The organism is Methylocystis heyeri, from assembly GCF_004802635.2.
GTDB classification, from domain to species: Bacteria; Pseudomonadota; Alphaproteobacteria; order Rhizobiales; family Beijerinckiaceae; genus Methylocystis; species Methylocystis heyeri.
This window is the reverse complement of the sequence record NZ_CP046052.1, coordinates 3,673,193-3,728,576: the sequence shown is the minus strand read 5'-3', so window position 1 is coordinate 3,728,576 and position 55,384 is coordinate 3,673,193. Positions and strand designations below refer to the sequence as shown.

Annotated in this window: 56 protein-coding genes (2 of these 56 cut by a window edge); 20 read left to right on the top strand and 36 right to left on the bottom strand. The window is 63.4% G+C overall.

Annotation, left to right across the window (positions count from 1 at the left end; translation table 11 throughout):
* From H2LOC_RS16795 to rimP, 3 genes are all read right to left on the bottom strand, one after another.
* On the bottom strand, positions 1–184 hold the beginning of the coding sequence (locus H2LOC_RS16795) for an RNA-binding protein (protein WP_136498241.1). The gene continues 533 nt to the left of window position 1, outside the view; 184 of the gene's 717 nt are visible here — the first part of the coding sequence; it begins with the start codon at positions 182–184; its stop codon lies beyond the left edge, outside the window.
* Entirely contained in the window at positions 181–1,791 is a 1,611-nt protein-coding gene (gene nusA, locus H2LOC_RS16790) for a transcription termination factor NusA (protein WP_136498240.1), read from the bottom strand. The genes H2LOC_RS16795 and nusA overlap by 4 nt, the downstream gene beginning before the upstream one ends.
* A gap of 131 nt (positions 1,792–1,922) precedes the next feature.
* Positions 1,923–2,678: a ribosome maturation factor RimP gene (rimP, locus tag H2LOC_RS16785; protein WP_136498239.1), complete on the bottom strand. Its 756-nt coding sequence runs from the start codon at positions 2,676–2,678 to the stop codon at positions 1,923–1,925.
* Positions 2,679–2,970: 292 nt separating this feature from the next.
* On the opposite strand from rimP, the gene murI reads away from it, so the two are divergent.
* A complete protein-coding gene (gene murI / locus H2LOC_RS16780; RefSeq protein WP_246207205.1) occupies positions 2,971–3,801 on the top strand; it encodes a glutamate racemase in 831 nt (276 codons plus the stop codon).
* On the opposite strand, the gene secB is transcribed toward murI, so the two are convergent.
* Positions 3,798–4,280 carry a protein-export chaperone SecB gene (secB, locus tag H2LOC_RS16775; RefSeq protein ID WP_136498238.1) on the bottom strand — a complete coding sequence of 161 codons (483 nt, stop codon included), beginning with the start codon at positions 4,278–4,280 and terminating at the stop codon, positions 3,798–3,800. The genes murI and secB overlap by 4 nt on opposite strands.
* A gap of 232 nt (positions 4,281–4,512) precedes the next feature.
* On the opposite strand from secB, the gene H2LOC_RS16770 reads away from it, so the two are divergent.
* On the top strand, positions 4,513–5,028 hold the full coding sequence (locus H2LOC_RS16770; RefSeq protein ID WP_136498237.1) for a YchJ family protein: 516 nt from the start codon (positions 4,513–4,515) through the stop codon (positions 5,026–5,028).
* A 106-nt stretch (positions 5,029–5,134) separates the two neighbouring features.
* On the opposite strand, the gene argJ is transcribed toward H2LOC_RS16770, so the two are convergent.
* The 5 genes from argJ to H2LOC_RS16745 form a co-directional block, all read right to left on the bottom strand.
* Entirely contained in the window at positions 5,135–6,382 is a 1,248-nt protein-coding gene (argJ, locus tag H2LOC_RS16765; protein ID WP_136498236.1) for a bifunctional glutamate N-acetyltransferase/amino-acid acetyltransferase ArgJ, read from the bottom strand.
* A gap of 143 nt (positions 6,383–6,525) precedes the next feature.
* A complete protein-coding gene (locus H2LOC_RS16760; RefSeq protein ID WP_136498235.1) occupies positions 6,526–7,113 on the bottom strand; it encodes a TetR/AcrR family transcriptional regulator in 588 nt (195 codons plus the stop codon).
* A gap of 67 nt (positions 7,114–7,180) precedes the next feature.
* Positions 7,181–7,639, bottom strand: a complete 459-nt coding sequence (locus H2LOC_RS16755) for a nuclear transport factor 2 family protein (protein ID WP_136498234.1) — start codon at positions 7,637–7,639, stop codon at positions 7,181–7,183.
* Positions 7,640–7,928: 289 nt separating this feature from the next.
* Entirely contained in the window at positions 7,929–8,834 is a 906-nt protein-coding gene (locus H2LOC_RS16750; RefSeq protein ID WP_136498233.1) for a peptidylprolyl isomerase, read from the bottom strand.
* 125 nt (positions 8,835–8,959) lie between these two features.
* Positions 8,960–11,887: a bifunctional [glutamine synthetase] adenylyltransferase/[glutamine synthetase]-adenylyl-L-tyrosine phosphorylase gene (locus H2LOC_RS16745; protein ID WP_136498232.1), complete on the bottom strand. Its 2,928-nt coding sequence runs from the start codon at positions 11,885–11,887 to the stop codon at positions 8,960–8,962.
* Positions 11,888–11,965: 78 nt separating this feature from the next.
* On the opposite strand from H2LOC_RS16745, the gene H2LOC_RS16740 reads away from it, so the two are divergent.
* Genes H2LOC_RS16740 through H2LOC_RS16730 form a run of 3 tightly spaced genes read left to right on the top strand, consistent with a single transcriptional unit; the run spans position 11,966 to position 14,110 of the window.
* The gene (locus H2LOC_RS16740) at positions 11,966–12,817 is read left to right on the top strand and encodes an ATP-binding protein (RefSeq protein ID WP_136498231.1); all 852 of its coding nucleotides are present in this window, start codon (positions 11,966–11,968) and stop codon (positions 12,815–12,817) included.
* Positions 12,818–12,841: 24 nt separating this feature from the next.
* Positions 12,842–13,666 carry a hypothetical protein gene (locus tag H2LOC_RS16735; RefSeq protein WP_136498230.1) on the top strand — a complete coding sequence of 275 codons (825 nt, stop codon included), beginning with the start codon at positions 12,842–12,844 and terminating at the stop codon, positions 13,664–13,666.
* A gap of 18 nt (positions 13,667–13,684) precedes the next feature.
* Positions 13,685–14,110 (top strand): hypothetical protein, encoded by a 426-nt coding sequence (locus tag H2LOC_RS16730; protein ID WP_136498229.1) that lies wholly within the window; start codon positions 13,685–13,687, stop codon positions 14,108–14,110.
* 19 nt (positions 14,111–14,129) lie between these two features.
* Here the strand turns inward: H2LOC_RS16730 and H2LOC_RS16725 are convergent, their stop codons facing one another.
* From H2LOC_RS16725 to H2LOC_RS16705, 5 genes are all read right to left on the bottom strand, one after another.
* Entirely contained in the window at positions 14,130–14,648 is a 519-nt protein-coding gene (locus H2LOC_RS16725) for an RES family NAD+ phosphorylase (protein ID WP_136498228.1), read from the bottom strand.
* A complete protein-coding gene (locus H2LOC_RS16720) occupies positions 14,645–14,980 on the bottom strand; it encodes an antitoxin Xre/MbcA/ParS toxin-binding domain-containing protein (RefSeq protein ID WP_136498250.1) in 336 nt (111 codons plus the stop codon). The genes H2LOC_RS16725 and H2LOC_RS16720 overlap by 4 nt, the downstream gene beginning before the upstream one ends.
* Before the next feature lie 286 nt (positions 14,981–15,266).
* Positions 15,267–15,512 carry a 30S ribosomal protein S18 gene (rpsR, locus tag H2LOC_RS16715; protein ID WP_136498227.1) on the bottom strand — a complete coding sequence of 82 codons (246 nt, stop codon included), beginning with the start codon at positions 15,510–15,512 and terminating at the stop codon, positions 15,267–15,269.
* Positions 15,509–15,949, bottom strand: a complete 441-nt coding sequence (rpsF, locus tag H2LOC_RS16710) for a 30S ribosomal protein S6 (protein ID WP_136498226.1) — start codon at positions 15,947–15,949, stop codon at positions 15,509–15,511. The genes rpsR and rpsF overlap by 4 nt, the downstream gene beginning before the upstream one ends.
* Positions 15,950–16,257: 308 nt before the next feature.
* A complete protein-coding gene (locus tag H2LOC_RS16705; protein WP_136498225.1) occupies positions 16,258–16,809 on the bottom strand; it encodes a hypothetical protein in 552 nt (183 codons plus the stop codon).
* 264 nt (positions 16,810–17,073) lie between these two features.
* Here H2LOC_RS16705 and H2LOC_RS16700 point away from each other — a divergent pair, with 264 nt between their 5' ends.
* The 4 genes from H2LOC_RS16700 (at position 17,074) to hemH (ending at position 19,369) form a co-directional block, all read left to right on the top strand.
* Positions 17,074–17,313, top strand: a complete 240-nt coding sequence (locus H2LOC_RS16700) for a hypothetical protein (RefSeq protein WP_136498224.1) — start codon at positions 17,074–17,076, stop codon at positions 17,311–17,313.
* Between the two features lie 102 nt (positions 17,314–17,415).
* Positions 17,416–17,556 carry a hypothetical protein gene (locus H2LOC_RS21610; RefSeq protein WP_202620484.1) on the top strand — a complete coding sequence of 47 codons (141 nt, stop codon included), beginning with the start codon at positions 17,416–17,418 and terminating at the stop codon, positions 17,554–17,556.
* Complete coding sequence (gene panB, locus H2LOC_RS16695) at positions 17,553–18,368, top strand: 3-methyl-2-oxobutanoate hydroxymethyltransferase (protein ID WP_136498223.1); 816 nt, start codon at positions 17,553–17,555, stop codon at positions 18,366–18,368. Before H2LOC_RS21610 ends, panB begins: the two co-directional genes overlap by 4 nt.
* The gene (gene hemH, locus H2LOC_RS16690; protein ID WP_136498222.1) at positions 18,365–19,369 is read left to right on the top strand and encodes a ferrochelatase; all 1,005 of its coding nucleotides are present in this window, start codon (positions 18,365–18,367) and stop codon (positions 19,367–19,369) included. Before panB ends, hemH begins: the two co-directional genes overlap by 4 nt.
* Positions 19,370–19,474: 105 nt before the next feature.
* On the opposite strand, the gene H2LOC_RS16685 is transcribed toward hemH, so the two are convergent.
* Positions 19,475–20,815 carry an ATP-binding protein gene (locus tag H2LOC_RS16685; RefSeq protein ID WP_136498221.1) on the bottom strand — a complete coding sequence of 447 codons (1,341 nt, stop codon included), beginning with the start codon at positions 20,813–20,815 and terminating at the stop codon, positions 19,475–19,477.
* Complete coding sequence (locus tag H2LOC_RS16680; protein ID WP_136498220.1) at positions 20,812–21,474, bottom strand: response regulator; 663 nt, start codon at positions 21,472–21,474, stop codon at positions 20,812–20,814. The genes H2LOC_RS16685 and H2LOC_RS16680 overlap by 4 nt, the downstream gene beginning before the upstream one ends.
* Positions 21,475–21,596: 122 nt before the next feature.
* Here H2LOC_RS16680 and H2LOC_RS16675 point away from each other — a divergent pair, with 122 nt between their 5' ends.
* Positions 21,597–23,264, top strand: coding sequence for a bifunctional metallophosphatase/5'-nucleotidase (locus tag H2LOC_RS16675; protein ID WP_136498219.1), 1,668 nt, complete (start codon positions 21,597–21,599; stop codon positions 23,262–23,264).
* An 18-nt stretch (positions 23,265–23,282) separates the two neighbouring features.
* Here H2LOC_RS16675 and H2LOC_RS16670 read toward each other — a convergent pair whose 3' ends face one another.
* From H2LOC_RS16670 to H2LOC_RS16660, 3 genes are all read right to left on the bottom strand, one after another.
* Positions 23,283–25,556 carry a glycosyltransferase family protein gene (locus tag H2LOC_RS16670; RefSeq protein WP_136498218.1) on the bottom strand — a complete coding sequence of 758 codons (2,274 nt, stop codon included), beginning with the start codon at positions 25,554–25,556 and terminating at the stop codon, positions 23,283–23,285.
* Between the two features lie 70 nt (positions 25,557–25,626).
* The gene (gene acuI, locus H2LOC_RS16665; RefSeq protein WP_136498217.1) at positions 25,627–26,613 is read right to left on the bottom strand and encodes an acrylyl-CoA reductase (NADPH); all 987 of its coding nucleotides are present in this window, start codon (positions 26,611–26,613) and stop codon (positions 25,627–25,629) included.
* A 238-nt stretch (positions 26,614–26,851) separates the two neighbouring features.
* Positions 26,852–27,613, bottom strand: a complete 762-nt coding sequence (locus H2LOC_RS16660) for a hypothetical protein (RefSeq protein ID WP_154331697.1) — start codon at positions 27,611–27,613, stop codon at positions 26,852–26,854.
* 56 nt (positions 27,614–27,669) lie between these two features.
* On the opposite strand from H2LOC_RS16660, the gene H2LOC_RS16655 reads away from it, so the two are divergent.
* A protein-coding gene (locus H2LOC_RS16655) for an IS5 family transposase (protein WP_425487302.1) occupies positions 27,670–28,427 on the top strand; the annotation gives its coding sequence in 2 pieces (ribosomal slippage) (positions 27,670–28,015 and positions 28,015–28,427; 759 coding nt in all).
* 346 nt (positions 28,428–28,773) lie between these two features.
* On the opposite strand, the gene H2LOC_RS16650 is transcribed toward H2LOC_RS16655, so the two are convergent.
* The 4 genes from H2LOC_RS16650 to H2LOC_RS16635 all read right to left on the bottom strand — a co-directional run bounded on the left by H2LOC_RS16650 (position 28,774) and on the right by H2LOC_RS16635 (position 31,758).
* Positions 28,774–29,531 (bottom strand): IS5 family transposase gene (locus H2LOC_RS16650; protein ID WP_425487306.1). Its coding sequence is split into 2 segments (ribosomal slippage): positions 28,774–29,186 and positions 29,186–29,531, totalling 759 coding nucleotides; the frame shifts between segments, so codons are not numbered across the junction.
* A gap of 163 nt (positions 29,532–29,694) precedes the next feature.
* Entirely contained in the window at positions 29,695–30,282 is a 588-nt protein-coding gene (locus H2LOC_RS16645) for a DUF3656 domain-containing protein (RefSeq protein ID WP_136497862.1), read from the bottom strand.
* A complete protein-coding gene (locus tag H2LOC_RS16640; protein WP_136497863.1) occupies positions 30,279–31,421 on the bottom strand; it encodes a HigA family addiction module antitoxin in 1,143 nt (380 codons plus the stop codon). Before H2LOC_RS16640 ends, H2LOC_RS16645 begins: the two co-directional genes overlap by 4 nt.
* Positions 31,414–31,758 carry a type II toxin-antitoxin system RelE/ParE family toxin gene (locus H2LOC_RS16635; protein ID WP_136497864.1) on the bottom strand — a complete coding sequence of 115 codons (345 nt, stop codon included), beginning with the start codon at positions 31,756–31,758 and terminating at the stop codon, positions 31,414–31,416. The genes H2LOC_RS16640 and H2LOC_RS16635 overlap by 8 nt, the downstream gene beginning before the upstream one ends.
* Before the next feature lie 336 nt (positions 31,759–32,094).
* Between H2LOC_RS16635 and ccmI the strand changes: the two genes are divergently transcribed.
* Genes ccmI through H2LOC_RS22025 form a run of 4 tightly spaced genes read left to right on the top strand, consistent with a single transcriptional unit; the run spans position 32,095 to position 37,055 of the window.
* On the top strand, positions 32,095–33,222 hold the full coding sequence (ccmI, locus tag H2LOC_RS16630; RefSeq protein ID WP_136497865.1) for a c-type cytochrome biogenesis protein CcmI: 1,128 nt from the start codon (positions 32,095–32,097) through the stop codon (positions 33,220–33,222).
* A 2-nt stretch (positions 33,223–33,224) separates the two neighbouring features.
* Complete coding sequence (gene ccmE / locus H2LOC_RS16625; protein WP_136497866.1) at positions 33,225–33,665, top strand: cytochrome c maturation protein CcmE; 441 nt, start codon at positions 33,225–33,227, stop codon at positions 33,663–33,665.
* A gap of 7 nt (positions 33,666–33,672) precedes the next feature.
* Positions 33,673–35,646, top strand: coding sequence for a heme lyase CcmF/NrfE family subunit (locus tag H2LOC_RS16620; protein ID WP_136497867.1), 1,974 nt, complete (start codon positions 33,673–33,675; stop codon positions 35,644–35,646).
* Positions 35,643–37,055 carry an alpha/beta fold hydrolase gene (locus H2LOC_RS22025; protein WP_136497868.1) on the top strand — a complete coding sequence of 471 codons (1,413 nt, stop codon included), beginning with the start codon at positions 35,643–35,645 and terminating at the stop codon, positions 37,053–37,055. Before H2LOC_RS16620 ends, H2LOC_RS22025 begins: the two co-directional genes overlap by 4 nt.
* A 236-nt stretch (positions 37,056–37,291) precedes the next feature.
* Here H2LOC_RS22025 and H2LOC_RS16610 read toward each other — a convergent pair whose 3' ends face one another.
* A complete protein-coding gene (locus H2LOC_RS16610) occupies positions 37,292–37,735 on the bottom strand; it encodes a nucleoside deaminase (protein WP_202620483.1) in 444 nt (147 codons plus the stop codon).
* Positions 37,736–37,845: 110 nt separating this feature from the next.
* Here H2LOC_RS16610 and H2LOC_RS16605 point away from each other — a divergent pair, with 110 nt between their 5' ends.
* On the top strand, positions 37,846–39,606 hold the full coding sequence (locus tag H2LOC_RS16605; protein WP_154331756.1) for a pseudouridine synthase: 1,761 nt from the start codon (positions 37,846–37,848) through the stop codon (positions 39,604–39,606).
* A 3-nt stretch (positions 39,607–39,609) separates the two neighbouring features.
* Positions 39,610–40,167, top strand: coding sequence for a 16S rRNA (guanine(966)-N(2))-methyltransferase RsmD (gene rsmD, locus H2LOC_RS16600; protein WP_136497871.1), 558 nt, complete (start codon positions 39,610–39,612; stop codon positions 40,165–40,167).
* Positions 40,168–40,180: 13 nt separating this feature from the next.
* Here the strand turns inward: rsmD and H2LOC_RS16595 are convergent, their stop codons facing one another.
* The 4 genes from H2LOC_RS16595 to H2LOC_RS16580 all read right to left on the bottom strand — a co-directional run bounded on the left by H2LOC_RS16595 (position 40,181) and on the right by H2LOC_RS16580 (position 43,356).
* Positions 40,181–40,651 carry a hypothetical protein gene (locus tag H2LOC_RS16595; protein WP_136497872.1) on the bottom strand — a complete coding sequence of 157 codons (471 nt, stop codon included), beginning with the start codon at positions 40,649–40,651 and terminating at the stop codon, positions 40,181–40,183.
* Between the two features lie 210 nt (positions 40,652–40,861).
* Complete coding sequence (locus tag H2LOC_RS16590; protein ID WP_246206868.1) at positions 40,862–41,740, bottom strand: lytic transglycosylase domain-containing protein; 879 nt, start codon at positions 41,738–41,740, stop codon at positions 40,862–40,864.
* A gap of 93 nt (positions 41,741–41,833) precedes the next feature.
* Positions 41,834–42,166, bottom strand: a complete 333-nt coding sequence (locus tag H2LOC_RS16585; RefSeq protein WP_136497874.1) for a hypothetical protein — start codon at positions 42,164–42,166, stop codon at positions 41,834–41,836.
* Positions 42,167–42,318: 152 nt separating this feature from the next.
* Positions 42,319–43,356, bottom strand: coding sequence for an AI-2E family transporter (locus H2LOC_RS16580; protein ID WP_136497875.1), 1,038 nt, complete (start codon positions 43,354–43,356; stop codon positions 42,319–42,321).
* A 257-nt stretch (positions 43,357–43,613) separates the two neighbouring features.
* Here H2LOC_RS16580 and hpnA point away from each other — a divergent pair, with 257 nt between their 5' ends.
* Positions 43,614–44,684 carry a hopanoid-associated sugar epimerase gene (hpnA, locus tag H2LOC_RS16575; protein WP_136497876.1) on the top strand — a complete coding sequence of 357 codons (1,071 nt, stop codon included), beginning with the start codon at positions 43,614–43,616 and terminating at the stop codon, positions 44,682–44,684.
* A 148-nt stretch (positions 44,685–44,832) separates the two neighbouring features.
* Here the strand turns inward: hpnA and hpnK are convergent, their stop codons facing one another.
* The 8 genes from hpnK to H2LOC_RS16535 form a co-directional block, all read right to left on the bottom strand.
* Entirely contained in the window at positions 44,833–45,696 is an 864-nt protein-coding gene (gene hpnK, locus H2LOC_RS16570) for a hopanoid biosynthesis-associated protein HpnK (protein ID WP_136497877.1), read from the bottom strand.
* A gap of 4 nt (positions 45,697–45,700) precedes the next feature.
* Positions 45,701–46,870, bottom strand: a complete 1,170-nt coding sequence (gene hpnI / locus H2LOC_RS16565; RefSeq protein ID WP_162009794.1) for a bacteriohopanetetrol glucosamine biosynthesis glycosyltransferase HpnI — start codon at positions 46,868–46,870, stop codon at positions 45,701–45,703.
* Positions 46,867–47,577 carry a YkoP family protein gene (locus H2LOC_RS16560; RefSeq protein ID WP_136497879.1) on the bottom strand — a complete coding sequence of 237 codons (711 nt, stop codon included), beginning with the start codon at positions 47,575–47,577 and terminating at the stop codon, positions 46,867–46,869. The genes hpnI and H2LOC_RS16560 overlap by 4 nt, the downstream gene beginning before the upstream one ends.
* A gap of 57 nt (positions 47,578–47,634) precedes the next feature.
* Entirely contained in the window at positions 47,635–48,900 is a 1,266-nt protein-coding gene (locus H2LOC_RS16555) for a class I SAM-dependent methyltransferase (protein ID WP_136497880.1), read from the bottom strand.
* A gap of 28 nt (positions 48,901–48,928) precedes the next feature.
* The gene (locus H2LOC_RS16550) at positions 48,929–49,990 is read right to left on the bottom strand and encodes an AI-2E family transporter (protein WP_162009793.1); all 1,062 of its coding nucleotides are present in this window, start codon (positions 49,988–49,990) and stop codon (positions 48,929–48,931) included.
* 185 nt (positions 49,991–50,175) lie between these two features.
* Entirely contained in the window at positions 50,176–51,105 is a 930-nt protein-coding gene (locus H2LOC_RS16545; RefSeq protein ID WP_136497882.1) for a YihY/virulence factor BrkB family protein, read from the bottom strand.
* Between the two features lie 448 nt (positions 51,106–51,553).
* Positions 51,554–52,444 (bottom strand): isoaspartyl peptidase/L-asparaginase family protein, encoded by an 891-nt coding sequence (locus H2LOC_RS16540; protein WP_136497883.1) that lies wholly within the window; start codon positions 52,442–52,444, stop codon positions 51,554–51,556.
* 34 nt (positions 52,445–52,478) lie between these two features.
* Positions 52,479–52,706, bottom strand: coding sequence for a hypothetical protein (locus H2LOC_RS16535; RefSeq protein ID WP_136497884.1), 228 nt, complete (start codon positions 52,704–52,706; stop codon positions 52,479–52,481).
* Positions 52,707–53,310: 604 nt separating this feature from the next.
* Between H2LOC_RS16535 and H2LOC_RS16530 the strand changes: the two genes are divergently transcribed.
* The gene (locus H2LOC_RS16530) at positions 53,311–55,251 is read left to right on the top strand and encodes a PrkA family serine protein kinase (RefSeq protein WP_136497885.1); all 1,941 of its coding nucleotides are present in this window, start codon (positions 53,311–53,313) and stop codon (positions 55,249–55,251) included.
* A gap of 32 nt (positions 55,252–55,283) precedes the next feature.
* Positions 55,284–55,384: the start of a YeaH/YhbH family protein gene (locus H2LOC_RS16525; protein ID WP_136497886.1), read on the top strand. 1,210 nt of this gene lie beyond the right edge of the window; 101 of the gene's 1,311 nt are visible here — the first part of the coding sequence; the start codon lies at positions 55,284–55,286; its stop codon lies off the right edge, out of view.

Below are 55,384 nucleotides of genomic sequence, written 5' to 3'. Positions count from 1 at the left end.
GCGCGGCTTCGGCGACGAGACCGGCGTTCGCGGTGACCCAGACGCCGCGACCGGGCAACCGCGATCTGATGTCCGGAGCCACGGTGCCGTCAGGAGCGCGCACGAAGCGGATCATCCCTTCCGGCGCGTCCTGCCGGCGGGTTATGATGCAAGTCCGCTCCTGATGCGACGCCTGTTTCGTCAATCCTGTTCCGCCTCTTGCGTTGCGCCTTCTTCTTCGCCTTCTTCCTGCGGCTGGGAGACGGAATTTTCGATCCAGCCGACCCGCACGCGAGCGGCCATGATCATCGCTTCCGCGTCCTCGCGAGAGAGATCGACGCCGGTGAAGAAACCTTCGTGCTTGACGGTCTCGCCGTCTTTCTTCTCGCTCCAGCCGACGAGATCGTCGGGCACGCAGCCCGCGAAATCCTCCATCGTCCTGACGTCGTTCTCGCCGAGCCTGACGAGCATTTCCGAGGTCATCCCCTCGATCTCGCGCAGCTCGTCCGAGACGCCGAGCTCCTTGCGGCGCGCTTCGTTTTCGGCTTCCACGCGATCGAGATAATTCTTGGCGCGGGTCTGGATTTCCGTCGCCGTGTCCTCGTCGAAGCCCTCGATCGAGGCGAGCTCCGAGAGTTCGACGAAAGCGAGATCCTCGACCGAGCTGAACCCTTCCGAGGCGAGCAGCCGGCCCACGACTTCGTCTACGTCGATGGCGTTCATGAACACGCGCGTGCGTTCTTCGAACTCTCTCTGGCGGCGTTCGGATTCTTCCGCCTCGGTGAGAATGTCGATGTCCCAGCCGGTCAATTGCGAAGCGAGGCGGACGTTCTGGCCGCGGCGGCCGATGGCCAGCGACAGCTGATCGTCCGGCACCACCACCTCGATGCGGTTGGAGTCCTCGTCGAGCACGACCTTCACGACCTCGGCCGGCTGGAGCGCGTTGACGATGAAGGTGGCGGCGTCCGCCGACCACGGAATGATGTCGATGCGCTCGCCCTGCAGTTCTCCCACCACCGCCTGGACGCGCGAGCCGCGCATGCCGACGCAGGCGCCGACCGGATCGATCGAGGAATCGCGGGAGACGACGGCGATCTTGGCGCGCGAGCCGGGGTCCCGGGCCACCGACTTCACCTCGATCACCCCGTCGTAGATCTCCGGCACTTCCTGCTTGAACAGCTTGGCCATGAACTGCGGATGCGTGCGCGAGAGGAATATCTGCGGTCCGCGCTGCTCGCGCCTGACGTCATAGACATAGGCGCGGACGCGGTCGCCCGGGCGGAAGGTCTCGCGCGGGATCATCTCGTCGCGCCGGATGACGCCTTCCCCGCGCCCGAGATCGATGATCACATTGCCGTATTCGACGCGCTTGACCACGCCGTTGACGATTTCCCCGATGCGGTCCTTGAATTCCTCATACTGGCGGTCGCGCTCGGCCTCGCGCACTTTCTGGACGATGATCTGCTTGGCCGACTGCGCCGCGATGCGCCCGAAATCGAAAGGCGGCAGGGTCTCGGAAATCCAGTCGCCGGGCTGCGCCGCCGGATTGCGCTTGCGGGCGTCTTCGAGCGAGATCTGGGTGGCGTCGTTGGTCACCTGATCCACGACCAGCATCAGCCGGGAAAATCGCACCTCGCCGGTGCGCGGATTGATCTCCGCGCGCACCTCGGTTTCCTGACCGTAACGGGAGCGAGCCGCCTTTTGCAGCGCGTCCTCCATGGACGCGATGACAATAGAACGGTCTATCGACTTCTCGCGCGCTACGGCGTCCGCGATCTGCAAAATTTCCAGTCGATTGGCGCTGACGGCCATTTTTGTCGTCTCCTTACGGCGCAAGAGCGCTCGCTAGCGGCGGGACGCGTTTGCGCCCCGGATAATATGTCACGCGCAATGTTTCTCGCCGGCTGATCCCTGCCGCCGACCCTTTCGGATCGGACATGACGCTAGCCGCGAGAAGGGCTCCCTCCGCCTCCCTTCTTGAAATGGGTCTGAACCCCGGCGGGAACCACCGGCTTGGGCTTTTCCGCCTTCGGCTTCACGGCGAAACGGCCGGGGCCGCGACGCGGACGCTCGGCCGGCTCGGAATCTTGCTCCTCCTCGCCGCCGGCCTCGGTCTCCTGCGCTTCTTTGGCTGCGCGCAGCGACGCGCGTATCAAAGCCTCGGTCAGCATCAGCTTGCCTTCGTCGAGATCGCGCAAAGGCAGGCGAACGCTCTTTTCTTCATCGTCCCGGGCGTCGTTGCGCTCGAGCGTCACTACGGCGTCGCGCCCTTCTCCCTCGACGGCCTTTATCTCGCCGCGAAAGCGCTTGCGCCCATCCAACCCATGGACCAGCTCGATCCTGGCCTCATGGCCTATGGCGCGGAGAAAATCCGAAACCCGCACCAGCGGGCGGTCGATCCCGGGGGAGGAAATCTCGAGCCTGTATTCGCCCGAGATAGGGTCGGCGACGTCGAGTTCCGGTGACAGCGCCTGGCTCGCCGCCTCGCAATCGGCGACATTCATGGTCCCGTCAGGCCTCTCGGCCATGATCTGGAGCGTCTGGCCGTTCTGGGCCGAGAGCCTCACGCGGACGAGCCTATAACCCAGTTGCTCCAGCACCGGCGACGCCAGCGCCGCGATGCGCGCCGTGAGGCCGGTCTCGGCGACCAGACGGGGCTCGTCCAGCGGAGCGGCGATCGGGGCGGCGTTTTGCGTCAAGACGGGCTTTCTTCAGGTTACGGTCAAGGCGAAGGCCCTGATCCCAAACAAAAAAGAGCGGGTCCGGATGGACCCACTCTCAACCGGCGACCGCCGTGAGGGCGACCGTTATGAGATGGAAACTCGCGCCTTATACACCCGCGCGGGGGACCGGCGCAAGGGCAGTTTGAACGGGATCAGACTTGACCTTCTCTCAACGATCAAAAGCCGGAGCGCAAAGTCTTTTTTAAGCCCCGCTCCTGTCTTATCCGGTAAGGTTAAGCACAGAATCTCGAAAAGCGCCACGCCAGTGATCGTCCGTCCGCCCAAAATCGCCGTTTTCGACTCCGGCCTCGGAGGCCTCACGGTCTTTCGCGAGATCGCGAAGATCCGCCCCGAAGCCGATTATATCTATTGCGCGGACGACGCGGGGTTCCCTTACGGCTCATGGGGCGAAAGCGCGCTGATCGAGCGGGTGCTCGGAGTCGTGGGAGGATTGATCGAACGGGAAACTCCCGATCTCGTCGCCGTCGCCTGCAACACGGCTTCGACGCTGGCGCTGCCGCAACTGCGCGCGCGCTGGCCCCGGCTTCCTTTCGTCGGGACCGTCCCGGCCGTCAAGCCGGCGGCGCAGATGTCCCGCTCCAGGATGATATCCGTATTGGCGACGCCCGGCACTGTGGCGCGCGACTACACCCAGAAGCTGATCAGCGAATTCGCCGGCGATTGCGAGGTCAATCTGGTGGGGTCGAGCCGACTCGCGAGGCTCGCGGAACAGGCGATGCGCGGCGAAAAAATCGAAGACGAGGCGATCGCGCAGGAAATCGCGCCCTGCTTCCAGGAAAAAAAGGGCGCCCGCACAGATGCGGTGGTCCTCGCCTGCACCCATTACCCGCTGCTTGCGGACAGTTTCGAACGGCTCGCGCCCTGGCCGGTGGCCTGGGTCGATCCCGCCCCGGCCATCGCGCGCCGGGTCGACGACATGCTGCGCCAAAGCCTCGGCGACGGCGAGCCCCGCCCGGGCGAGCCCCTGTCGCGCCGCGCCTGTTTCACCAGCAACGAAACGCCGACACCTGAATTGGCGTCGGCGTTGGCTCGTTACGGCCTCACGGCCTCTGCTCTGGAGCAGGCCGCGGGGGCTTAGTTGGCGGTCTGATTCGCCGCGGCCGCCGCCTTCTGCTGATACAGCCCGACGAAATCGATCGGGTCGATGAACAGGGGCGGGAAACCGCCGTCGCGGGTGGCGTCGGCAACGATCTGCCGCACGAAGGGGAACAGGAGACGCGGGCATTCGATCATCACGATCGGATGAATCTGTTCCTGCGGGATGTTGGTCAGGCGGAAAATCCCGGCGTAGTCGACATCGAGCTTGAAGATGACCTCGCCGTCGGCGTCCGCTTTCGCGTCGAGCGTGATCGACACTTCGAAGTCGGTCGGCGCCAGCTGCTTGGCGTTCACATTCACCTGAACGGCGATGTTCGGAGCCGTCTCCCTCGGTCCCAGCGAACGCGGCGCATTGGGATTCTCGAAGGAAAGATCCTTCAAATATTGCCCTAGGGCATTCAGGGACGGCTGACCAGAGGCCTGCTCCGCCGCGCCGTTGTTGCCGTTACCTTCCGCCATTTGAAAACTCCTGGTTCGCGCCGGCTCGGGATGTCCCGTCAAGAGCTTCGCCTTCGAAGCGCGCGGCGCGCCTTTTCGCGGGGCTCGCCTAACACGTCTCCCCCGGCCCGACAAGGAGAGGCGCCCGCGGCTCGGCGAAGGCCTCGACGCCGCCCGCCGATTCCCACTTCGCAAAAAAAGGCTTTAGAAGACGCCGGATGATTCCCGGCCAACCAACTGGACCATTGTGCAAATGAGCGACACGACCTGCCCCTGCCGGCTCCGTTCGGCGGAACAGAAGCCCTATTCCCAATGCTGCGCGCCGATTCTCGAGGCCGGAGCCCCGGCGCCGACGGCTGAAGCCCTGATGCGGGCGCGCTACAGCGCCTTCGCCCTCGGCAACATCGATTTTCTGCTCGAGTCGCTGGCGCCGGAATCGCGATATGATTTCGACCGCAAGGCGGTGACCCACTGGTCGTCGCAATCGCAGTGGCTCGGGCTCGACATTCTCTCGACCGAAGAGGGCCAGCCCGGCGACGCGCAGGGCTATGTCGAGTTCGTCGCCCATTTCGTGATGGAGGGCGAGCCGCGGGCGCACCGGGAACGCTCGCTGTTCCGCTTCGACGCCGGGGACGGACGCTGGTATTTCCTCGAAGAGTCCAAGCGGAAGGCCGAGCCGATCGTGAAAGGCCATCAGCCCGGCCGCAACGATCCCTGTCCTTGCGGCTCCGGCAAGAAATACAAAAAGTGCTGCGGGGCCGCGGCCTGATTTTTGGCGCCGCAGCCCTGTGGGGCCCGCGGCGCTGCTCCGCCTCCCCCGGAGGCCGGCGCCCGCCGGGCGCCGGTGGGGCCGGAGCGGAGACTGGAGGTTCTCGCTAGCTGCGATAGTCCCCGTTGATGGCGACATATTCCTTGGTCAGATCGCAGGTCCAGACCGTGGAGGACCCCGCGCCGAGCGCGAGATCGACCCGGAGCTTGATCTCGGGGCGCTTCATGATCTCGGAGACCGCCGCTTCGTCGTAGGACGGATCGCGCAGGCCCTTATAAGCCACGCGAACATCGCCGAACCAGATCGAAAGCCGATCGCGATCGGCCTGTTCTCCGGCCTTGCCGACCGCCATCACGACGCGGCCCCAATTGGCGTCTTCCCCGGCGATGGCGGTCTTCACCAGCGGCGAATTGGCGATGGACAAAGCGATCCGTTTGGCCGCGCGGTCGTTCTCGGCGCCGTCGACGATGATCTCCACGAATTTGCGGGCGCCTTCCCCGTCCTTCACCACCTGATGGGCGAGGTCGAGCAGAACCTCGTCCAGGGCGGCGCGGAACTCGGCCAGCCTGCGATCGCTGGCCCGCTCGATCTCCGGCGCGCCGCGCCGGGCCGCCGCGCCCGTGGCGAACAGGAGCAAGGTGTCCGAGGTGGAGGTGTCGCTGTCCACGGTGATGGCGTTGAAGGAGCCGCGCACCGAGCGGGACAGCAGGGTCTGCAACGCCTCCGAACCGATCGCGGCGTCGGTGAAAACGAAAGCGAGCATGGTCGCCATGTCGGGCGCGATCATTCCCGCCCCTTTTGCGAAACCCGCAATGCGCGTCTCTATGCCGTCGATTTTCGCGGTGCGCGTCGAAAGCTTGGGATAGGTGTCGGTCGTCATGATCGCCCGGGCGGCCTCCAACCAGCCTTCGGGCTCAGCCTTGGCGACGAGTTTGGGTAGAACCGGCTCGAACTTGGAAGCGTCGAGAGGTTCGCCGATGACGCCGGTCGAGGCCAGGAAAACCTGGCGTTCGGGCACGCCGGCCGCAGCCGCGGCGAGCTTGGCCGAAAGCTTGACCGCGTCCTTGCCGGCCTTGCCCGTGAAGGCGTTGGCGTTGCCGGAGTTCACCAGCACCGCCCTGGCCTTGCCGCTCCCGACCCGGGCCCTGCACCAGTCGACGGGAGCCGAGGAGCATTTCGATTTCGTGAACACGCCCGCGACGCGCGATCCTTCGTCGAGCAGCGCCAGCATCACGTCGGTGCGGCCCTTGTAGCGCACGCCGGCCTCGCCCGCGGCGAAGCGGACGCCTTCGATCGGCGGAATCTCGGGAATGCTCTTGGGCGCGAGCGGCGAAACCGGAGCGGCTTTGGCCATGCAAATCAATCCCTGCTGTGGAGTGGCTCAAATGCGCGGTGTAACCTCTATCGCCGCCGCGTCAAGTGGCGCGAACGCGGCGTCTCAGGCCTGCGGCGCCTCGGCCGGGTTTCAGGCCGCAGCTTTCCGGGCCCCCGGACGGATCAGGCGGCGTCCCCTTCGCCCGCTGCGGGCAGGGAGGCTTTGAGCTGGCGACGCAACGCCTCGATCTGGCGCGAGAAAACGGCGGGATTGTCGAGCGCCCGGGCGAGGACGAGCGCGCCCTGGATTCCGCCGACGGCGGTCTCCGCGAGGATTCGCGCCTTCGCCTTGTCGGCGCCCGCACGCAGCAGCGCGCCGCGCAAGGCCCCGATCCAGCGGGAAAAATAGGCTTTGATCTCGGCGGCGAAGGGCTCCCGCGTCTCGTCGAGGGCGAAGGCGCCGACGAGACAAATGCGTCGCCCCGAACGAAAATAGGCCTCGACCGCCCGCCACATGTCTTCGATCGCGACGTGCGGCGCTCCGCGCTCCAGAGGCATGAAGATTTCCCGGGCGAACCAGCCGTCGACATGGGCCAGCACTTCGCGCCCCATCTCTTCCTTCCCGCCCGGAAAGAAATGATACAGGCTGCCTTTGCCGAGGCCGGTGCGCTCGGCGATGCGGCTGAAGGACGCGCCCTCGTAGCCGAATTCGCGAAACACTTCGCCGACCATCGGAACGACGTCGGCTTTTTCATGCACCAGCCGGGCCATGGTCCTCGACCGCGTTAAAGCTTTCCGGTGGGGATACCGGGTCAGACCGAAATTTCACGCCCTCGAATCAAAGGCCGAGATCCGAAAGCCCCGGATGGTCGTCGGGACGCCGGCCCAGCGGCCAGTGAAACTTGCGGTCCTTCTCGGCGATCGGCAGGTCGTTGATCGAGGCGAAGCGCCGGCGCATCAGCCCCGCTGCGTCGAACTCCCAGTTTTCGTTACCGTAGGAGCGATACCACTGCCCCGAGTCGTCGCGCCATTCATAGGCGAAACGCACGGCGATGCGGTCTTCCCCAAAGGCCCATAACTCCTTGATCAGGCGATAATCGAGCTCCCGCGCCCATTTGCGGGTCAGGAAGGCGACGATCTGGTCGCGTCCGGCCGGGAATTCGGCCCGGTTTCTCCAGACGCTGTCCGGCGTATAGACCAGCGCGACCCGCGCGGGATCGCGGCTGTTCCAGCCGTCCTCGGCCAGCCTGATTTTCGCGATCGCGGATTCGCGGGTGAAGGGAGGCGTAATCGACATGGCTTCCTCTTTGTTCCAACCGTTCGCCCTATTGTGTAACGATCGGTACAGAAGCGCAACTGCCTTTCGCTTTCATACGGCCGGGCCCGGAAGGCGCCGTGATATGAAATCCGCTGGTTTGGAGCGGCATTTCGTATTCGCTCGCCGCAAAAACCGATGCCGATCGGCGATTTTTGCGGCGGCCGCTTCTGCGGATCGCGAAGCGATCTCGCGGAAGTCGCATGAGAGCCAAAAAAAACGCCCTCCGCCGGCAGGCGAAAGGCGCTGGTCGATCAAAAGACCGAAATGATTACTTTTTCTTCTCTTCCGGCTTGGCGGCCTTGGCGTCTTTCGCGGCGTCGGCCGGCTTGGCGGCGTCCGCCGGAGGCTCGGTGCGCTCGATCTTGGCGCCCTCGCGCAGCTTGGCGACCATCTCGCTCTGCGCCTTCTGCACCACATAGCGCGAGACCTGATCGCGCACCTGGTCCAGCGGCGGGAAGGTCTTGGCGCGCTTTTCGTCGAGCTTGATGACGTGCCAGCCGAACTGGGACTTCACAGGGTCGGAAATCTGGCCCGGCTCCATCTTGGATACGGCCTCGCCGAATTCGGGAACCATGCGGTCCTTGGTGAACCAGCCGAGATCGCCGCCCTTGGAGCCCGGGTCCTTGGACAGTTCGCCGGCGACTTTGCCGAAATCCTCGCCGCTCTTGATCCGCTTCTGGGCGGCCTTGGCCTCGTCCTCGGTCGGGACCAGAATGTGATGGGCGTGATATTCGGTGTCCGGCTTCTGGTTCTTGGCGGCTTCGTCATAGGTCTGCTTGATGGCCGCGTCGGTGATGGCGTCCTTGGCCACCTTGCCGAGCAGCGTCTCCATCAGGGCCTTGTCGCGCAGATAGGCGAGACGCTTGGCGAAATCCGGGGTTTCGGAAAGCTTTTCGGCCTGAGCCTTCTGCACGACGAGCTGCTCGTCGATCAGGAAATCGAGCAGATAGGCGTCGCGGGCCTTGGCGTCGAGCTGGCGCGGGATGCCGGGGCCGATATCCTCGGCGGCGAGCTTCATGTCTTCGTCGGTAATTTCGACGCCGTTCACCTTTGCCAGAACTTTGGCCTGCGCAGGCGCGACGGCCGCTAAAATGGCGCACAGGCCGAGGGCTAGACCAAGGGCTTTGTGCGAGCCGCGGTCTTCGTAACGCGCATTCCTGTGGGCGTGAGACATAATTTTCTCCAAATGAAGAGTCTTCGACCGAAGCGTCCGCTGCGGCCCCAATGGCCATGAGGGACGAATCGGGCGTAACTAAGCCAATGGCCGCCGGTCTGACAACAGCCGTCGGCTAAATAACTCTAAATTCCGACAATCCTCATGAACGCCTCGCGTACGCCCGCCTCGGTTTCGCGCAAGCGCGCCTCGAGCCTCTCCAGGTCGGGCGCGTCGGCCGCGCGCAGCAGGAGATTGGCGAGGCCGCGCGAGGCTTTTTCCGGCGCGAAATCCCCCGCGATCGCAAGCCGCAACACCTGCATCAGCCCCTGATATGTCCGATAGGCTTCGATGAGCGCCTCCGCAGCGGGCCGTTCGATCAGCTCTTTGTCACGCAATTGTCGTAAAGCCTCTTCGACCGACGTCGAAAGACATTCAGGATGCGTCGCCGCGTGACGCAGCAGCAGATATTGGGTCGCAAATTCAATATCGATCTGGCCGCCGGGAACCTGTTTCAGGTCGAAAGGATTGTTCGAGCCCTTCTCCTTTTCGACCAGACGGCGCATTTCGGCGACGTCGGCTCGCAGCTTCTCCATATCGCGAGGGGCCACCAGCGCCTCGCGGATCGCCGCCGCGACGCGCGCGGCGAAATGGGGCGTCCCGGCGACGACGCGGGCGCGGGTCAGCGCCATGCGCTCCCAACTCCAGGCTTCGTTTTTCTGATATTCTTCAAAGGCCTTGAGCCGCACGGCGATAGGCCCCTTGTTTCCGGAGGGGCGCAGACGGAAATCCACGTCGTAGAGCAGGCCTTCGGCCGTGGGCGCCGAGAGAGCCATGATGAGCCGCTGCGTCAACCGCGCATAATATTGCGGCGAGGGCAGCGGGCGCTCCCCCCCTTCCGAGTCGACCATCGGATCGGCGTCGTAGATCAGCATCAGATCGAGATCGGAAGCCGCGGTCATCTCGCGCCCGCCGAGCTTGCCGAGCGCGACCACGGCGGCTTCGCCGCCGGGCACGCGGCCGTGAGCGCGGGCGAATTCCGCTTCCACCACATCGAGCAAGCCGCCGATCAGGATTTCCGCCAGCCGCGCATAGGCGAAGCCGGCGTCTCTGGGAGAGAGCGCCTCCGTGATGATCCGCGCGCCGATGAGAAACTTCTGCTCCTGTCCGAATATGCGGGCGCGGTCGAGCGCATCCTCGAAGGATCCGGCTTCCGCCATCTGGATCTTCAGGCGATCCTCCAGCTCGGCCCATTCCGCCGGCTGGTTGAAGAAGGACGGCTCCAGAAGCGCGCCGAGCACGCGGGGACGCCGGGAGATGGCCGCCGCGAGCTCGGGCGCCGCGCCCATGATCTCGGTCAGCAGATGGAGCAGGTTGGGATGTGAAGCCAGCAAGGAAAACAATTGCACCCCGGCGGGCAGCCGGCTGACGAATTTGTCGAAAGCGAGCATGGCCCGATCGGCGTTGTCGGTGGCGGCGAGCGCCTCCAGCAGCGCCGGGGTCAATTCGGTGAGGCGCTCGCGGGCGACGGCGGAGCGGGTCGCGGGATAGCGGCCGAAATGCCAGCTTCGGATGATGGCGGTGACGGTTCGCGGTTCGGCGAAACCGAGCTTTTCCAAAGTGGCGAGAGTGGCGGGGTCGTCCTCGTCGCCGGTGAAGACCAGATTTCCGGCGCCCGACGAAAGCTGCGGCGCGCTCTCGAAAAGCCGCGCATAGCAGTCCTGGACCGTCTCGAGGCGCCGCAACAGAGCCGCGGCGAAATCGCGAGCGCCTTCAAACCCCATCATCATCGCGATGCGAGCGACGCCCTCCTCGCTCTGCGGCAGCGAATGGCTCTGCTCGTCGGCGACCATCTGGATGCGATGTTCGACGTCGCGCAGAAACACATAGGCTTCTTCGAGCGCGTCGCGCGCGGCTCCCTCGATCCAGCCTCTCTCGGCGAGCGCAACCAGCATGTCGAGCGTGGCGCGGCCGCGCAGCGAAGGGTCCCGCCCCCCGGTGATGAGCTGCTGGGTCTGGACGAAAAACTCGATCTCACGAATTCCGCCGCGGCCGAGCTTTATATTGTGGCCGTTGACGGCGATTTCGCCATGGCCCTTATGGGCGTGGATCTGCCGCTTGATCGAATGCACGTCGGCGATGGCCGCGAAATCGAAATATTTGCGCCAGACGAAAGGCTGCAGCTCTTTCAAGAACTCCTCGCCCGCGGCGATGTCGCCTGCGACCGGACGCGCCTTGATGAAAGCCGCGCGCTCCCAGTTCTGGCCCATGCTTTCGTAATAGGAAAAAGCGGCCTCCAGCGGAATGGCGATCGGGGTCGCGCCGGGATCGGGACGCAGACGCAGATCGGTGCGGAAGACATAGCCGTCCGCGGTCTGCTCGCTCATGATGCGGATGATGCGCTTGGTGAGGCGCACGAAGAGATCGACCTCCTCGCCGGGCTTTGCCACCCGCGCGCGGCGCCGATCGAACAGCACGACGAGATCGATGTCGGAGGAATAATTCAGCTCATAGGCGCCCTGCTTGCCCATGCCGAGGAAAATCCAGCCCGACTCCCGCTCGGGATCGCCCGGATGTGCAAGCGCGAGCCGCCCAGCCTGCGCCGCCTCGCGCAAGGTGAAAGAAACCGCGGCCGAGAGCGTCGCGTCCGCTATGAGGGTCAGCGCCCGCGTCGCCGTCATCGTGTCCCAGGCTTTGGAAAGATCCGCCAGAGCGACGACGAGCGCCGCCTCCTGCTTGACCAGGCGCAACGAGCGCATCAGCTCGGCCTCGTCCGGGGCGCCCATATTTTTGGCGTGGTCGATGAGGCGGGAGACCGCCGCCTCGGGATCGCCCGCAAGCAGCTGCACAAGGCGGGCCGGGTTTTGAGCGGCGAGCCCCGCGAGATAGGGCGAGCAGCCGAACACGCCGATGAGCAGCTCCCGCGCCTTTGGCTCGCTCGCGAGCAGAGCGGCCAGCGCTGCGTCCTGGTCGCGCTCCAGCGCGCGGTTCAGAGAACGCTCCGCGGCTTCCGGGTCCGCCGGCCGGATGAAGAGCCTGGCGCGGGAGAGGAGACTGTTTTCGGTGGACGGCAAAGCTTCCTCCTGCGCGGACAGTTTTTGGGGAGCTATACTCCGCCCTGAGAACCGACACATCAACAAGAGGCTTCGCCAATGCCCGACCAAGACTCCGCCGCCCTGTTCCTACGCATCGCCGAGGCGCTGGAGCGGCTGGCCCCGCCGCCTCCGCCGGCGCCGGATTTTTCCCGCGCCGAGGCCTTTGTCTGGCGGGCGGCGAGCGCGGCTCTGATGCCGGTCGAAAAAATCAGCCGGCTGGAGCTCGAGCTGCTGGAGGGCATCGACCGGGCGCGCGGCCAGCTCTACGCCAACACTGAACGCTTCTCCCGCGGTCTGCCCGCCAATAACGCCCTGCTGTGGGGCGCGCGCGGCATGGGAAAATCTTCCCTCGTGAAAGCGGTTCACGGCGCCCTCGCCAGGGACGGGCGGTTAAAGCTGGTCGAAATCCACCGCGAGGATATCGAGAGCCTGCCCGCGCTGTTGCTGATCCTGCGCGGGGCGGATTTCCGCTTCATCGTCTTTTGCGACGATCTTTCCTTCGACGGCGCCGAGACCAGCTACAAATCCTTGAAAGCCGCGCTGGAGGGAGGCGTGGAAGGCCGGCCCGAGAACGTGCTGTTCTACGCCACCTCCAACCGGCGTCATCTTTTGCCGCGTGACATGATGGAAAACGAGAAAGCCACCGCGATCAATCCGGGCGAGGCGGTGGAGGAGAAAGTCTCGCTGTCCGACCGCTTCGGCCTGTGGATCGGCTTCCATAATTGCAGCCAGGACGACTACCTCAACATGGTGTTCGGCTATGCCCGCCATTACGGGCTGATTGCGGCCGAGGCGACCATACGGGCCGAGGCGCTGGAATGGTCGATCACGCGCGGCTCGCGCTCCGGCCGCGTCGCCTGGCAATATGTGCTGGATCTGGCGGGGAGGTTGGGGAAGCAGCTCAGTTGAGCCAGTTTATGAGACCTATTTCCCATGATCATCAAAACCCAGCCCCATTGGAAGCCCGACAAGACAGCCGAGCGCATTCTCTTCGCCAAGTTCTGGTCGCGTCAGGGCTGGACCTACGGACGGATTTCGCCCGACGATTACGACTATGCAAAATATGCGGGTTATCTTTTTGACCGGATAAAGTTCACCCATGACGAATTGATCGACGAGCTGCTCGCCGTGAGAGATCGTCTCGATCCGACACTGGTCGCCCAAGCCTTCTCCGACAGCCTGACCACACGGCGCCTCGATCTGCGATCGGCTTTAGGGAGTTTCGGGGCCGTCCTGCGGCTGCAAAAGCACGACATCGACGCCCGGCCAATATGGAACGGCTGCCGCTGCGACATATGCCAGCTTTCTTGTCCCGATGAGGAGGAAGATATCAATGTGTTGAGCTTCGAGCGTTTCAAATGGGGCGGTGTGCGCCACGATGATCCGCTCTATGAGCTGCTTGATCTCTCGCCATTCGAGGCGGCCGATCGCGACAGCTCGCGTCAATCGCGGGAACCTCTGCTCCGCATCCTCGATATTGCTGGGAACGCCCCCGCCGATTGCAGTCCGAACCAGCTTCTCAAATTGATAGCGCCATTCGTCCCCGGCAATGCAAGCGAACGCCGCATCGCGCTCCAATGCCTCGGCTACGTAGGAATTTTGCAGCCGACTTCCCATCCAGGCTTTTTCGACGGATACCCCACAATGCGCCAGCATCCCGGAAAGGGCGATTGGTCCTATCCATTTGCATGGTGGCGCGGCAGCGACGGTGTGAACGCAAAGGCTTTGGAGTTTTATTTTCCGGGCGTCAAAATGTAACGCAGCAAGGAGCCTCATATGTTTAAAAAGGCAAAGCGCCATATTGCGCTCGTAGCGATGATCCTGATTGACGGCCCCGCCTTCGCCGTCGAACAATGTCCGGTGAGCGACGCGGCAACCGAAAAAGCGGGAGGCTATGTCGAAGCGGTGCTTGCCGCTGTTCGCAATGCGCCCAATTGCGAGCACGCCGTCAAAATTCTCGAAGCCTGTCAATTCGGCGACAGCAAGACCAACAGGCTTCTGGAGATCGTCGAGGGCAAGTGCGAGCCGCTGTTCATGCCGAAAGCTTCGCCCGCCGTGAAAACCGCCTACAAAAAGGCGCAAGCGCGTTGCGACGCAATCGCGGTGAAAAACTCCGGGACAATGTATCAGTCTTTCGCCGCCGTTTGCCGCGCGGGAAAGGCGCGCGACTTCGCCCGCAAATATGGGCAGGGAAGAGGTTGAGCCCCCGCCTGTCCGGGCATCATTTCCAGGAGAGTTGGTCCTTCGGCAGGCGACCGCTCGGATCAAAGACAGACACTTTATGCGGGAGGGCCGGCCCCCATTTCCAGAGAACCAGATTTTGATCATCGGCCCTCGCGCCCGGCGCGAAGCTCGGGACCAGAATGCCTGCGGCGCCCGCTTTCATCGACTGGCGAGCAATTCGCCATGAGGGCGGTTCCCGGCCCTGTGAGATGTCGGAGAACCAGGCGCAGGCCATATCTTCGAGCGACGCGCTGGCGGCTTTGCGATCCTCTTCGCTTCGCAGATCGAGCACATCCTCGCAGTCGACATCATAGGAGCAGAGCACGCAGGGCTCGATCTTATGCGCGAAGCCCTGGTTGATCTCCTTGACCGCGGTCATGATCGTGAGCGCGAGATAGAGCGCCGGAGCGCCCTTGGGGTTGAAGCGAGCCCCGCGCATCGCAGCGCCGGCGCCCGAAAGCGGCTGAAAAGACCAACGCGGATCATGCGCCCTGTAGCAGGTCGCGCGAAATCTCAAGCGAAGCCGCCCTGGGCGATATGATCGAGATAATCCCGTAGCGCGCCGGCCTGGCCCTCCTTGACCAGGGACTCGGCCGTGCGCCCGCCAAAAGCGGCGATCGGCTGGGCTCGGTACCAGGCCATGGCCTGGCTCTTGCCGCCGGCCCAATCCGAGACGCGCGAAACCACCTCGAGCATTTCCTTGAGTCGGGCCTGGGTCTTGGGAGCCTCCAAACGGGCGAGCTTGTAGAGCGCCTCCCGGCTCAATCCGATGGTTTCGGCGAGCTGTCCCTTCGACATGCCGAAGATTGCGGCGACCTTGTCCAACCTGACGACGCCCTGGTCGTTCATGAGGTCGGCGACCAGGGGCGCCGGCGTCAGCCCAGCCGGAAAGTCGGTCTTCGCAGCTGCCTGCGCCGACGATTTGCGGCGGCCGGACGCCGGCGCCCTGGTGGCGGCGGGACTGGATTTGGGGGCGGCCATGGGAAGCTCTTTTGCCAGTTTGATAGGGCTTATCATAGGGCGTCGACGGGCTGACGCAATCGCCAAGAGCGCGCGGCCCTATGTAAATGCGCCACAAAAAAAACAGCCGCGCTGGAGGCGCGGCTGCAAAATGCCAAAAACGGCGCTGCTTTTTTTAACGGATCACGTAGGGCAGCAGGCCGAGGAAGCGGGCGCGCTTGATGGCCTGGGCCAGTTCGCGCTGCTTCTTGGCCGAAACGGCCGTGATGCGCGAGGGAACGATCTTGCCGCGCTCGGAGATGTAGCGCGACAGCAGACGCGTGTCCTTGTAGTCGATCTTCGGGGCGTTGGCGCCGGTGAAGGGGCAGGACTTGCGACGGCGGAAGAACGGACGGCGCGGAGCCGCAGCGGCAGTGGTCATTGGATCGCCTCTCCTTCGGCCCTCGGGCCTTCTTCACGACGGGGGCGGCGCTCGGGGCGGTCGCCGCGCGGGGGCCGGCGGTCGCCGCGCTCGCCGCCGCGTTCGCCATCGTCGTCACGCTTGCGCAGCTGGGCCGACGGGCCTTCCTCGAGCTCTTCGACGCGCAGGGTCAGGATGCGCAGCACGTCTTCGTTGATGCGCTCCTGGCGCTCCAGCTCGGCGATCGCCGCCGGAGGGGCGTCGATGTTGAGCAGGGTGAAATGCGCCTTGCGGTTCTTCTTGATGCGGTAGGCGAGGGACTTGACGCCCCAATATTCGACCTTGCCGACAGTGCCCCCGAGGGAGGTCACGATATTCTTGAACTGGCCGGTCATGGTCTCCACCTGCTGGGGCGAGATGTCCTGACGGGCGAGGTAGATGTGCTCGTAGAGAGCCATTTTTCTCAGCCTTTCTGGCAAAATATTCGCATCCCGCCCCGGCGCGGAGCCCTTCGAGCCTTTACGGAAAGGCTCGACGAGGGAGGTTCGAAGGCGGGAACACGGGAAGACGGGTTGGAGCCCTCTCCAGGCAAAGCCAAGAGCTTCCGTTCAGCCCCCGGCCGAGGCGTCGCGAAGCGCGCGTTATAGCGCTATTTGGCCGGGATGCAAGATAAAGGATCGCCTGCGCCGCTCGGGCGAAGGGCGCTTGCCTTCCCATCGAGGGGCAGCAGGGGGGGTAGGCCGCCCACATAGCACGGTTCCGTCCTTCACCCGATCATCGCCGCGCGGCGGGCGATGGCCTCGAGCATGCGGCGGCGGATCAGCCCGCTTCCCGCGCGGATGGCGAACCAATAGGGCGCGAAAGCGAAAAGGGCGCGCCGGTCGGGACAAAAGACCCGGGTCTCGGTTGCGAGGCGGCTCGCGTCGCCGCCAATGTCCTGAACCGCAAAAGACATCAGCAATTTGGGGACGCCGGGCTGTGCAAAGCCGATAAAGCTTGCGCCGTCGGGAATGGGGAAAAGCCCGTAATCGGCGCGCCAGAAGCGGCCGCAGAGGCCGAAGCTGATCTCTCTTTCGTTTTGGCCCAGCAATGTAAAGCGATGCAGGCCGAAAGGCTGCGTGGGCGCCTGGCCCATCCATCGCGCCGGGGCCTCGCGGATCGCGATCAACGAGCGGATGACCGGATCGTCGGCCGCGGAGAGGCCCGGAACGACCGCCAGGATCGCCGAGGGCGGCGCGGCGACCAAGGCTTCGTGCCTTTCGCGGAACTGGCGACGCGGCAAGAACTGGTCGGCGAGGCCGAATTCGCTTTTGGTCATGGAATTCGACTCTTGCGAAAAAACCACGCCAGCATGCCGGAAAATCACTGGAAACCAAATAAACTTCGGTATGCCTAAAACTTGGGCGCCGCCTGCCCGGGCGCCAGCCACGCGATCGGGCGCCGCCCGAGAAGCTTAACGAATCATTGGCGGTTTGGGGCCGGATCGAGGCGCGCTGCGAAGAACCGCAAATCTCGCGAAATTGGTGGCCCGGCTCTTGCTTCCTTACCCGTGGGCTTAACCCGCGAGTAAACAGGTTATTCCATGGCTATCGCGCCCCCCACCATCGCCTCCCTCCAGTCGCAGGGCGTTCCAGGTTTCTTCGTCACCTGTTCCAACCCCCTGTGCCAGCAGTCCACCCCGATAGATTTCGAGACGCTCTCGCTGGACCCCGCGACCCCTCTCCCCGAAATCGAAAAGAAGCGTAGCTTCGTCTGCCCCGCCTGCGGCTCGAAACAGGTCTCCACCCTGCCGGACTGGCGCGCCGATTGGGTCGAAGGGTAGAAAACAGGACGCTTCGCCTGAAATCTTGCCCGGCGAGGCTCCCGCCTTTATGTTGCGCGCCGTCGCCGGCCCTCGGCGGCGAACTCTAGACGAGGCCGCGGCATGAAGCGCAGAATCGGGATCCTGGCATTGCTTCTGGGGGCTTGCGCGCTACTTTCCGGCTGCGACAAATGCACCGGGGGATGGCAGGAAATCCAGCTTCCCGGCGCGCCGAAGACCTGCGCCGACAATACGCAGCGATGAAATCAGCCTCGGATTTCGCCGATATGAAACGGCGCGGCGAGAAAATCGTCGTGCTGACGGCCTATGACGCGCCGACGGCCCGGTTAGAGGCCGCCGCGGGCGTAGACATCATTCTCGTCGGAGACAGCGTCGGCGTGAATGTACTGGGCTATGGCCATGAGCGCGAAGTGACGCTTGCCGACATGGCCCATCACATCGCCGCCGTGCGGCGCGGCGCTCCCGATATTTACATTATCGGCGACCTCCCCTACGCCACCTACGACACGTCCGAACAGGCGCTGGCGAACGCCAAAGTCCTGACCGGAGCGGGCGCCGATTGCATCAAATTCGAGGGCGCGCAGCCCGAGCTGGTGCGGGCGCTCAAAACCGCCGGCTTCGACGTCTGCTGCCATATCGGGCTCGAATCGCAGCATCAGCTCGAAAAACGCCGCCAGGGCAAGACGGCGGAGGCCGCCCGCAAGCTGCTCGAAGACGCCGCCGCCCTCGACGCCGCAGGCCAGGATTTCATCGTTCTGGAGCTTGTGCCGTCTGAACTCGCCGAGCGCATCTCCCGCGACATCGCTGCGCCGACCATCGGCATCGGGGCAGGCGCCGACAATGACGGCCAGGTGCTGGTGGTCAACGACCTCGCCGGGATCACCGAGCGAGAATTCAAGCACAATCATCGTTACGGCGCGATCGGAAAGGCGCTCGGCGACGCCGTGGCCGCCTATGTCCGCGACGTGCGCGCCGGCGCCTTTCCGCGCGAAGAGCATGGTTTCCATATGGCCGAGGACGAATATGCGGCCTTTCTGCGCGGCGACGCGCCATGACGGGCAGGCCCGTCGGCGTCCTGCTGGTCAATCTCGGAACGCCGGAAGCTCCCGACGCGCCTTCGGTGCGGCGCTATCTCGCGGAGTTTCTTTCGGACCCTCGCGTCGTCGAGATTCCGCGCCTCCTCTGGCTGCCCCTGCTCCATGGCGTCATCCTCAACACGCGGCCGGCGAAATCCGCCAAGGGCTATGAACATATCTGGGTAAAGGAGACGAACGAGAGCCCGCTCAAGGCCTATACGAGGCTGCAGGCGGAAAAGCTCGGCGCTCTCGCCGGCGCGGGCGCGCTGGGCGAGGCCGCGATCCATGTCGACTACGCCATGCGCTATGGCGAGCCGGCGCTCGCCGAGGGCGTCGAGGCGCTCATGGCCAAGGGCTGCGAGCGCATCCTGATCCTGCCGCTTTATCCGCAATACGCCGCCTCGACCACGGCGACCGCCTTCGACGCCATCGCCCGCGTCCTGGCCGGAATGCGCCGCCAGCCGACTTTGCGTTTCTCGCCGCCCTATTTCGACGACCCTGCCTATATCGAGGCGCTGGCCGAAAGCCTGCGCGAGCATCTCGGCCTTCTCGATTTCGAACCGGAAGTCGTGCTGGCTTCATTCCATGGCCTGCCCCAGTTCCAGATCGACAGGGGCGATCCCTATGAATCTCAGTGCGAAGAGACGGTGCGTCTCCTGCGCGCGGCGATGGGCATGGACGAGAAGCGCTTGCAGCTTTCGTTCCAGTCGCGCTTCGGACGCGCGAAATGGATCGAGCCCTATACTTCCGAGAAGGCGCGCACGCTCGCGAAAGAAGGCGTGAAGCGGCTTGCGATCCTGGCGCCCGGCTTTTCCGCCGATTGTCTCGAAACCATCGAAGAGCTCGGCGTCGAAATACGCGATGAGTTTCTGGCGGCGGGAGGGGAGAAATTCGCGAGGCTTTCCTGCCTCAACGACAGCGAGGCGGGAATGCGGCTGCTGGCGTCGCTGGCGCGGCGCGAGCTCGCCGGCTGGATTTAGAGCAAGTTCCCAAAAAGTGCGAAGCGGTTTTTGGATGAGAACATCCTCGACCAAGGAAGATGTTTTCAGAAAGCTGTGCGCGTTCGAACTTGTAGCCGACGCGCGCTATCTCGATGCGTGCGCAAAGCGGACTTCCGCCAGAAGCCCCGGGCCGTCCAGCCTGTTGCGCAAGTGCAGAACCGCGCCCATGCGCCCGAGCGCCAGCGCGACGATGGCGAGGCCCAACCCGCTTCCCGACACGCTTTTATGGCGGCCGCGAAAAAAGCGATCCGTGACCAAAGGCAACTCGTCTTCGGGAATGCCGGGGCCTTCGTCCCGAACGAATATCGTCGTTCCGCCCGCTCCCAATCCCCACTGCACTACGCCGTCTTCCGGCGAATAGATCATCGCGTTCTCATGCAGGTTTCGCAAGGCGAGAGCGGCGAGCTCGCGGTTTGCACGGATGACGAGACCGCGAAGGCGAGGGTCCAGGCTGACGCGGCGTTCTCGCTGCGCCGGCTTTGCCGCCTCGACGATCTCCTCGATCAAAGCAAGGACGTTCACCTCTTCCTCGCGCCCCATATCCAGTCCGGCGTCGAGCTTGGCCAGAGCGAGCAGCTGAAACACGAGGCGCGCGCTTCGATCGACCGCGACGAGGATTTGCCGCAGCGCCGCTTCCTTCATGGCGGGGTCCGCCGCCGCGAGGGCGACCTGCGCCTGGGTCTTCAAGCCGGCGAGCGGCGTGCGAAGCTCGTGCGCCGCAAAGGCGGTCACGTCGCGTTCATGCTTTCGCGCCGTCGCCAGCTTTGAGAAGAGTCCGTTGAGCGCGTCGATTATCGGCCTGATCTCGGTCGGCGCAGCGGCCCCGTCGACATGGCTCTCGTCGTCCGCGCCTCTGCTGCGAAGACTTGCGGCGAGACTCGAGAGCGGGCGCAATCCCTGCCCTATGCCGGCCCAGATGAAAAGGCCGAGCAAGGGGACGACGAGCAGCGCCGGGATCAGGAGCCCCTCGATCAGATGCGCGACGAGCCGCTGGCGCAGGCCGAGCCTGTCGCCCACCAGCACGCGAATTCCCTTGGCCTGATCTTCGACGGCGTAGACCCGCCAGACCTCGCCATTGACGATGCTGTCCGAAAAACCCGAGGGCAGCTCGCTCATATGGACATCGGGGGCGCCGCTCGACCGGGCGAGAAGCCTCCCGTCGAAGGACCACAGCTGACATGCGAGCTGGCGCTGATAGCTTGCGGACTCCTGCAGGACCGGGGGCGAGACCGGTCCTTGCGATTGCGCGACCGGGCCGTCTGCGACGAGGGAAGCGACCATCCGGGCGGCTTCCTGAAGGCGCGCGTCGAGCACATGCTCGATTTCCTTTTTCGTCTGCATGTAGCTCCAGCCCGCGGCTCCCAGCCAGATCAGGCTCGTCGCGACGGCGAGCATGATGAAGAGGCGCTTGCGCAGCGAGTTCATCGTTCCGCCTTCAAACGATAGCCGAGCCCCCGCACAGTTTGAATCGCATCGCGTCCGATCTTGGCGCGCAGATTGTGGATGTGAACCTCGATGGCGTTGCTCTCCACTTCCTCCTGCCAGCCGTAGAGGCGGTCCTCGAGCTCGGTCTTCGATTTGATGACGCCGGGTCGTTCCGCAAGCGCCAGAAGCACCGCGAACTCTCTTCTGGAGACATTGACCGGCCGATCGTCGAGCGTGACCGAGCGGCGCGCCGGATCGAGCTCCAGACCGCCGGATTTGAGGCGCGGCTCCGCCCGGCCTTCTCCGCGCCGCGCGGCGGCGCGAACGCGCGCCACCAGTTCGTCGAGATCGAAGGGCTTGCCGATATAATCATCGGCGCCGGTGTCGAGTCCTTTCACGCGATCGGCCACGCGATCGAGAGCGGTCAGAAGGACGATCGGCGTCAAATCTCCGGCGGCTCGCTTTTCTTTCAAAAGATCGAGTCCCGAACCGTCCGGCAACATGAGGTCGAGAACCACGACGTCGAATTTGCTGGTTTCGAGCGCGAGGCGGGCGTCGGCGCAACCGCTCACGGCGTCGACGGTGCAGCCGGCGAGTCCAAGCCCGATCGCAAGGCCGTCCAAGAGGATCGGATCGTCTTCGACGATGAGCACGCGCATGTCGTCTTCTCCAATGTTCTTCCCTCTCGCAACAACGCCTCCCGACTTAAGGCTGGCTTAAGGTGCGCTTCCGATTTCAACCCCCGGCAAACGCCGCAAGGCGAGAGCAGGAGGGAAAATTGATGAGCAAGTCCTGGAGCCGTCGAAATTTCATGATGTCCGCGAGCGTCGCCGCCATTGGATGGGCCGCCGCGACCGGCCTCGCCGCAGCGACCAATGCGTCGGCGCGCCTGTGGAAAGGAAAGCGCGTCACCCTGTTGCACTTCACCGACACGCACGCCCAGCTCGAAACCCACCCGGAATATCTGCCCGGGGCCAATCCGGAAATCCAGATGATGGGCGGCTACGCCCGGCTCAAAACGGCGATCGAGCGCGAAAGAGCCAGTTGCGACGGAGCTTGTTTTCTTGCGGACGGCGGCGATGATTTCCAGGGCTCGGGACCTGCGACCTGGTCCGAGGGAGAAGCAGTTCTCGATCCGCTCAAAGCGCTCGGTCTCGACGTTTTCGTTCCCGGCAATTGGGAGCCAGCCTATGGCCCCGAACGCTTCAAACGCACGATGGCCAGTCTGAACTGTCCCGTCGTCTGCTACAACTTCCATGATATTGCGAGCGGCGCGCGCCTGTTCCCGCCCTCCGTCACGCTGGAGCGCGACGGCGTGAAAGTGGCCTTTGTCGGAATAACCGACATCAGCGCCAGCAAGCGCCATCCGCCGGCGGAATATCAAGGCATGGACACGGCGCGCATGGAGGGGTTGCGCGATTTCGTCAAGCAGCTTCGCGCCCGCGAGCAGCCGGATCTCGTCGTCGCCGTGACCCATACCGGCATTTCCATCTCCCGCCAGATCGCGCGCGAGACGCCGGAAATCGACGTCATTCTTTCCGGTCATACGCATGAGCGCACCATGCGGCCCATTCTCGAAGGCAAGACCATCATAGTCGAACCCGGCTGCTTCGGATCTTTTCTGGCCCGGTTGGACGTCTATCTCGACGAAGGCGGCGTCGCCCGCCACGACTACCGCCTCATCCCCGTTCTGGAAGGACGTTACGACGAAGACCCTGCGGTGAAAGCCCTGGTCGACAAATCGCTGGCGCCCTATCGGGAACGCATGTCCAGGCCGCTCGGAAGAACGGAAACCCTTCTGATGCGCTACGATGTGCTGGAGACCACCGCCGACGATCTCATCACCGACGCCATACGCAAGGCCGCGAAAGCCGACATCGGATTTTCCAACGGCTTCCGCTTCGGCCCGCCCGTCCCGCCCAATACGCTGACCGAGGCGGATTTGTGGAATTTCCTGCCTATGAACGCCCGGATGAAGACGGGATGGATTACGGGTAAAGAGCTGCGCCTCTATCTCGAGAACGAGCTCGAGCAGGTGTTTTCCAGGGATCCCTGGAGACTGAGCGGCGGCTGGGGGCCGCGAGCCTCCGGCATGGCCATCGCCTTCAACGCCTTGGCGGAACGAGGTCGCCGCGTCGTCTCGGTGAAGGTCGACGGACGGGAAGTCGAGGACGAGCGCCGCTACACCATCGCCGGCTGCGTGCGCGGCGGCGAACCGGTCGACGTCATTTGCAGGCACTCCGGGACGCATGACGCGCAGGAGCTTCCTTTTACGGTTCACGAAGCGATCAGGGAGTATCTCGAGGCCCAGCCCGTAATCGCGCTGCGACGGAGCGGCCGCGAGAAGGCGCTGGATTTGCCGCCCATGGTGTTCAGCCAGGACGCGATTCTATCCAGCCGCGATCTTGCCGCAGCGCCGACCACTCCCTTCGGGCTTCCGCCCGGATAATCCCCGATCCGGATGGCGCTATTTGTTCGCACGCAGCTTCTTCCACAGCCCCCGCAAAGGCTCGAAGCTGAACTCGACGCGATGGCGCCCTTCGGGAACCCGCACGGCGCGGAACAATACATTGGCCCGCAGAATATCCGCCTGCGCGCCATCCACCGACGCGAACCAATAGGGATGCCAGACGTCGTTGAGGACCGCCCAGCCGCCGCCCCGCGGCGCCTCGGCTTCGATTTCGATTTTCGTGGTTCCATAGGAGATTATGCGCGCGCTTGGCGAAAACGCGTCCGGCGCGCGGGGCTCGCAGGCCGGCGCTTTCTCCAGCAGCACCGTCTCGCGAAAATCGACCTGCGGCCATCCGCCTTCCGCGATCATCTTGTCGAAATCGGCGGGCATAGCGCAGGTCGGCAGCATCACGCGCGGCAGGGCGCCGGGATATTCGTAAATATAAGCGTCTTTTGTGCGCGCGATCAGCGTCACGTCGCCGGGTTTGAGGTTCTTGTCGATCTCGCCCAGCGGCACGCCGGAGGCGATCCAGCGCAGGCCCAGAAGATCCGACATCGGCGATTTATAGGCGGGATAAAGCTTCGAGAAATTGCGCTGGTCGGGCAAAGCCAGATGATCGCCGGCCCCGGTCGCATCCTCGAAAAGTTTCAGGCGGATCGGGTTGTAGCCCAGGTCGTGGTCAAAGCCATGGACCAGGCTGGCGTTGGGCCAATGGAAGTCGATCGCGGCGAGCTCGATGCGGTCGCGCTGGTCGGGGGCCTGGGATTTGAGCTTTTCGCGCAGGAAACGAATGGTCTCGTTATTGGTGTCGGCGCGCAGCACGTCGAATTGCGCGGGCGGCAGCGCAGTCGATTCATTGGGCTCGTTTCCGATCGCAAGATCCAGCGTCGTCGTCGCGCCGATGAGCGCGAGAACAGCAAGCGCGCTTCTTTGCGAGAGGGCCCTCGCGAAAAAGATGACGGCGAGGGCCAAAGCCCAGAAGACGAGCGCTTCCATTAGCGGCGCCGCCGCCTGGGCGAGCCGGCCTTTGTCGAAAGCGACGCCGGCGCAAAGCGCCAGCAATCCGGCCGCAACGCCCGCGGCCACGCGGAAATCCGGGCGCGCCTCGCCGCGCTGGATCAGATGAAAAGCATAGCCTCCGAGAATGGCGAGGACGGCGCAAAGCGGGAAGGTCGCATCCGCCGGGCGGCGCCACAGATCGACGCCCGGAATATGATACATCAGCTGGAACAGCGGGGTGTAGCGCCCGAGGCCATAAACGACCAGCAGGGCGGCCGCGGCGACAAGAAAACGCGCCTCGCGCTCGGCGAGGAAGCGCTTTCCCGCGGCGGCGACCAATGCCAACATGGGCAGCGCGCCCATATAGACCGCGGTCATATTGCGGGCGAGATAAATGTCTTTCGTGCCGAAGACATCGGAGGGCGGCCCCCAGAAATCCTTCAAGGGCCCGTCGGTCCCGAAGAGATTGGCGCAGATCAGCGTCAGCAACGACCCCGGCGGCAGCGAGCCCTTATAGGCGCCGTCGAGATCGATCTCAGGCCGGTTGGAGTTGGCGGCGAGATCGAGCGTCAGCGCGATAGGCAAAGCGATGATGGCGGAGCCGCACAAGGCGCCGGCGAGGAGCGGCTTGATCGCGCTCCACAGATCGGACTTGTCGGTGAAGACGCGATAAAGCGCATAGGCGGTCAGCATCAGGACGGACAGGAAAGCGACCTGATCGCGGCCGAGCACCAGAAAAGCCGCCGCAGCGCCAGCGGCGGCGCCATAGGCCGCCGAGCGGCGATCCAGCGCCCGCGCCAGCAGCCACAAGGTTACGGGGAACCAGGAAAGGCTCATCACCTGTCCGGTATGCTGAATGCGCCAGCTCGCCGAACCGCCGAAGGCGAAGGCAAGCGCCGCGAGCAGCGCGCCGGCCGCGCTCCAGCCGCGGTCGCGGAAATAGAGGATCAGCGCGAGCCCGCCCATCGCCAGCATCGCGAAGACGACGCCGTCCTCCAATTGAAAGGATGGTTCGGGCACGAGCCAGGCCGCCAGCAGGAAGAAGGGCGAGAAGATCAACGATTGCGGATCGGCGATCTGCGGCATTCCCGCAAAGACATTGGGCGTCCAAAACGGCGATTGGGAGCCGTGCAGGGCGTGAGCGAGAAAAGCGAATTGCGGCTGGAAATGCGCCTTGGCGTCCCAGGGGACGGTATAGGCGCCGGAGAGGAAGGGATAGCTCAGCGCCAAAGCGCAGATCAGGAATATCGCCGCGGCGGCGCCGTAGAGGCCGTTGTCGTTGTCGCGCAAGATCGCAGAGCCTTTCGCCTCGATCAAAGAATGTTTGGAAGGTCCTGACAGGGCTCCGGGCCGGCGGGCCTCAACCGATCTCGACAACAAGCCGCCCTCGCACCTTGCCCTCGACGATGCCGCGCGCGCGCTCCAGCGCCTGCGGGAAGGGAATCGTCTCGGTCATGCGGGCGAGCGCCTTTCTGTCGAAATCGCGGGAAAGACGCGCCCAGGCCTCGCGCCGCAACGCAAGCCGCGGCCTCACGCTCTCGACGCCGAGCAGCGACACGCCGCGCAGGATGAAGGGCGCGACGCTCGCCGGCAGATCCATGCCCCGCGCATTGCCGCAGGCCGCGACCGCCCCGTCATATTGGGTTTGGGACAGGACATTGGCCAGCGTGACCGAGCCGACCGTATCGATTCCGGCCGCAAAACGCTGGCTCTGCAGCGGCTTGCCGGGCTCGGCGAGCTCCGCCCGGTCGATGATCTCCTGCGCGCCGAGGCTTTTGAGATATTCCGCCTCCTCGGGCCGGCCGGTGACGGCGGCGACCTTCCATCCGGCCCGCGCCAGCAGCGCGACGGCGGCCGAACCCACGCCTCCCGCCGCCCCGGTGACGACGACGGGGCCGCATTCGGGCGTCATGCCGTAGCGCTCCAGCGCCAGAATGCAGAACATGGCGGTGACGCCGGCGGTGCCGATCGCCATCGCCTCGACCGTGGAAAGATCCTGCGGCAAGGGAACCAGCCAATCGCCGGAAATCCTCGCCATTCTCGCCCAGCCGCCGAAATGCGCCTCGCCGATCCCGCAGCCGCCGGCGACGACGAGATCGCCGGGCGCAAAATCCTTGTGGCTGGAAGCTGTCACCCGGCCGACGAAATCCACGCCCGGAATCATCGGAAAGCGGCGCACCACCGGGGCCTTGCCGGTGACGGCGAGCCCGTCCTTGTAGTTTATGGCCGAATGGATGACCTCGACGTCGACGTCGCCGGGCATGAGGTCGGCGTCCGAAATCTGCGCATATCTCGCGCGATAGCCGGCCTCGTCCTTGTCGATGCGGACACAATCGAATTCGCTCACGCGGTCTCCGGTCGGGGCTTTGGCGCCACGGTTTTTGGCGATTCTCTGCTTGCGACATTAATGCGCCGGAACCACGGCGGCCAGCTCGACCCGAACCGGTGCCCTATGTCTATTTCAATTTCCGCTATGCGCCAGGAGCGGACCATCGGTTCGGTTGCGGGAGGGCCTGTCGCCGCTCCTTGGATGACCGGCTCAAGCCCGACCTCTAACCGCTACCGGAAGCGAATTTGTTACGGGCTTATAGGGTCTCTGGCAACAGGCTCGTTACATGCTTCTGCGGCGGGCGCGGTGCGCCTGCCGACAATTGCTCCAGCGTAGCGATCAACGGGTTTCCAATTGTGCGTCGCAATCGAGTTGGCCCAGTAAGTTTGCCCTGGCATTTCGAGCAACTGCGACCGACTACCGGTGTAAAGGCTAGCTCGCCACAGCTAAACTCCATTTCGCTACACCGGCTGCACTTCAGGGGAACGACACGCGCGTCGAGATGCGGCAACGAGTTTTGCGCCATTAGTGTGCGGACCATGGCGGGGTCCAATCTCAAGCCATCTATTTCCACCGACGAGAAAGTGTCGTCAGGGTCGGCCGCTTCGCTGTCTGCCCTGTAAGCGTGGACATGAATTCCTTCTTCTTCCGCCTTGCCAGAGGACCAGATAATTGCGGCGTTTGAACCCCAGATTTGTATGCCGCCTGGGTAATCTTGCTGGTTGAGCGAAATGGCCTTCGCGGCTTGCACAGGCTTTCGCGAAACTAGACCTAAAGTTTCCTGGGTTGCGCGAATTGGATTTCCGATCCCCGCAACGGAATCGCGAAAATTTTTACCGCAACCCGCGCACAGATGACGGCTATGCGGGTGGATACTAAACCAGTCTTTATCGAGATGTGGATATCCGCAATAGGTGCATCGGACGTCACGCATGTCAAATCCGAATACGCTGCTGACCATGTAGTATACAGCATCGACTTCAGAAATCAGTAATCCTTCCTTAGGGTCCAGACCCATAAAGTGCTTGGCGTAAAGAGCGGGTTGTGATTCAGGGCTTCCGAAAGGAAGCGCCGATGATTCGCGATCAATTCTGGCTGACAGATGCGCAGTTTTCGAAGATTGCGCCACATCTTCCCACTGACACGCGCGGCAAGGCGCGGGTCGACGACCGCAGGGTCATCAGCGGCATCGTCCAAGTGCTCAAATCCGGCGGGCGCTGGGTCGACGCACCGCCGGAATACGGGCCCAAAAAGACACTTTATAATCGCTATGTCCGTTGGGCCGCCAAGGGCGTCTGGGTCGACTTGTTCCATGCACTCGCTCAAGCCGGCGGGCCGCCGACGGAAGTTCTCATCGACTCCTCGGCGGTGAAAGCGCATCGCTCGGCCAGCGGCGGCAAAGGGGGGAGAAAAATCAGGCCATCGGCCGCTCGCGCGGTGGACGCACAACGAAAATCCACGCGCTGACCGACGCGCAATGTCGACCCATAGCTTTCATGCTCACAGCCGGAAACGTCGCCGATTGCACAGCGGGCGCGGAACTTCTTGCCCATCTTCCGCCTTGCGAAGTCCTCCACGGCGACAAGGGATACGACAGCAACGCCATCCGCCGTAGGATCGAGGACGGCGGCGCACTGCCGAATATTCCGCCCAAGGCCAACCGCAAATGGAAGAACTGCTTTTCGCCGCTCCTCTATCGAAACCGCAACGCCATCGAGCGCATGTTCTGCCGTTTAAAGGATTTTAGACGCGTGGCGACGCGCTACGACAGAAACGCCGTCAATTTCCTCGCCGCCGTTTGCCTCGCTGCCACTGTCAGCTATTGGTTATGAGTCTGGGCCCTAGGCAGCTGGCGGCCTATGAGCCTGACTGCTCGATAGGTAGCGTCTATGTCTTTCGGACCATCGGACTCCCTCCGAGCATGAACGTGAATTCCAAAATCCAAGGGAAGTCGGGTCGTGTCATAGACCGGAGGAACTGCACCCCATAGGCCGACCCCGCCGGGATAGTGGTCAAGATCAAGATCAAACATTTCGTGAGGCAAGATCGGCGGAAGATGCGCCGCGCGGCATTCGATTGCTGGCCGACCGTATTTAGCGGTGGCATCGGCTTTGTGTGTAAGGCACCAATATCTAGTGCCGCCATCGCGCCGCTTTGCGACCGGCTTAGGGCCCAGACTCATAACCAATAGGCGACAGTGGCAGCGAGGCAAACGGCGGCGAGGAAATTGACGGCGTTTCTGTCGTAGCGCGTCGCCACGCGTCTAAAATCCTTCAAACGGCAGAACATGCGCTCGATGGCGTTGCGGTTTCGATAGAGGAGCGGCGAAAAGCAGTTCTTCCATTTGCGGTTGGCCTTGGGCGGAATATTCGGCAGTGCGCCGCCGTCCTCGATCCTACGGCGGATGGCGTTGCTATCGTATCCCTTGTCGCCGTGGAGGACTTCGCAAGGCGGAAGATGGGCAAGAAGTTCCGCGCCCGCTGTGCAATCGGCGACGTTTCCGGCTGTGAGCATGAAAGCTATGGGTCGACATTGCGCGTCGGTCAGCGCGTGGATTTTCGTTGTGCGTCCACCGCGCGAGCGGCCGATGGCCTGATTTTTCTCCCCCCTTTGCCGCCGCTGGCCGAGCGATGCGCTTTCACCGCCGAGGAGTCGATGAGAACTTCCGTCGGCGGCCCGCCGGCTTGAGCGAGTGCATGGAACAAGTCGACCCAGACGCCCTTGGCGGCCCAACGGACATAGCGATTATAAAGTGTCTTTTTGGGCCCGTATTCCGGCGGTGCGTCGACCCAGCGCCCGCCGGATTTGAGCACTTGGACGATGCCGCTGATGACCCTGCGGTCGTCGACCCGCGCCTTGCCGCGCGTGTCAGTGGGAAGATGTGGCGCAATCTTCGAAAACTGCGCATCTGTCAGCCAGAATTGTTCGGGAATCATCGGCGCTTCCTTTCGGAAGCCCTGAATCACAACCCGCTCTTTACGCCAAGCACTTTATGGGTCTGGACCCTAATATCACAACCTCCGGTCTGGTCTGACACGGCCTGCTTCGGCGGCCAGAACATATAAAGCTGTCTCATAGCCGCACTTTCCTTCCCAAATGTTAGGCCGCTTTGGTCACTTTCCTTAGCGAACGCAACCATTTGCGCAGCTCTAAGACTTGAACTTCAGTCAGGTTTGAGCCGTAATGACCTACGATCTCAAACGGTGATCCGCCGTTCTTCTTAAAGATTTCCCGAAGCACATCGAGCGTTTGCTCTCGACCGAGCGCGATCTCCGTTGGATCAACCAAGGAAATGCAATCGGTGCCCACAATATAATTTGGGGTGCGCTTTCCAAACGTTGCCGGATCATGAGTGTCGAGTTCGTGCTGTGCCCCGCTTCCATCGACAATAACGTTTCCAGTTAGCTGACCATCGTCGCGCATGCGAAGGCGCTGATCAGGAAACTGCTCGTACGCTTGTACGGCGTCGATCTTCTGCGCAACTTCGAAGCCGCCCATCACGAATTGGCGCACATTGGGAAGCTTCCCGGATATCACGAACAAATGGTCCCCTTCTTTGACACGGCGCCTGATATCGGGACGACAAGCTCCAAGGCTCGCCTTTGGTCCGAGATAAGGGTCTTTTACATGCTTACCAAGCTGCGGATCATAGCCGCTGCTGGTTATGAAAATTTTCCCAATCATCATTGCCTCCAAGTCTGGTCGTCATCCTCAGCAAGTTGCCAGTTGAGCTTTTGCTTGAGCGTGTTTCCTTGATGACGCGCCAATAGGCGTTCATGTTGTAATCGACCGACAACGATACCCGGACCGATTCGGATCTCTTCCGCAAAGTCGTGAATGTCTTCGTTCGTGAAACTTTTCTTCCGCACGAACTCGCCGAGAGCAGCAGGTGGAATCAGCGTGTCGGCGGCAAACTGATTTGCCTCGCTCTCATACCGTTGCATTTCAGGATCAACGACCTGATCAGAAAGATTATCTGCCGCGTTATCAAGAACGAACGATCTATTTTTTCTATGAAGAAGCAAGTGACCTACTTCATGAAAGAAGGTAAACCACATCTGATCGTCAGTCTTGTACCGGAGCGTCAGCGCAATGAGTGCCTTCCTGTCCGAGAGCATCCGCGCACAGCCGCTAATTGCACAGTGATGCAGTTCTGGAACCCAGACCACGGCAACTCCTGCCGCAGAGCAAATTTTCTGAATTGGTTCCATGACCTCACTGGCTCGTATTCTGGTCAGCCGCCTTAGCTCTTCGATCGACGCGCGGAGCAAATGATCACTGAAATCCGCCGTCTGAAGTTCTGCCGCCACAAGCTCCGTTTCGCGGACCCACGCGGAAATTGCTTCGACGCTAGTCGCGAATTTTCGGGTTTGTCGGTACGCCACACGAGAAGCGCTCCACACAGCGTCCCAGCTTTCAGGAGATGACACCCCGAGAAAGTGGAGCAAGGCATCTACTTCCGTCTGCCCCGGTTTCAAAAAGCGGAGCTTCCGCATCTCCCTCAGAGGGAATTTGTGAGCCCAGTCAGCCCATTGAGCGGATCGCACAAGATAGAGTTGCCTCGCCTCAGCTTCTTCGAATTGACGTTGGAGGTTGAGCCAAAAATGCGCGGGGCGCTGAAGTACCTTTTCCAAGGCAAGCGCCGTCGGCGCTGTAACAGGAGCCTTTCCGTTGCAAATCTCGCTGATGGTCTTCGGCGTGAGGCCCGTACGCCGCGCCAGATCGCGCTGCGTCCACCCCTGGAATTCAAGATAGTCCGCCACAACCTCGCCAGGATGAGGGACAGCCGTCGGCGGGAGCAGAGTCGCTTGCTGAACGCTATCCATGGGTATCCTCGATTCCGACTATTTCTATTTTTGTTATCGATGCCCACCGCTCTGGCTCATCGGAGCGGTCCGTCGGCGTGTTCTCTTCGATTGGGACGAATAGCAGTCGATAGGGCTGATTCAGATCGATCGAAAAGGTGCCCGCGCGCTTTCCTTTCAACTCGTGGCAACGTTCAGGCCCGGACATCGGTGGCCAGAAGTCGGCCAGCGACACGGCGGCGCGCAGCACGCTCAGGCGCAGCATGATTTTCTTCGTCATGTCGCGGCCATACTGCTTTTGGCATGCCGCTTCGCTTTCTAGCGCCGCCTTAAGCTTGCCTTTAGCTTTAATCTCCACGTGGTACCTTTTTCGTAATCTGTATGCCGGCCGAAAATGTTACCTATTGGGTAATAGAAAGTAGCAAGCTGAGGACGCCGCGTCAAGGGGCGTTCCCGTTCCGTATCGGGGCGTCGCGTTGGATGCCGTTTGGATTTTGCAACCCGCGGCCGATCCTTCGGAGCTTCGTCAGCTATGGGTCACAAACGGAAACCAGACCAACCCATTGCTCGAACCGGCGCGGGCGCCTTGATTTGGCGTCGCCGGGAATAAATCCGCCTATTTTTGTCGACTTTCCTTAGCCGAGGTCTCACGCCGCGCTTCCAAAGCCCGGCGCAACCCTCTAAACAAACACGCATGATCTGGCTCGTTTTCGCCCTTCTCACCGGCGCCGCCGTCATGGCCGTGCTCGCGCCGCTCGCCCGAAAAAACGCGCCCGCCGACGCGAGCGCCACCGACAAAGCCTTTTTCAGCGAGCAGATCGCGGAAATCGAGCGCGAATGCGCCGAAGGACGGCTCGACCCCGGCGACGCCGAGGCCGCCCGGCTGGAGGCCGCGCGCCGGCTTTTGCGCGCCAGCCAGACGGGGGAGAAAACCTCTCTCGCATCGGGAAAATTGCGCGCTGCCGCCGCCGTCGCGACCGTGGTTCTGGTTCCGGTCGTCGCTTTGCCGCTCTATCTTCATCTAGGCTCCGCCAATCTGCCGGATATGCCTCTGGCCGAGCGGCTGGCGAAGACCCCGCCGCATCAGGATCTTTCCGCAGCCGTGGCCCAGATCGAGGCCCATCTCGTCCAGCATCCCGAGGACGGGCGCGGCTTCGAGGTGGTCGCCCCCTTCTATCTGCGCAACGGCCGCTATGAAGAAGCCGTGCACGCCTTTGGCGAAGCCTTGCGGCTGCTGGGCGCGACGCCGACCCGTCACGACGCGCTCGGCGAAGCCATCGTCATCGCCGCGCAAGGCGAGGTGACGCCGGCGGCGCGCCGCCAGTTCGACGCCGCCCTCGCCCTCGACGAAAAAGACGCCATGGCGCGCTATTATCTCGGCCTCGGCGCAGCGCAGGAAGGCGAGAGCGAAAAAGCGCGCGACATCTGGACGAAGCTGCTGGCCGACGCGCCCTCGCAGGCCGGTTATCGCGACCTCGTCCAGGGCCAGCTCGACAAATTGTCCGGCGGCCCCGCGGCGGAGCAGCCGGCGGCGACGACCGCCGAGGGCCCGGCCACGGAACAGGGCAAGGCCATCGCGGCCCTGCCCAGAAGCCAGCAGGAGGCGACCATCCGCGGCATGGTGGCGAGGCTCGCGGAGCGCCTTGCCCAAAAGGGCGACGACGTGGAAGGCTGGCTGAAGCTGATCCGCGCCTACAGCGTGCTGTCCGAGCCCGATAAAGCCAAAACCGCGCTCAGCGACGGCAAAAAGGCGCTGTCGGGCAAGCCGCAGGAAGTCGCCCGGCTCGACGCGCTGGCCGAACAATTGAACATCGGAAGGTAGCCATGACGCGCAAAGGCAAACGGCTGACGCTCATTTCCGGCGCCCTGGCGGCGCTCGGGCTCGCGGCCGGACTGGTCATGTTCGCGCTGCGCGACAATATCGTGTTCTTCTACACGCCGACGCAACTCGTCGAAAAACACCCGGCGCCCGGCGCGCGGCTGCGCATCGGCGGCCTGGTGAAGCAGGGCTCGGTCGTCAAAGGCGAGGGCCGCGACGTGAGCTTCGTAATCACCGACACCGCCAAAGAAGTGGCCGTGACCTATACCGGGCTGCTGCCGGATCTCTTCCGCGAGGGACAGGGCGTGGTCGCGGACGGCGTGCTCGCCGGCGAGGGCAGGTTCCGCGCCGACAGCGTGCTGGCCAAGCACGACGAGCGCTACATGCCGCGCGACGTGGCCGAAGCGCTCAAGAAACAAGGCGTCTGGCAGGGCGAAAAGAAATGAGGCGCGCATGATCGTCGAAACCGGACATTTCGCCCTCGTTCTGGCGCTGGCCCTTGCGCTGGCCCAGGCTTTCATTCCCTTTGCGGGCGCCCGCCTCGGCGACAGCGCCCTGATGGGGGTCGCACGCCCGGCGGCGATCGCGCAATTCGCGCTGGTCGCCCTGGCTTATGGCGCGCTCACCTACGCCCATGTCGCTTCGGATTTCTCGCTTCTCAATGTGATCGAGAACTCCCATTCGGCCAAGCCCTTGATCTACAAGATTTCCGGCGTGTGGGGGAACCACGAAGGCTCCATGCTTTTGTGGGTGCTGGTGCTTTCCTTCTGCGGGGCGCTGATCGCCGCCTTCTCGGCCGCCATGCCGGCGCGGCTTCGCGCCGACACGCTGGCGATGCAGGGACTCCTGGGCGCGGCTTTCCTGCTCTTCATCCTGCTGACTTCCAATCCCTTCGCCCGCGTCGCGCAGGCGCCCTGGGAAGGGCGCGACCTCAACCCGATCCTGCAGGACCCCGGCCTCGCTATTCATCCTCCGCTGCTGTACCTCGGCTATGTCGGCTTCTCGGTGGTGTTCTCCTTCGCCGCCGCCGCCCTCATCGGCGGGCGCATCGACGCCGCCTGGGCCCGCATCATCCGGCCCTGGACGCTGGGGGCCTGGCTGAGCCTGACGCTCGGCATCGCGATGGGTTCTTACTGGGCCTATTACACGCTCGGCTGGGGCGGATTCTGGTTCTGGGATCCGGTCGAAAACGCCTCGCTGATGCCCTGGCTCGCGGGCACCGCGCTGGTCCACAGCGCCGCGGTCATGGAAAAGCGCGAGGCGCTCAAGATCTGGACCATTTTCCTTTCGATCCTGGCCTTTTCGCTCTCGCTGCTCGGCACCTTCCTGGTGCGCTCCGGCGTGCTGACCTCGGTCCACGCCTTCGCCAGCGATCCCGAGCGCGGCGTCTTCATCCTGGCGATTCTGGTCTTCTTCATCGGCGGCGCGCTCGCGCTGTTCGCCCTGCGGGCCGGCGCCCTACCGGTCGGCGGGCTTTTCACCCCGATCTCGCGCGAGGGCGCGCTGGTGGTGAACAATCTGCTTTTGACGGTGTGCTGCGCCACGGTGGTCATCGGCACGCTTTATCCGCTGGCGCTCGAAGCCATGACGGGGGAGAAAATCTCTGTCGGCGCGCCCTTCTTCAATACGGTGCTGATCCCCATCGCTTTGCCGCTCGCCCTGCTCATTCCCATCGGGCAGATGCTGGCCTGGAAGCGCGGCGATCTTCCCGCCGCCCTGCAGCGGCTGCGCGCCGCCTTCGTCGCCGGACTGCTGGCGCTCGGCGCCTTCGGCGCTTTCGAGGGCGCGCCCTGGCTTTCGGTGGTCGCAGCGGGCGTCGCCGTCTATCTCGTGGTCGGTTCGCTCTCCGAGCTGATGCAAAGGGCGCTTCTGCGCGGCGGCTCGCCGGGGGCGACGCTCGCGCGGTTCTTGGGCCTTCCGCTGTCGGCCTTCGGCACGGCCATAGCCCATGCCGGAATGGGCCTGTCGCTGCTCGGCCTCGCCGCCACCGGCTGGGGCGTCGAGAACATCGTCACCATGAGCGTCGGCAATGCGTACGAGGTCGGCCCCTATCGGATCGTCCTTACCGATATCGCGCCGCGCAGCGGGCCGAACTACACCGAAACCTACGCCACAATGGACGTGAGGCGAGACGGCGCGGTCGTTGCCCGGATCGAACCCGCCAAGCGCTTCTACCAGGCGCGCAAAATGGCCCGCACCGAGGCCGGCATCGCCACTCTCGGCCTCGGCCAGGTCTATGCCGCGCTGGGCGAATCTCACGCCGATGGAACCGTCGACGCGCGCCTTTATTACAAGCCGCTGGTCACGCTGATCTGGATCGGCGCTCTGGTCATGGCGCTCGGCGGCGCATTTTCGCTCGCCGACCGGAGATTGCGCATCGGCGTCGCAAGGCGCGCGAGCGCCCCCTTGCCGCAGGCGGCCGAATGAAACAGTCTCTGAAAACCTTCTCCCTTCTTGCCGGCCTTGCGGTTCCGTTCTCGGCTTTCGCGCTGGAGCCCAGCGAAAAGCTTTCGGACCCGGCGCTGGAAGCCCGTGCGCGCAACATTTCGGGCGAATTGCGCTGTCTCGTCTGCCAGAACCAGTCCATCGACGATTCCGACGCGCCGCTTGCCAAGGATCTGCGCACGCTGGTGCGCGAACAGATCAAGGTCGGCGCCACCGACGAGCAGGTCCGTAACTTCGTGGTCTCGCGCTATGGCGATTTCGTGCTGCTGCGCCCGCCGTTCAAGCCGGAGACGCTGCTGCTCTGGCTTGCGCCGCTGCTGGTCCTTATCGGCGGAGGCTCGGCGATCTGGAGCGCCGCCCGCAAACGCCGTTGGGCCGTGGCGACCCCAAAAGCCTTGAGCGAGGCGGAACGCCTCCGGCTCAAGGAGCTCGGCGTCGAAAACGCCGATGCCTCCGGGGGTGCGCCAACGTCCGCGCAGCACTCCTCCAACCACCAAGCCTCTCCGGACATGTCCAACTCACACGACTTCTACCCCGGCTTCGCCTCTCATTGGATCGACACGCAAGCCGGCAAGATCTTCGCCCGCTCCCATGGCGCGGGAGCGCCGGTGCTGCTGCTGCACGGCTTCGGCGAGACCAATATCGCCTGGCGGAAGATCGCCTCTCGCCTCGCCGAGCGCTTCTTCGTCGTCGTCATGGACCTTCGCGGCTATGGCTGGTCCTCCGTCCCCGACAGCGAGAACGGCAAGAGCTACGCCAAGCGCCTGATGGCCGAGGACGCCGTAACGGTGATGGAAGAGCTCGGCCATGTGCAATTTGCGCTGGTCGGCCACGACCGCGGGGCGAGGGTCGGCATGCGCCTCGCCCTCGATCATCCCGGCCGGCTTACGAGGCTCGCCCTGCTCGACATCGCCCCGCTGGAAGAGGGTGTCGGCGACTCCAATCTCCAGCGGGTCGGCCGCGCCAAATTCATGAGCTTCGAGGCGCCGCGTCCCGAAAATCTGATCGCCATGGACCCCGGCGGTTTTCTGATCGACGCGCTGCAGAACGGAACCCGCGACAAGACCCTCGATCCCTTCGGTGACACGGCCCTGGAGGCCTATTGCGCAGCCTTCGCCGATCCCCTGCGCATCCATGCCTTTTGCGAGGACTTTCGCGCCGGCGAAGGGGTCGACAAGGAGCAGCTGCTCGCCGACAAGGCGGCGGGCAAAAAGATCATCGTGCCAACGCAGCTGCTCTGGAGCGCCGCGCATTTTCCGCAGCAGCCCTCGCTGCTCGAAAGCTGGCGGGAGTGGGCGAGCGATCTTCGCGGCGAGGCTATCGACAGCGGCCATTACCTCGCGGAAGAAGCGCCCGAGGCGGTGCTGAAGGCGCTGGAAGGGTTTCTTTGAGTAGCCGGGCGCCGTGAAAATCTGTACTGGGATAGCGGCGAAGTTCTGTAAACGATAGAAGTAATACGGGCGCCCTGCGCCCGTCACTGCGAGCGCGGTGAAGCAATCCAGAGCCACATCAAGCGTCATTTCTTATTTTTAATCGACAAATAAGTCTATTTTTATTTCCTGCTTTGCCCCTGGATTGCTTCGCTGCGCTCGCAATGACAGCTCCCGGCGCGAAGAACTGCCCCGCCTCACCGCCGGGCCTGAAAAAACTCCCGCAGCATTTGCGCGGCCTGGCTTTCGCGCAACCCCCCATAGACCTCGGGCGCGTGGTGGCAGGTTGCTTGAGAGAAAAACCTCGCGCCATGTTCCACCGCGCCCCCTTTGGGATCACTCGCGCTAAAATACAGCCGCCGGATGCGGGCGAAGGAAATCGCTCCCGCGCACATGGCGCAGGGCTCGAGCGTCACATAGAGATCGCAATCGATCAGCCGCTCGGAGCCCAGCTCTGCGCAGGCGGCGCGAATCGCCAATATCTCGGCATGGGCGGTGGGGTCGCGGTCGGAAATCGTGCGATTGCCGGCGGCGGCGATGATCTTGCCGCTGCGCGCAATCGCCGCGCCGACCGGCGTCTCGCCCTGTTGCGCGGCCCGCCGCGCGGCGGCGAAAGCGGCCTCGAAAGGGTCGTGTTTCATGGCGGCTTCGCTTCGCCCTTTCATTCGCCTCGCTTTGCCTGCTATCAAAGCTCATGACCGATGACAAACCAAGACGTTCCCGCGCCCCCGCCAAGGGCGGCGAAAAGCCCATGCGCCGCCGCGCCGCACCGAGCGCGCCGCCGGAAAAAGAATTCGAAGGCGAGCGCGTCGCCAAGGTGATGGCGCGCGCGGGAGCCTGCTCGCGGCGCGACGCCGAACAGTGGATCGCGGAAGGCCGCGTCTCGGTCAATGGAAAAACGCTCGCAAGTCCGGCCTTCAACATCCGCGAGGGGGACAATATCCTCATCGACGGCAAGCCGATGGCCGAGCGCGAGCGCACCCGGCTGTTCCTGTTCCACAAGCCCGCAGGCCTCGTCACCAGCGCGAAAGACCCCGAAGGGCGGCAAACCGTCTTCGATTTTCTTTCCGAGCGCTGGCCCGACCTGCCGCGCGTCGTGAGCGTGGGCCGGCTCGACATCAACACCGAAGGCCTGCTGCTGCTCACCAATGACGGCGGCCTCGCGCGCACGCTCGAACTTCCGGCGACCGGCTGGACTCGCCGCTATCGCGTGCGCGCCCATGGCGAGGTCGATCAGGCGCAGCTCGACACGCTGGCCAGAGGCGTCACCGTCGAAGGCGTGGCCTATGCGCCGATCGAGGCGCGGCTCGACCGGGTGCAGGGCGCCAACGCCTGGCTCACCATGGGCCTCACCGAAGGCAAGAACCGCGAGATCAAGCGCGTTCTGGAGCATCTGGCTCTGGACGTGAACCGTCTCATCCGCATTTCTTTCGGGCCGTTCCAGCTCGGCGACCTGGCGGAAGGCGCGGTCGAAGAGGTCAAGCTCAAGGTTCTGCGCGATCAGCTCGGAAAAGGCCTCGCCGAACTCGCGGGCGTCGACTTTTCTTCGGGCCTGCGGGAGCCGCCCTCCGCGGCCGAAGCGCAGGAGAAGCGCCGCAAGGACGAAAGCCGTCCGCGCCAGCATGTTTCGTCGCTGCGTAAGCAGCGGGAGACCGACGCCCGGCAGACGCCGCGCGCCCGGGTTGAGCGCGCCGTCACCGCCGATCGCAAGGGTCGCTCCGTGGCGGTGGAGCGGATCGTCGTCAAGGGCGAGAAACCCGCCGAAGGGACCCGCAATGCGCGCCGTTTCGCCGCCATCAGGCGCGACCAGGACGCGCCGCTCGATCGCAAACCACGCGCGCGCTCCGGGGAAAAACCCGCGCGCGCGCAGGACGCCGGAAGACCGGTGCGCGCGGCTTCCTCCGGGCAGGGCGAATCCCGTGTGCGCCGCGAAAGAGCCCCCGCGGGGGTGGATAAGGCGACAAGATCGCCGCGGCCCCCGCGGGCCGAGAGCCGCGAGTTTGAAAGGCCCCAGCGCCGTGACCGGGAGGCCGCGCCCCAACGGGAACGTGCCCCGCGTGAGAAATCTTTCGGCGAACGCCCCGCCTTCGAAGGCCGCCGCCCCCAGCGCGCCGAGGGCGCGAAAAACCGCGAGTTCGAAAGGCCGCAGCGTCGCTCCGCCGAAGCCTCGCCACAACGGGAACGCGCCCCGCGTGAGAAATCTTTCGGCGAGCGCCCCGCCTTCGAAGGCCGCCGTCCCCAGCGCGCCGAGGGAGCGAAAAACCGCGAGTTCGAAAGGCCGCAGCGTCGCTCCGCCGAAGCCGCGCCGCAACGGGAACGCGCCCCGCGTGAGAAAACTTTCGGCGAACGCCCCGCTTTCGAAGGCCGCCGCCCCCCGCGCAGCGCGGCCGCTGACGGGAAAGGCCCGCCCCGCGGCAAGCCGAAGGGGGACGGGAAGCCGCGGGGGCGGCCCGGCGGCGGATCTCCGCGCGGCGGCAAGCCTCCCGCCCGCGGCCCGAAAGGCCCGCGCTAAGCCATGCGCATCGTCGGAGGCGCCCTGCGTGGGCGCGCATTGGCGGGGCCGAAAACGCAGAATGTGCGGCCGACCTCGGACCGGTTGAGAGAGTCGATTTTCGATATCCTCGCCCACGCCTATGACGACCCGGCGCGAGACGCGGCGGTGATCGACGTTTTTGCGGGCACGGGCGCGCTGGGGTTCGAGGCGCTCTCCCGCGGCGCGGCCCGGGCGATGTTCGTGGACAGCGGCGCCGAGGCGCGCGCGCTGCTCCGCGAAAATATCGAAAAGCTCGGCCTCGGCGGCGTCACCCGCGTCTTCCGCAGGGACGCCGCCAAGCTCGGCGCCGCGCCAGCAGGCGAGGTTTTTTCGCTGGCTTTTCTCGATCCGCCTTATGGCAAGGGGTTGGCCCCGCTCGCGCTCGCCGAATTGCTCGGGGGCGGTTGGCTCGCGCCCGGCGCGATCGTGGTTATCGAGGAATCGGCGGGAGTCGCAGTGGATCTCCCGCCCGGAATCCTGCAGGACGAAAACCGCCGTTATGGCGATACGCAAATCGTCTTCGCGCGCAAAGAGGCGTAAATCCGGGCGCCCGCTAACGATTGAAGGCCGAGGTCTTCATCGCCGGCAGCAGCTGCCATCTCATCTCGGACTTGGAATCGAAGCTGCAAGGCTTGTCGATGACGACGCCCTCCTGGACCATATCCGCCGCGAGGCAGCTTCCATTCGATTGATTGGTGCTCGGTTCGCTCTGCACATTGATCGCGATCGGCGCATTATATTTGACATAGCCGCTGAGCGCATTGTTGAGCGCGCCGTCGAGATCGGATCGGCGCAGATATTGGGCGTTGTCGGACGACTGCTGGTTCTGCTGGAATTTCGTCAACTGCGCCTCCAGCGCGCCTATCCGGTCGTTGAGGGCGCGCGTTATGCGATTGAGGCAGTCGATTCTCGCGGCGCCGCGCCCGGAAGAAGGATTGCACGAAGGCATGTTGTCTTCTTGCGCGCCGGCGCCGCCGGCAAGAGCTAGAAGCGCGGCGAGCGCCGCGGCTGCTGATAACTTCATTGACATGACCGGCCTCGTCCATCTTTGTGATCGGATCGGGCCCGACGCCGCCGGGAATCTTCGAGACCCGCTTGCGACGCTTTCTTTCGAAAGCCCGCCTCGGCCCTTTTGCGCGCCTGCCCGCAAAGAGCTATCTGTAAGTTCTTCGAGAGTTTTCCAGCTTGGCGGCTTTCGTCCCGGAGCCCGTGGCGCCGGCGCATGGCCCAAAGGCTACGTCCTCGAAGCGATCCGCTCACGGGCGTGGCGATGGGCCATCTGGCGCCACTTTGCGTAGACGCGCTCTTTCATCGCCCGGATGCGGGCTTCGTGCATCGCCCAGAAACGATCCGATCCGGAAAGGCCGGCGAAACGCAGCGCTGTCGGCCGCGGCGATTTGCGCTCGGCGGTTTTTATTTCGATCGACCGCCGCGGCTGTTCGACATTAAGCCGAACCGACGCCGGGGCGACAGGGCTCCTCGCGCCCAATGAAGAGCCGATGCGCTTGAGATAGTCTTTGGCGCGAGCGCAATATTCGACCGACCGCGCCGTCATGCGCTCTTCGCCATGGCCGGCGCGATATTTCATCAGGGTCCGGCACAGATCCCCCTCGGCGAGACGCCACGCCTCGGCGAGATAGGCCACTCCATATCGGACATTGGCCCCAGGCGTCGCCAACTCCCGGTTCGTGCCCCGAAAGCCCAGCATGGCCGCGGTTTGCGGCCGCACCTGCATCAAGCCGACCTCGCCGACGTCGCCGGAGGCTTCGGGGTTGAAGCCGCTTTCCACAAAGGCCACCGCATATGCGAGATCTGCGGGCATGGCTGCGGCGCCGGCCTCCCGGTGGATGAGCTCGAAATAGGAATCGCCGCCGTCCGGCGAAGGGCTTGGGGGATCGAGGAGGTTGGTAGATCCGGCCGGAGCGCAGGATGAATTCGTCCCAGGCGCCGACGTGCGGAACGGCCAGGGCGGATCGATCGAACTTTCCTTCATCGGGGAAACGGCGTCCTGATCGACGGTCGGAGAGCCGGGCGAAAAGACGCAGACGACGGCGAAGAGAACAACGACCCGGGGCGATCCGCGAAGCAACCGCTTTGCGCCAGTCGGAAGCATGACTTCGTCCCCCGTTGCGACAAGGAACGAAAGTTGGGCCGGTTTTAAGGTTCCGGTCCAGTGCTATTTGGAGTTAGCTCCGCCGTCGCCTCGTCAGCCCTGGGCCGGGAAGGGCTTGGCCCGTCGCGGAACCGAAATCGCGCGCTTCTTGTCTTGCTTGCGGCTTTCATTGGCCTTGAGCGATGTTTTGGCCGGTTCCTTTCTATGCGTCTTCTCGATCTTCGCGACCGCGGCTTTGCGCGCATGCGCTTCCTTCATCGCACGCGCCGGATGGCGGCCGCTGTTGGATATCTGCAAAAGAGTCCGCTCGGGGCTGGTTTCCAGCGCCACCGAAATAGCGACGTAGCCGAATGCCGCCAGAAGGATGACGCTGACCAGCCACACTACGCAGACGGCGAGCCCGAAGGAGTCCCGAACATCGTCCATATGCATGGTTCGATTTGCGGTTTCTTCGTCGGCCCCTGCGACGACCCTGTGGAGAGACCAGCCATTCCCTATCGCGGTTGTTCAACTGGCTCGCCCCTTGCGCCGTTCCGACGCTGGAGCGTTTTCGAGCGAGGCGGGCGCCGCTCGCGGTCTTACTCTATGTTTTGTTCCGCGGCTTCCGGCTCGCCGGGCAATGGCGCAGGCTCGCCGAGCGAATCACGCACGTAAAGCTTGGTGACGAGCACAAACAGGATCACCGTAATCGGCGCGGCGAAGATCGTTCCGGAAACACCCCACAAGGAGCCGATCGCAAGAATGCTCATCAACATGAGCGCAGGCGGGATGAAAACCATGCGCCGCTGGATGATCGGCATCACGACCTGGCCTTCGGCCTGGTGGATGAGGACATAGGCTGTCAAAGTCCACAGCACCGCCGTCGAATTGAGCGTGATTGCGACCAGCACCGCAGGCACCGCTGCGACGATAGGGCCGAGATAGGGAACGAATTCGGCGACGCCCGCGATCACGCCGAGCGCCAAAGGCGAAGGCAATCCGATCATCCACACCGCAAGGCCCGAGAGCACGCCGATGATCAGCATTTCGAGAAGCTGTCCCAGCATCCACAGGCGCAGGCCCTGGGCGAGATGGTCCAGCGTCTCATCGGCGTTTTCACGCCACTGAGGCGGAAACAATTTGCCGAACCCGGTCAGGTAAAGCGCCGGCTGCGCGGCGAGGTAGACGCCGGCGAAGACCGTCACCACGACCGCCACGAGAAAGGCCGCGCTGATATGGAAGAGGCCTCCGATCAACTGCCCCACCGGCACATTCTGTCCCTGAAGATGACTGAGGACGGTCTTGCCGATCTGCGAATTGTTCATCGACTGCGTGATGGTCTGCTGGGCTTCCTCGACGCGCCGCATCACTTCCTGCATTTCGAAGCCGACGCCGGTCCCGAACAAATAGGCCGCCTCGAACAATACCGCTGCGACGACGAGGCCGGAGGCGACGAGCGCCACGGATCTCGGCAGCCGCAACCTTATGAACGGCTCGGCCACGAGGCTGAGCAAAGTGGCGATCAGCACCGCGCCGACGGCGATCAGCACGACGTTGAACAGATGCCAAACCAGGAACGGAATTAGCGCGAGACCGATGAAGATCGCCGCTCTCTTCGAAAACTCTGCGGTGTTCATGGAAATCTTCCGCTCGCCCGCGCACAATCGGAAAGTCGGCCCGGCGGGCAGCGCAAGAAAGGGCCGCGCCTTGTAATGCTCCGCCGCCATGTTGGTTCCGCGGCGCCTGAGGAGGTGGAATTACGGGTTTCAGGACTCCTCGTACATCTCCTAGGTAGGCATTCCACGCCGGCTCCTTATGTTGTTCTTACGGGGGTTTATGTTCGTCCGACCTGGCGCGGCGGCCCTTTTGGAAAAATGATCTGGGGCGGGATTAGATGCACGCTGGAACGACGGTCTTCATTACGGGAGCAACCGGATTCCTGGGTTCGGCGCTGCTCCGCCAACTCGTCAGGCGCGGTTGCGTCGTAAACGCGCTCGTCCGCCGGAACAGTCGTCGGGACCAACTGCCGGAAAACGGGGTTCGTTATTTCGAGGGAGACCTGCTCGATCGAAGCAGCGTGGCGAGAGCCGTCGCGGGCTCGCGCTATGCTTTCCACGTCGCGGCGGATTACCGCCTGTGGGCGCTCACGCCTCGGGAGACCCGCGTCACGAATGTCGAGGGCGCCCGGATCGTCATGCAGGAAGCGATGCGCGCCGGAGTAGAGCGCGTCGTCTATACGAGCAGCGTCGCCACTCTGGGCCGCAGCGGGCGGGACGACATCGCCGACGAGTCCATCCTCGCCAACGAGGAACAAGCCATCGGCGCTTATAAGCGCAGCAAGATCGCAGCAGAGCGTCTCGTGCTCGAAATGATCGAGCATGAAGGGCTCCCCGCCGTCGTCGTCAATCCTTCGACGCCGGTGGGACCGCGAGACATCCGGCCGACTCCGACGGGCCGCCTCGTTCTCGAAGCCGCCGCTGGACGAATCCCCGCTTTCGTCGACACCGGCCTCAACCTGCTGCATGTCGAGGACGCCGCGATGGGACATCTCGCGGCGCTGGAACGCGGCAAAATCGGCGAACGCTATATACTCGGCGGACAGAATGTACTGCTTTCGAGATTGCTGCACGATATCGCGGAGATGACGGGCCGGCGCGGTCCGTGGTTCCGCATGCCGTGGTATTCGGCGTTGCCGATCGCCTGCGGAGCCGAAGCGCTCGCATGTTTTACCCGCCGGGAACCTCTCGCGACCATCGCCGGAGTCCGAATGGCGCGACAGCGGATGTTCTTTACGAGCGCCAAGGCCGAGCGTGAACTCGGCCTGCGCCCGCGGCCTTACAGCGAAGCGTTGCGGGACGCCGTGGGCTGGTTCCGGGCGGCCGGCTATCTGAGCGACGCGCCCCTCGCGCGCCTATCCCTCGAGCGGAATGCCTCAAGGGAAGCGAAATCGCGCCAGATTTTTTAGAGCATGCTCCCAAAAAATGCGACGCGGTTTTTGGAACGGAACATGCTGCGTCAATGACCTTGGAGCGCGGCCCCCGCGCAAAAGCCCGCTGCTTTTGCGCAAATGCGTTCGGATCCTTCGCGGTCGGCTGATCCTGCGCAAAGAGGGGCTAACGACGGTTGGCGAGGCGGAATCCGGATTCCTCCAGCGCTCCGGCCGTATCGGGAGCGAGCAGCGCATCGAGTTCGGCCTCGTATTCATAGCCTGCCGCGCTTCCGGCGAAACGGGAGCTCGTCGCGGGATGACAGTAGATCTCGTTCCATCCGGGCGCCATGGCTCGAATAAGCGCGGCCATCCTTCGTCTGTCGAAGGCGCCCGACCAGCGCCGGCCGTAAACGGCGTCCGGAACCAGCAGACCCGCCCGCATCGCTTTTCTCTTCAGCGCAAGCGCCCAGACCTCGAACAGGAAATCGGCGGGCGCGAAGGGCAGCTTCTCGCATTTCGCCAATATCGCCCGGGGTTCGCAGGGAACCCGGAGAACGCGCATGCCGAAGCGCGACCCCACTGAAAGAATCATGTCCGCGACAATCGGGTGAAGCAGAAAATGCTTATGCGCATCGACATGGGAAAGGGCGAGCCCGCTACGCTCGAATAATTCGAACTGGGCGGTTATTTCCGCCACGAGCTGGCGGCGCGTTTCTCTGCCGAGAGCGATGTCGACGCCAAAACGGACGAGATCGCGCCGCAGGTTTCCCGTGGCGTCGACCAGGGCTGGAATGAGATTTGGTGCAAGCGCCGGCTTTCCTTCGACGGCGACGACATGAAGCCCCACAGCGAGTTCCGGCAATTTACGCGCTCTTGCGATTGCGTCCTGCGCCGCCGCCGCGCCCACCATGAGGCTCGCCGCGGTAAGGAAGCCGCGCCGGTGCGCCGCTTCGACGGCTTCATTGACCTCCATGGCGAGCCCGAAGTCGTCGGCGGTGGTCGCCAGACGCTTGCATGGAGGCCTCCCCTGCGGCGCGCCCGACCTCATCGCGTCACGCCTTCCGCTGCGACGCGGCGCGGTGGGGAGCCGGTTTTCCTTCCGCGTTCACGCGATAGTCGAAACCTCTCCAGGTTACGATCTCGCCAAAGAAGCTTACCGCATAGATCGCGAATGAAAGCGCATCCCTGAAGGGAATGATCCAATAGGGCTGCGGGCGCAGCCGGAATGCGTATCCAACCGCGAAGCATAGCGCAGCGCGGCACGCCAGCGCGAGGACAGCCAACAGATCTCCGAATTCGCAGCCCAAAACGAGGCTGAGCAGAGCGAGCGCGAAAGGGTGGGTTATGAAGGTTCCGGCGTAGCCGATCGGATCGAGGCTCCTGATCGTGCGCGCCACGCGCATCTCCTGCGACAGCAAGCCGCGAAAGCTGTCGATCGAACACATATGTCCTACGGTGAACGCGCCGACGGAGACCTCTTTTCCCGCCGACCGCACGGCGGCGCCTATGGCGTAATCGTCGGCGAGTCGATCCGCGAAAGCCTCGAACCCGCCGAAGCCGCGCAACACGCTCTTGCGAAGGGCGATGGTCGAACCGAAGCAGGGTTGCGCCAGACCGAAACTCACCGCGAAAATCGCGCTCGGCAGAAAATGGCCGTTGATGGCGAGGGCGGCATATTCCGACCACCCTTCCTTGGCTGCGACGCCATGATAAAGGCAGGTCACCGCCCCCACATTGGGCCGATGCAGTTGCGACACCACTCTTGCGAGATAATCGGGCTCGACCTCTATGTCGCTGTCGGCGATCACGAGAATATCATGCCTCGCCGACGGCAACATGTTCGCGAGGTTCGACACTTTCCTGTTTCGCCCGTGTTCGGCGGCGTTCACTATCAGTTCGATCTCGAAGGCCTGAGCCCCGACGATAGGCGCGATCTGGCCGGCGGCGGGATCGGCGACATCGCGCACGCCGCAAACCACCTGGACCTCGCCGCGGTAGTTCTGCATGCAACAGGAACGGACGCGGCGCAGCAGGCCGGGCTCCGCCCCGTGCAGCGGCTTCAGCACCGTGACCGGCGCAGCGATCTCTTCGAAGCTCTCCTCTCTTGGAAAGCGAAGCACCATGATCGCTGCAAGGGAAAGATAAAGGCATCCGAGGATCGCGCAAGCGGCGAAGCCGTCGCCGATCAGAACCACGATCTGCGGATTGGACAGCGCAGTCACAGCGAGCGCCGCAATGCAGCGTCGCCTACTCTTCCCGTTTTCTCTTCCCTCTCGCCTCCAGAGCGGCCCGATGGCGGATATCGTCGCTGCAGCGCCTGCCGCGAAAGAAAAGTCCGGGTGCGGTCGCGCGCGAGCGTATCGCGCCGCAGCGTTTTCGGATTGCGCATGAAGACGAGCATTGAAACAAGGATATTTTCGCCGAAGATATGCAGGCGTTCGGCGATCGTAGGCGCGACCTGGCGAGGGATATGCTCAAAGCCGTAAGCGGAGGCGATTCGCGCAAGCTGCGCGATCCGGCTTCTCGAAGCGAAAACGAGATTGCCGCGGATCGCCTTCACATCGTTCAGATCTTCGCGCTTTTCGAGATGATCCGCGAGTTCGGCGAGCGAAAAATCGATCTGGCCGTTCAAGCGGCGGATGAAGCCCATGGTCGGGCCCTGGTCGCCCGTGGACGGAACATGTTCGTTCCAGATGTGAAGATCGATGAGCCGCTCGCCCGCCCGCACGAGAGTCCCGTCTCCCAGCATAATGGCTTCGTCGCTCGCGATCAGTTGAATGCGAAAAACGCAACGCGATGAATCGGAATATTCGACTACGCCGAGTCTCTCGCGCAGACGCCGATCGAGAACGCCGAGAGCGCGTTGGGCCAGAGAATGGCGCAGGCCGGGCGCCGGAGCTCGATGAAGCATGTCTTCGATGCTGTTCATTAGCGAAAGCGACCCATGTAATCCGAACGATCAGGGAAGCAGCGCAACGCAACGCGGTCAATCGTTGTGTGTACTGATGTCTCCGCTCATCGGGGGAGCGGGGTTGAGATCATATTGATATTCCCGCGTCCACGGGCGACTGACGGAATGGCCCTCCAGCGGCTTGCAGGCGAGTATCTGAGCAATCGACAGCCAGCCTCTTTCAAAAGCGTAGGCCATCCCCGCGAGATACGCGCGCCAGATGCGATAGCGTTCCGGTCCTATCAATCTCGTCGCTTCGTCGCGACGCTCTTCGAGACGTTGCGACCACAGTCGTAGTGTCCTCGCATAATGTGGACGCAGATCTTCGACGTCGATTATTTCGAGCCCGGCCGAAGGGATTTCGGCCATCAAACGCGAGAGAGGCGAGATCGATCCTCCCGGAAAAACATATTTCTCTATGAAGCCGCCGCCGGCCGGCCCGGAAGATCGACCGACGGAGGCTCCCGCCACGACGCCGTGGTTGAGAAAGACTCCGCCCGGTCGCAGCAGTTTCGATACAGTGCGAAAATAGTCGGAAAGATTGCGCTCTCCCACATGCTCATACATGCCGACAGAAGCGATCTTGTCGAACTGCATCCCTTTCAGGTCGCGAAAGTCGTCGAGCCTCACTTCGATCGCGGCGCCCGCGCCGATTGCCTTGAATTGCTCCCGGGCGTAGGCGAACTGACGATCGCTGACCGTCACGCCCAACGCCCTCGCACCGTAGCAGCGCGCGGCCCAGCGCAGCAAGCCTCCCCAGCCGCAGCCGACGTCCAGGAAGCTGTCGCCCGGGCGCAGCATGAGCTTGCAGCAGACATGATCGAGCTTTTGCAACTGAGCGGTGTGAATATCCTCCCTTCCGCTACGGAAATAGGCGCAGCTGTAGATCATTCTGTCGTCGAGCCAGAGCCGATAGAAATCATTCGAGAGATTGTAGTGATAGGCGGCGTCGGCCGCTTCCTTCCGGCGCGATCTCGGAAAAGGAATGAAACGCGCGAGGCCTCGGGCGCGCGCCAGGAAGGAGAGGGTCTCCAGGCTTTCCGCGAGCCCCGCGCCGGCGTCCACCACTTCCGAAATCGGCCCCTCCGCCTCGATCTCGCCAGCGACATAGGCCCTGGCCAGCTCCTCGAAATTTCCCCTTACGAGCGCTTTCAGGATTGTCGGCGAAGAGATTCTGATGGTCGCCCTGGGCGCATCGACAAAATCATAGCTTTGCCCGTCCCAGAACACGATCCGCAAGGACGGCGGGTCGGGCGCGAGCCTGGATCGAAGATAATGCAGAGCTTTTCGCCGAACGAACATGGCTTCGTTTCCTCCTTCCGTTTTGCGATCACGCTCTCGGCAATGGTTCCTTGCGCCAGGTCGCGAGCGAAACCTTCACGACCAGAAACATGGGCGCGGCGAGTATGACTCCGGGAATGCCGAAGAGGGCTCCGCCGGCCAGAAATGCGAAGATGATCGCCACGGGATGAAGTTGCGCCGCAACGCCCAGCACCAGAGGACCGAGCAGCTGGTCGATGGAAAGACGAAGAACGGCGACATAGACGGCGTAGCCGATGATCGGTCCTATGCCCGTGGCGTGACGAATGGCGACGAGTCCTGCGATCAGCGCGGATGCCGCCGGCCCTACGACGGGGACCATTTCGAGCAGTCCGGTCAGGAGCGCGAGGAAAGCAGCGTGGCGGATGCCGAGCATCAGCCCCAGTCCGGCATAAGCCGCCAGCGTCGCATAGATGACGACGATCACGACGCCTATGAAGTAACGCCTCAGAACCGGATCGAGTCGCCGGAGCGTTTCCGCGACCAGCGGCCGCCGTTCGGGCGGCGCCAGCCAGATCAGTCCGGCCATGATGCGCCGTCCGCTCAGGAGCAGATAGAACAGCAGCACGCAGGTCAGAAACATGCCGAACAGGCCGGCGAAGCCGACGCCGCCGAGGGCGAGAACGCGTTCCGGCTGTTCGATCCATGAACGAACGCCGTCCGTCGCCGCTTGCGCAATTTGTTCGGCGTTCATGCTCTGGCCAAACAGGCTGACGTTTCCGTCGCCCACAGTGCTCTTGGCCAGAATTTCGAAAGTGTGACGCATGTCCGTCACGAGGCGGGCGAGCTCCCGCGCGAGAGGCGGCGCTCCGAGCAGGCCCAGCGCCGCAAGGGCGCCGACAATGACGAGAAACACCGCCACAGTCGCCGCGCCATGCGATTTTCCGCGCCCAAGGCGATCGACCAGAGGCGTGCACAGGAAAGCGACCAGACCGGCGATGACGAATGGCAGGAGAATCCATTGCAGTTCATGCAGCACGACTGCGCCGACGATCAAGGCGATCCACAGCGAAACGAAATGCGGCTCTTCTGCCCGCGGGGCGACTGCCTGGCGCTCGGCCCTTCCGCTCATGGACGAATCCGATCTCTCTTGCGGAGATGGTTCTTCCCTCATGCGCCGAGGCTCGCGATCGACATGGGCTGCCTTTCGGAAACGCCCGCCATTGTCGGAGTAACAGGGAAAGCGCCCCTTGGTTCCAACATCGCCGAGGCGTGGGCCCTCGGGATTGAAACGTAATCTCTTCGAACCCGCTTCTTTCAGATTCGCGAAGCCTGACGTTCGTGATCCTGCTGCGGCCGCCGTTCGATCACCGCGTCGATTTCACCGCCCAAAAGAAGCACGACATTCGATATCCAGACCCAGATCATGAAGCCGATCACGGCGCCGAGCGATCCGTAGGTTTCGTTGAAACGGCCGAAATGCTCCGCATAGAAGGTGAACAGCAGGGACACGATGATCCAGCCTATTCCCGCAAAGGCGCCGCCCCAGCTGATCCATCGCCAGCGCGCATGCGTCCGGTCGGGCCCGAAGCGATAAAGGAAGGCCACGGCGATGCAGAAGACTATGAGCATCAAAGGCCATCTCGAGATATTGACCAACTTCATGATCTCGTCCGGCGCGCCCAGATGCGACAGCAACGGCGGCAGCCCGATCATCACCGCGATCGCGGCCGACACGAAAACAATGCCGAGCAAAGTGAAAACCAGCGAAATTGCGTTCAGGCGAAAAAAGCCTCTGCTTTCACGCTCCTCGTAAACGACGTTGAGGGCGTCGAAAATCGCCTTCGTGGCCGCATTGGCGCTCCACAGCGAAACAAGAAAGCCTACGATGGAAGCAAAGCCGAGCGTCGCGCTTCCCTGCGCCGCCACACGCTTCAGCTGCTCGTCGACCACGGAGATTGCGCCGCTGGGCGCTACTTTGGAGAGCGCCTGCAGATGCGCCGCTATCGTGTTTGGATCGGAAAACAGCGAATAGACCGCAACGAGAGCCGCGATTGCCGGAAACAGAGCGAAAAGCGCGAAAAAGGAGACCCCGCCCGCGATCGACAACAGCCTGTGATCGAAAATATTATCGAAGGTTCGCCTGGCGACGCCGGCCCATCCGAGCCTCGGGCCCGGCGCCGCTCCCTCGGCGGCGGGCCTTCCCGGGGAAGAAGCGACAGAACTCCGTTTCGATGCGAGGTTCATGGGGCGAGCCTCTTTGTGTCGGAGATCTGCGCCGATTTGCGAACCGTCAGCCGAGCTCGGACCTCGACCATTTCTTCAATTTTTTCAGCGGCGGAGCGACAGACTCCGTCTGTTCGGTCGACTGGGTCCCATAGGACGCGATCGATTCCGCGGTCGCGGCGCTATCCGCCGCCGCCGGATCCACCACGCATTTTTTGGGAATGAATCGTCGGGAGTCGACTCGCCTCTGACCAGAGTCGGCCATGACTACCCTCCAGCCACACGCGCGGAAACGCGCGCCGCCAAAATCCAAAGCTTTGAACAAGCGGGTTTCCGCTTCGGAGCCATCGCGCTCATCGGCATGACATCCCGCCGTATCCGTCCGCAAGAGTCATTTAGACGAAAAGCGCAGGCGAACAAGCGGCCTGCGCCACGTACGCATTGACCGCGAATTTCAGTTCCGGCGCGGTTACTCAGATTTCATCCGAACGACGATCTCGCCGTTTTCGATCTTTGCGAAGAGCATCCCCGGAGTCGAATGGGCTTGCGCGCAACGGCCGTGGCGGTCGACGAGGATGAAGCCGCCGACTCCTCCAATCCTGTCGACGAGATAGCGCAAGGTCTCGCGAGCGGCGTCAAGGGCCTGCATATTGCGAAACTCTATGTTGAACGCGGCCATTCTGGCGAGGGAGGTTTTGATGAAATGCTCGCCCGCGCCCGTGCACGAGACTGCGCAGCTCGCATTGTCGGCGACGGCGCCGGCCCCGATAATCGGAGAATCGCCTACCCGGCCTCCGAGCTGGCCGGCGAGGCCGCCCGTGGAGGTCGCGGCGGCGAGATCGCCCCATCGATCGCGTGCGACCGCGCCGACCGTGCCCATCGGCGTTCCCGCGTCGTCTGCGCCGCGTCGCTTTATGGCCGCAAGCTCGCGGACGCGCCTTTCAGTCAGGAAATATTCCGGCCTTTCAAAAAGCGCGCCCTGGGCGCGGCCGAAATTCTCCGCCCCGGTTCCGATCAAGAGGACGTGAGGAGTTCTTTCCATGACGGCCCGGGCCAGCAGAACCGGGTTCTTCACGCCGCGAACCCCCGCCACGGCGCCGGCGGCGAGATTGCGCCCGTCCATGATCGACGCATCGAGGCGAACCTCGCCTTCGGCGTCGAGCACGGCGCCGCGGCCGGCGTTGTAGAGCGGATCGTCCTCGAGCAGGGCCACGCAGTGGGAGACGGCGTCGAGGGCCGATCCCCCGCTCGCGAGGAGGCGCGCGCCGGAGTCGACAATGCGCCGCAATGACTCCGCATAGCCGTCGCTCGGGAGGAGAGCGCCGGCCCCGCCATGGATCGTCAGGGAAAAATCGTTCACGCCACAGCCCCCGCGCGTTCCGACGCTGGCGCGGCTATGTGAGATCGACGGTTACGGCGTCGAGAGGCGCGCCGCGCTCCGCGCGCCAATGTCCCACTCCTCTCTCCACTTCCTGCATATAGTCGAGTCCGAGCTGATCTGCGAGATGGCCTAGATCGGAGATCAGATCGGAGATCGCATCGGCCTTATTGCAGCCAAAACAGCGCTCGAAATTCTCGAGAGCCTTTGTCGCGCAGGATAGGTGATCTTGTGAATGCGTCATGCTTACCTCGAACGCTCCGTCATCTGGCGCCGTCTAAATCGCCGGTCTCCCACCGGCGCCCATCCATGCGACAATGCGCGGGATATTTCGGCGCCGAAAAGCTTCGGTCTCCGCTTCTGCAGCGGCGAGCGGCGCACCCTGGCCGCTCCTTCCCCAAAGAGGCGTGGACGCCTGCAACTCCACGCTTTCCTTGCAGAAGCGAACATCCAGGGTGCTCCTGAATTGGAGCACAAGGCCCGCGCCCGGCAAATTGCGTAAAGTACGCAAACAGCGACTAAGGCTCTGATTGAACCTGAGCACGATGGAGTCGAAAGGACTGAATGGTCCAAACATTGCGTCTTTTTGAGACGAACGCGCCGGGGCGGGCATTCCGGGGAAATCGGCGCACAAAGAAAAAATCGCGTCGGATCGATGAATTTTGCACCGGGTTCATCGCGAAGGCCCGTCTACTGTCGCGGCGAACCGAATTAACCGAGCTGCCCCAGTTTCTCCGAGTGCCGGCTTGGCTAATGCGTGCGCGCTACTCATATGACTCAGGGAGAAGGAGGCTGCGGGAAGACCTCCTCTTGGAGTGAAAAACTCAACTTCAATAAGTGGCGGTGTGATGACAGCAGACGTATTTGCGCAATTCGCAAGGTCGTACGAAGAGCGTCGCTCGATCGAGATGCCGCTCTCGGCTTATCTCGACCTTTGCCGTGAGAACCCCAAAGTCTACGCCACCGCGGCCGAGAGAATTCTCGACGCGATCGGCGAGCCGGAGCTCATCGACACTTCGAAGGACCAGAGGCTCGGTCGGATCTTCATGAACCGGACGATCCGTATCTACCCGGCCTTCGCGGAATTCTACGGGATGGAAGAGACGATCGAACGCATCGTCAGTTTCTTTCGTCACGCCGCGCAGGGTCTCGAGGAACGCAAGCAGATTCTCTATCTGCTCGGGCCGGTCGGCGGGGGCAAATCCTCCCTCGCCGAAAGGCTGAAGATTCTCATGGAGCAGAACCCGATCTATGTGCTGAAGGCGGGGCAGGAGATCAGCCCGGTCTTCGAAAGCCCGCTCGGCCTGTTCGATCCGGCGACCGCCGGCGCCATGCTGGAGGAAAAATACGGCGTCCCCCGCCGAAGGCTGACAGGCCTGATGAGCCCCTGGTGCCTGCGCAGGCTCGACGAATTCGGCGGAGACATAACGCGCTTCACGGTGGTCAAGCTCACGCCGTCACGGCTGCGCCAGGTCGCAATCGCCAAGACCGAGCCCGGCGACGAGAACAACCAGGACATTTCCTCGCTCGTCGGTAAGGTGGACATACGCAAGCTGGAGGACTTCGCCCAGGCGGACCCGGACGCCTACAGCTATTCCGGCGGACTCAACCGCGCCAACCAGGGCCTGCTCGAATTCGTGGAGATGTTCAAGGCGCCGATCAAAATGCTGCATCCGCTCCTGACCGCGACTCAGGAGGGCAACTATATCGGGACGGAAAATATCGGCGCCATTCCGTTCTCGGGCATAGTGATGGCGCATTCCAACGAATCTGAATGGCAGAGTTTCCGCTCCAACCGCAACAATGAGGCGTTCATAGACCGCATCTATGTGATCAAGGTTCCTTATTGCCTGCGCGTGTCTGAGGAGGAGAGGATATATGAAAAGCTCCTGAAGACCTCGGAACTCGCCAGCGCCAGCTGCGCGCCGGGAACTCTGGAGATGCTGGCTCAGTTCACGGTGCTTTCGCGGCTGAAGCCGCATGAGAACTCCAATCTGTTCTCCAAAATGCGGGTCTACAACGGCGAAAGCCTGCGCGAGGTCGACCCGCGCGCAAGAAGCATGGTGGAATATCGCGAAACCGCCGGAATGGACGAAGGAATGGACGGCCTCTCCACCCGCTTCGCCTTCAAAGTTCTGGCTGCGACGTTCAACCACGACACGGTGGAAGTCGCCGCCGATCCGGTGCATCTTATGTATGTGCTGGAGCAGAGCGTGCGTCGTGAACAACTGCCGCCCGAGACCGAGAAGCGCTATCTCGAGTTCACCAAGGCGGAGCTCGCGCCCCGCTACGCCGAATTCATTGGAAACGAGATTCAGAAAGCCTATCTCGAATCCTATGTGGATTACGGCCAAAACCTGTTTGACCGCTACATCGACTACGCCGACGCCTGGATCGAAGATCAGGATTTCAAGGACCCGGATACGGGGCAAATGCTGGACCGGGAGCTGCTCAACCAGGAGCTGACCAAGATAGAAAAGCCCGCCGGCATCGCAAACCCCAAGGATTTCCGCAATGAGGTGGTCAAATTCGCACTGCGTTGGCGCGCCGCCAACGGGGGCCGCAATCCCTCCTGGAACAGCTACGAAAAGATAAGAGACGTCATCGAAAAGCGAATGTTCTCGCAGGTCGAGGATTTGCTGCCCGTCATCAGCTTCGGCTCCAAGAAGGACACGGAAACCGAGAAAAAACATGGGGAGTTCGTCAGTCGCATGACGACGCGCGGCTATACCGAGCGGCAGGTTCGCCGTTTGGTGGAATGGTACATGCGCGTCAAACAGTCTGGTTGAACCAATCCACGGCAGCTGTGAGACGTAAACGCATGCGCATCGTCGATCGTCGCCTTAATCCGAGCGGCAAGAACTTCGAAAACCGGCAGCGATTCCTGAGGCGCGTGAAGCGCATGGTCGAGCGCGCAGTGCG

Bases quoted from the DNA above. Each gene is read 5' to 3' on its own strand.
- nusA (WP_136498240.1), bottom strand. From the start codon at position 1,791: ATGGCCGTCAGCGCCAATCGACTGGAAATTTTGCAGATCGCGGACGCC.
- secB (WP_136498238.1), bottom strand. From the start codon at position 4,280: ATGGCGGAAGGTAACGGCAACAACGGCGCGGCGGAGCAGGCCTCTGGT.
- H2LOC_RS16770 (WP_136498237.1), top strand. From the start codon at position 4,513: ATGAGCGACACGACCTGCCCCTGCCGGCTCCGTTCGGCGGAACAGAAG.
- argJ (WP_136498236.1), bottom strand. From the start codon at position 6,382: ATGGCCAAAGCCGCTCCGGTTTCGCCGCTCGCGCCCAAGAGCATTCCC.
- H2LOC_RS16760 (WP_136498235.1), bottom strand. From the start codon at position 7,113: ATGGCCCGGCTGGTGCATGAAAAAGCCGACGTCGTTCCGATGGTCGGC.
- H2LOC_RS16755 (WP_136498234.1), bottom strand. From the start codon at position 7,639: ATGTCGATTACGCCTCCCTTCACCCGCGAATCCGCGATCGCGAAAATC.
- H2LOC_RS16750 (WP_136498233.1), bottom strand. From the start codon at position 8,834: ATGTCTCACGCCCACAGGAATGCGCGTTACGAAGACCGCGGCTCGCAC.
- H2LOC_RS16740 (WP_136498231.1), top strand. From the start codon at position 11,966: ATGCCCGACCAAGACTCCGCCGCCCTGTTCCTACGCATCGCCGAGGCG.
- H2LOC_RS16735 (WP_136498230.1), top strand. From the start codon at position 12,842: ATGATCATCAAAACCCAGCCCCATTGGAAGCCCGACAAGACAGCCGAG.
- H2LOC_RS16730 (WP_136498229.1), top strand. From the start codon at position 13,685: ATGTTTAAAAAGGCAAAGCGCCATATTGCGCTCGTAGCGATGATCCTG.
- H2LOC_RS16720 (WP_136498250.1), bottom strand. From the start codon at position 14,980: ATGAACGACCAGGGCGTCGTCAGGTTGGACAAGGTCGCCGCAATCTTC.
- rpsR (WP_136498227.1), bottom strand. From the start codon at position 15,512: ATGACCACTGCCGCTGCGGCTCCGCGCCGTCCGTTCTTCCGCCGTCGC.
- rpsF (WP_136498226.1), bottom strand. From the start codon at position 15,949: ATGGCTCTCTACGAGCACATCTACCTCGCCCGTCAGGACATCTCGCCC.
- H2LOC_RS16705 (WP_136498225.1), bottom strand. From the start codon at position 16,809: ATGACCAAAAGCGAATTCGGCCTCGCCGACCAGTTCTTGCCGCGTCGC.
- H2LOC_RS16700 (WP_136498224.1), top strand. From the start codon at position 17,074: ATGGCTATCGCGCCCCCCACCATCGCCTCCCTCCAGTCGCAGGGCGTT.
- H2LOC_RS21610 (WP_202620484.1), top strand. From the start codon at position 17,416: ATGAAGCGCAGAATCGGGATCCTGGCATTGCTTCTGGGGGCTTGCGCG.
- panB (WP_136498223.1), top strand. From the start codon at position 17,553: ATGAAATCAGCCTCGGATTTCGCCGATATGAAACGGCGCGGCGAGAAA.
- hemH (WP_136498222.1), top strand. From the start codon at position 18,365: ATGACGGGCAGGCCCGTCGGCGTCCTGCTGGTCAATCTCGGAACGCCG.
- H2LOC_RS16685 (WP_136498221.1), bottom strand. From the start codon at position 20,815: ATGAACTCGCTGCGCAAGCGCCTCTTCATCATGCTCGCCGTCGCGACG.
- H2LOC_RS16680 (WP_136498220.1), bottom strand. From the start codon at position 21,474: ATGCGCGTGCTCATCGTCGAAGACGATCCGATCCTCTTGGACGGCCTT.
- H2LOC_RS16675 (WP_136498219.1), top strand. From the start codon at position 21,597: ATGAGCAAGTCCTGGAGCCGTCGAAATTTCATGATGTCCGCGAGCGTC.
- H2LOC_RS16660 (WP_154331697.1), bottom strand. From the start codon at position 27,613: ATGGGTCTGGACCCTAAGGAAGGATTACTGATTTCTGAAGTCGATGCT.
- H2LOC_RS16645 (WP_136497862.1), bottom strand. From the start codon at position 30,282: ATGATGATTGGGAAAATTTTCATAACCAGCAGCGGCTATGATCCGCAG.
- H2LOC_RS16640 (WP_136497863.1), bottom strand. From the start codon at position 31,421: ATGGATAGCGTTCAGCAAGCGACTCTGCTCCCGCCGACGGCTGTCCCT.
- ccmI (WP_136497865.1), top strand. From the start codon at position 32,095: ATGATCTGGCTCGTTTTCGCCCTTCTCACCGGCGCCGCCGTCATGGCC.
- ccmE (WP_136497866.1), top strand. From the start codon at position 33,225: ATGACGCGCAAAGGCAAACGGCTGACGCTCATTTCCGGCGCCCTGGCG.
- H2LOC_RS16620 (WP_136497867.1), top strand. From the start codon at position 33,673: ATGATCGTCGAAACCGGACATTTCGCCCTCGTTCTGGCGCTGGCCCTT.
- H2LOC_RS22025 (WP_136497868.1), top strand. From the start codon at position 35,643: ATGAAACAGTCTCTGAAAACCTTCTCCCTTCTTGCCGGCCTTGCGGTT.
- H2LOC_RS16610 (WP_202620483.1), bottom strand. From the start codon at position 37,735: ATGAAACACGACCCTTTCGAGGCCGCTTTCGCCGCCGCGCGGCGGGCC.
- H2LOC_RS16605 (WP_154331756.1), top strand. From the start codon at position 37,846: ATGCGCCGCCGCGCCGCACCGAGCGCGCCGCCGGAAAAAGAATTCGAA.
- rsmD (WP_136497871.1), top strand. From the start codon at position 39,610: ATGCGCATCGTCGGAGGCGCCCTGCGTGGGCGCGCATTGGCGGGGCCG.
- H2LOC_RS16595 (WP_136497872.1), bottom strand. From the start codon at position 40,651: ATGAAGTTATCAGCAGCCGCGGCGCTCGCCGCGCTTCTAGCTCTTGCC.
- H2LOC_RS16590 (WP_246206868.1), bottom strand. From the start codon at position 41,740: ATGCTTCCGACTGGCGCAAAGCGGTTGCTTCGCGGATCGCCCCGGGTC.
- H2LOC_RS16585 (WP_136497874.1), bottom strand. From the start codon at position 42,166: ATGGACGATGTTCGGGACTCCTTCGGGCTCGCCGTCTGCGTAGTGTGG.
- H2LOC_RS16580 (WP_136497875.1), bottom strand. From the start codon at position 43,356: ATGAACACCGCAGAGTTTTCGAAGAGAGCGGCGATCTTCATCGGTCTC.
- hpnA (WP_136497876.1), top strand. From the start codon at position 43,614: ATGCACGCTGGAACGACGGTCTTCATTACGGGAGCAACCGGATTCCTG.
- hpnK (WP_136497877.1), bottom strand. From the start codon at position 45,696: ATGAGGTCGGGCGCGCCGCAGGGGAGGCCTCCATGCAAGCGTCTGGCG.
- H2LOC_RS16560 (WP_136497879.1), bottom strand. From the start codon at position 47,577: ATGAACAGCATCGAAGACATGCTTCATCGAGCTCCGGCGCCCGGCCTG.
- H2LOC_RS16555 (WP_136497880.1), bottom strand. From the start codon at position 48,900: ATGTTCGTTCGGCGAAAAGCTCTGCATTATCTTCGATCCAGGCTCGCG.
- H2LOC_RS16550 (WP_162009793.1), bottom strand. From the start codon at position 49,990: ATGAGCGGAAGGGCCGAGCGCCAGGCAGTCGCCCCGCGGGCAGAAGAG.
- H2LOC_RS16545 (WP_136497882.1), bottom strand. From the start codon at position 51,105: ATGAACCTCGCATCGAAACGGAGTTCTGTCGCTTCTTCCCCGGGAAGG.
- H2LOC_RS16535 (WP_136497884.1), bottom strand. From the start codon at position 52,706: ATGACGCATTCACAAGATCACCTATCCTGCGCGACAAAGGCTCTCGAG.
- H2LOC_RS16530 (WP_136497885.1), top strand. From the start codon at position 53,311: ATGACAGCAGACGTATTTGCGCAATTCGCAAGGTCGTACGAAGAGCGT.